This is a genomic window from Pseudomonas sp. S37 (assembly GCF_016658545.1).
In the GTDB taxonomy this organism is placed as follows: domain Bacteria; phylum Pseudomonadota; class Gammaproteobacteria; order Pseudomonadales; family Pseudomonadaceae; genus Aquipseudomonas.
Map to the genome: position 1 here is coordinate 1 of NZ_JACVZC010000008.1, position 57,052 is coordinate 57,052.

A 57,052-nucleotide genomic window follows, 5' to 3' on the forward strand; every position below is an offset into this window, starting at 1 on the left:
GGCTTTAGCCGCGAAGCGCCGCGCGGGCGGCGCTCGATCTCATAGGCGCTGGAAATGTTTCGACGGACATCATCAAGCGCTTATTCCATCTGCTGGCAAAAGCGCAAGCGGTTGCCGAACGGGTCATACACCTGCATCTGCAAGCCCCAGTCCAGGCGCTCAGCCTCAGGCCGCGCATAGCCATACTGTTTATCCTGCAGCTCACGCTCCAGCGCTCTCAGATCGTCGATGCGGGCAAATACCGTGGAACCGGGGCAAGCATCGCCATGGTGCTCGGACAGGTGCAGGACCAGGTCGTCGCGGTGAATCTGCAGGTACAGCGGCAGGTCGGGGCTGAAACGGTGCTCCCAATCCACGCTGAAACCGAGGAAGTCGAGGTAGAATTCCCGGGCCTTGTCGACCGAGAATATGCGCAGTACCGGTATGGCGGGGGCGAGGGGCATGAGGCGTCCTTGACCGTGGATGAAGGCCCACTGTAACCCAGTTGCGCCGCTTGTGGTCGCCCAGCCCAGCAGCAATGGTTGACCACCCGCCAGCCACTGCGTAGCCTTGCCACTTCGAGGTTCTTCGGCCAGGCCGAAGCTAAGACGGGAACGCGGTACAAGCCGCGGCTGCCCCCGCAACTGTAAGCACCGAAACGGATCGACACAGCCACTGCGCCAACGCGCGGGAAGGCGTCATCCCGCCAGGCTGCCGCGTCAGCAGGCAACTGGAACGGTGCGAGCCAGGAGACCTGCCTCGTGACGTTTTCGACTTTCAACCGGGCGGGGTGATCCGGTGGCGAACAAGCCCGGCCGGCCTGGCCCGTGGCTGTCGTCCTGCATGCCCGCGCCATACTGCCAAGGGCAATGCGACATGAAAACACTGGCCAAGCTCCCCGTCACCATCGTCACCGGCTTCCTCGGCTCGGGCAAGACCACCTTGCTGCGCCACATGCTCGACAACGCCCAGGGCCGCCGCATTGCGGTCATCGTCAACGAGTTCGGCGAACTGGGTATCGACGGCGAAATCCTCAAGCAATGCAGCATCGGTTGCACTGAAGAAGAGGCCACCGGCCGCGTCTACGAGCTGGCCAACGGCTGCCTGTGCTGCACCGTTCAGGAAGAATTCTTCCCGGTGATGCGCGAACTGGTGGCACGCCGCAGCGACCTCGACCACATCCTGATCGAAACCAGCGGCCTGGCCCTGCCCAAGCCGTTGGTGCAGGCCTTCCAGTGGCCGGAAATCCGCAACGCCTGCACCGTCGACGCGGTCATTACCGTGGTAGACAGCCCGGCCGTGGCCGCCGGTACCTTTGCCGCCTACCCGGACCAGGTTGACGCTCAGCGCAAGCTCGACCCGAACCTGGACCATGAATCGCCACTGCACGAGCTGTTCGCCGACCAATTGGCCAGCGCCGACCTGGTGGTATTGAACAAGGCTGACCTGATCGACGCCGAAGGCCTGGCCAAGGTCCGCGCCGAAGTGGCCGAAGAACTGCCGCCGGCGGTGAAAGTGGTCGAAGCCAGCAGCGGCAAGCTGCCACTGGAAGTGCTGCTGGGCGTGGGCGCCGAGTCCGAGGCGCACATCGATGGCCGCCGTACCCACCACGACTCGCACCACGACGGCGACGACCATGACGATCATGACCACGACGCCTTCGACTCCATCTCCATCGACCTGCCGGAAGCCGACGAAAGCCTGCTGCTCGACGCCCTGACCCAGCTGGTGGTGGAGTTCGGCATCCTGCGTGCCAAAGGCTTCGCTGCCATTCCGGGCAAGCCGATGCGCCTGCTGGTGCAAGGCGTGGGTACCCGTTTCGACAAGCACTTCGACCGTGCCTGGCGCGCCGACGAGCCGCGCATCACCCGCCTGGTGCTGATCGGCCAGGACCTTGATGCAGCCCAGCTGGAAGCGCGCCTGCGCCAGGCCCTGGGCGCCTGACCCATGCACCTGCTGCGGACCCAGCCCGGCGGCTTTGTGCCGGATGACAGCATTGCCGACCTCGGTCAGACACCCGCCGAGCTGGTGATTCTCTGCAGCGGCGATTCACACCTGGCATTGCTCGCCGACACCGCCGAGCAATTGCCCGAAGACTTCCCCAGCCTGCGCCTGGCCAACCCGATGCAGGTGCAGAACCATGCCTCGGTCGACTTGTATGTCGACGAGGTGCTGCGCCATGCCAAGGTCATCCTGGTGTCGCTGCACGGTGGCGTCGGTTACTGGCGCTATGGCGTAGAACAACTGGTCGAGCTGGCTGCCCGTGGCGTGCAGCTGATCCTGGTGCCGGGCGACGACCGCCCGGACCCGGAACTCACCAGCCTGGGCAGCGTCACCGGCGCGCAGGCCGAACGCCTCTGGCACTACCTGCGCCAGGGCGGCAAGGCCAACGCCATCAACCTGTTCAACTGCCTGGCCAGCCAGTGGCTGGGCCGCGACTATGCCTGGGACGAGCCGCAGCCGTTGCCGCGCACGGCGGTGTACCACCCGCAAATAGGCAGCGCGGCGCTGGAAGACTGGTACCCGCAGTGGCAGCCCGAACAGCCGGTGGCGCCGCTGTTGTTCTACCGCTCGCACCTGCAAGCCGCCAACACCGCGTTCATCGACGTGTTCTGCCAGCGCCTGCAGGCGGCCGGTCTGAATCCATTGCCGATCGCCGTGGCCAGCCTCAAGGAAAGCGCCTGCCTGGAGCAGGTCGAAGCCTGGCTGGACGAGGTCGGCGCCGAAGTGCTGGTCAATACCACCGGTTTTGCCCTGTCCAGCCCCGAACGCCCCAACCTGCGCCCGTTCCGCCGTGATATCCCGGTGTTGCAGGCCATTTGCGCGCAGGATAACCAGCCCGGCTGGGAAGCCAGCGAGCAGGGCCTGGGCGCGCGTGACCTGGCCATGCACATTGCCTTGCCAGAGCTGGACGGGCGCATCATCACCCGCCCGGTCAGTTTCAAGGACATGGCCTGGCGCAGCGAGCGCAGCCAGTCCGACGTGGTGTGTTACCGCGCCCACCCCGAGCGTATGGACTTCGTTGCCGAACTGGCGCGGCGCTGGGTCGAGTTGGCGCGCCTGCCGAATGCACAGAAGCGCGTGGCACTGGTGCTGGCCAATTACCCGACCCGCGATGGCCGCATTGGCAATGGCGTGGGCCTGGACACACCGGCAGCCGCGCTGAACATTCTCAAGGCGCTGCAGGCCGAAGGCTACCCGCTGGCCGAACTACCGGGCAGCGGCACACAACTGATTCACCAGTTGCTTGGCGGTGTGACCAACGACCTCGACCACCTCGACCAGCGCCCCTGCGCCCAGAGCCTGAGCCTGGTCGACTACCAGGCCGCGTTCGAGCGCTTGCCCGAGGCCAACCGCCAGGCAGTGCTGGAACGCTGGGGGCCGCCCGAGCAGGACCCGATGTACCGCAGTGGTCGGCTGATGGTCGCCGGCCTGCGCTTTGGCCTGACCTTCGTCGGTATCCAGCCGGCACGCGGCTACCAGGTAGACCCCAGCGCGGTGTACCACGACCCCGACCTGGTGCCGCCGCACGGTTACCTCGCATTCCATTTCTGGCTGCGCCATGCCTACGCTGCCGATGCGGTGATCCACGTTGGCAAGCATGGCAACCTCGAGTGGCTGCCCGGCAAGGGTGTCGGGCTGTCGGCGCAGTGCTGGCCGGACGCCTTGCTCGGCCCGCTGCCGAACATCTACCCGTTCATCGTCAACGACCCGGGCGAGGGTGCCCAGGCCAAGCGCCGCACCCAGGCAGTGATCATCGACCACTTGATGCCACCGCTGACCCGCGCCGAAACCTATGGCCCGCTGCGCCACCTGGAGCAACTGGCCGACGAGTTCTACGAAGCGCAACTGCTCGACCCGCGGCGTGCCCGCGAGTTGCAGCGCGACATCCTCGAACTGGTCAAGGCCAACCACATCGACCGTGAGTTACAACTGGAAGGCCAGCTGGACGATGCCGCCGTGTGGCTGCCGCGGTTGGACACTTACCTGTGCGACCTCAAGGAGTCGCAGATTCGTGATGGCCTGCATGTATTCGGCGAGTCGCCCACGGGCCGGCTGCGGCTGGATACCCTGTTGGCGTTGCTCAGGGTCGAGCGTGGCGATGGTCGCGGCGGCAATGCCAGCCTGCTGCGGGCCCTGGCCAAGTCGTTGGTACCGGGCTTCGACCCGCTCGATTGCGAACTTGGCCAGCCGTGGCAGGGCGCCCGCCCCGAGCCGTTGCAGGCGGTGAGCAGCGAGCCATGGCGAACCTGTGGCGATACCCGCGAGCGCCTCGAACTGTTGGCGCTGCAGGTGATCGAGCAGGCGCTGGGCGGCACGCCGGCATTACCGGCCCTTGCCCCATGGCAGCCGGTACAGGATGTGGTGCAGGCCCTGCGCGAAGCGGTGGCACCCGGCCTTGACGCCTGCGGCGCTGCCGAAATGAATGGCCTGCTGGCGGCCCTGGCCGGGCGTTTCGTGCCCGCTGGCCCCAGTGGTGCGCCTAGCCGTGGCCGCCTCGACGTGCTGCCCACCGGCCGCAACTTCTATACCGTGGACGTGCGCAACCTGCCCACCACCACGGCCTGGCGGCTGGGCTTTGCGTCGGCCAACCTGATTCTTGAGCGCCACTTGCAGGACCACGGCGATCACCTGCGCCAGCTGGGCCTGTCGGTGTGGGGCACGGCAACCATGCGCACCGGGGGCGATGACATTGCCCAGGCGATGGCGCTGATGGGCGTGCGGCCGGTATGGGCCACGGGCAGCCAGCGCGTTGACGACTTTGAAATCCTGCCGCTGAGCCTGCTCGACCGCCCGCGGGTGGACGTGACCCTGCGTGTTTCCGGGTTCTTCCGGGATGCCTTCGGCAACCTGATCCGCCTGTTCGACGCGGCGGTGCAGGCGGTGGCCGCGCTGGACGAGCCCGACGACCTCAACCCCTTGGCTGCCCGCGTGCGCAGCGAGCGCGCGGCGCTGCAGGCACAAGGCGTGGACGCTGACCAAGCCGCACGCCAGGCCGGCTGGCGGGTGTTCGGTGCCAAGCCCGGTGCCTACGGCGCCGGGGTGCAGAACGCCATTGACGGCCGCCTGTGGCACAGCCGCGACGACCTGGCCGAGGTCTACCTCAACCACGGCGGCTACGCCTACGGCGCCAGTGACGACGGCACCCCGGCCCGCGCCCAGTTCGCCCAGCGCCTGGCCAAGGTACAGGCGGTGCTGCAGAACCAGGACAACCACGAGCACGACTTGCTCGATTCCAACGACTATTACCAGTTCCAGGGCGGCATGCTGGCTGCGTCGGAAACCTTGAGCGGGGCTGGCGTGGCCAGCTACCACGGCGACCATAGCCAGGCCGACCGGCCGCGCATCCGTACCCTGAAGGAAGAACTGAACCGGGTGATCCGCGCCCGCGCGCTCAACCCCAAGTGGATCGACGGGGTCAAGCGCCACGGCTACAAGGGCGCTTTCGAGATGGCAGCGACGGTCGACAACCTGTTTGCCTTCGACGCCACCACCCACCTGATCGACGACCATCATTACCAGGGGCTGGCCGATGCCTATGTGCTCGACCCGGCGACCCGCGATTTCATGCGCGAGCACAACCCCGAGGCCCTTCGCGACCTCACCGAGCGCCTGCTGGAGGCCCAGCAGCGCGGCCTGTGGCAAGCGCCGGGCGACTACCGCGAAGCCCTTGAGGAACAATTGCTCGACGGCGAGGAACAGGCTTGAAATGAGTGAACCCGTGCAATTTCCACTGGCCGCCGTGGTCGGTGCCGACGCGCTGAAACTGGCACTGTGCCTGACCGCCATCGACCCGAAAATCGGCGGCGTGCTGATTGAGGGGCCGCGTGGCATGGCCAAGAGTACCCTGGCCCGTGGCCTGGCCGACCTGCTCGGCGAAGGCCCGTTCGTCACCTTGCCGCTGGGCGCCAGTGAGGAGCGGCTGGTCGGTACGCTCGACCTGGATGCCGCGCTGGGGCAGGGCAAGGCGCAGTTCTCGCCGGGCGTGCTGGCCCAGGCCGACGGTGGCGTGCTGTATGTCGATGAGGTTAACTTGCTGCCCGATACCTTGGTCGACCTGTTGCTCGACGTGGCTGCCAGCGGTACCAACCGTATCGAGCGCGACGGTATTTCGCACCGGCACAGTGCCCGTTTCGTGCTGATCGGCACCATGAACCCGGAAGAAGGCGAGCTGCGCCCGCAACTGCTCGACCGTTTCGGCCTGAACGTGGTGCTGGAGGGGTTGCCCGAGCCCGAGGCACGGCAGCAGATCATCCGCCGTCGCCTGGCCTTCGACAGTGACCCGCAGGCTTTCTGCGCGCAATGGGCACAAGCCCAGGCGCAATTGCGTGAGCGCTGCCAGGCGGCGCGACACGCCCTGGCCGCCATTGCCCTGGATGACCAGGCGCTGGCCTGGATCACCGAGCGCTGCTACGCCGCTGGCGTCGATGGCCTGCGAGCCGACCTGGTGTGGCTGCGCGCAGCGCGTGCCCACTGCGCCTGGCGCGGTGCTGCGGCTATCACCGAAGCGGATGTCGAGGCCGTGGCCGAGTTTGCCTTGCGCCATCGCCGTCGTGTCAGGCCCCAGGCCAACCCGCCGTCGCCGCCGGACCAGCAGGCCGGTCAGCAGGGGGCCAGTAACCCTGGCGAACAGGGCGGGCAGGGTGACTGGGGGGCATTGCCGGCGCAGCCAGTGGCCAGCGGCGCCCGCCGTGAGGTGCCGAACTGGGCAAAAAAGCCCTGAGCATCCCCCAGCCACCTGCCACAGGGGCGGATGCCAAAGCGGGTGCAGGCAAGCAGTACGGTGCCAGCCGTGGCCGGGTGCGTAATGCGGCGGCCGGCCGGGTAGCCTGGCTGCCGACCTTGCTCAAGGGGCGACCACGCCAGCGCCAGGATTTGTGCTGGCAGCAGCGCCAAGGCAAACCCGCAGAATTGTGGCTGGTGATTGTCGATGCGTCGGCCTCGACGCGTCGGCATCAGGCCCTGTCTCAAACCAAAGGGGTGCTGGCAACACTGTTCGACCAGGCCTATCGCCAGCGTGCCCGGCTGGCCTTGCTGACCGCCAGTGGGCGCACGCCGCACTGGCAGCGCCACGGCTTGAAGGCTTCGGCCGCGTTGCAGCCCTGGTTGCAGGCTTTGGGGGCAGGGGGCGGAACGCCACTGATCGCGGCCCTGGAGCAGGCCAGGCAGTGGCTGCTGGCGCGGCAACAGGCGCATCCGCAAGAGGTCGTGCGCTGCCTGGTGTTTACCGACGGTCGGCTGCAACACTGGAATACCGTGCAGCCGATGCCGTGTGCCACGTTATTGGTGGATATGGAACTGGCGCCGGTGCGCTTGGGGCGTGCACAGCGGCTGGCTGAACAACTGCGGGCGGTTTATCAGCATGTGCAGCAGTTCAAGGTAATGGAATGAACAATGCCGCGGCATTATGTCGCAATAACAGAAGTTGCAAAGGCGCCGCCGAAGAAGTTGCACAAGTGCGTGGCGCTGCACGCACTTGTATTGCCGGTGGCTATTATTTCGGCATCGACCACGGTTGCAGGTCGTAACCTTTTTCGCACAGTTCGGCGCGCACTTCCTCGATCAGGCTGGCCCACTGGGCCGGGTCGGAATAGATGCGCGAGGACACTTGCTTGGCGCCGATGCGGGTGCTGGTCCGGTCGATCACTGCCAGGCTTAGTTCACCAGTACCGTTGGGTGCATCCCAGGCTACGCACTGGAAAGGTTCGAAGGCGTGGTCGGCAATCAGCAGTGCTTCGTTGACACGGAGCGGGGCATTCATGGTTCGGTCTCTCTATGGTCCCAAACATCGAAGTTAAGTCCGCGTTGCTTCAAAGTCGCCTCAATCATCGCGAAGTGCAGCGCGGGGTTATGTGTACTGATGCTCGTTGTCCGGGGGTAAGTCACACATGGGTTGTAAATTTTTTTGTCAGGGGCAAAATCGTTGTTCCCTGCGCCGCCATGTGATGTCGATAAAGTGCGAAAATTCCCGTGGCACATTGTAAAAAAAAGCTTCGGCAGACAGACGGTACTGGGAACCGTCAACTTCGTTGCTACTGTTAAGCAGGCGCCACAACTTGCTGTTTTACATCAAAAAACCAAAAAATGGCGCCAAGGATCGGTCATGCAACAGCCTGCCGCTCAACGTCGTTTGCTTATCGTCGACCCTTGCGACGACTGCCATCGTCTATTGCCTGGCCTGCACAACGCAGGCTGGGATGTGGACAGCTGTATGCTCGGCTCTGCGCTGGAACACCCCTGCGATGTAGGCCTGTTGCGCTTGCAGGCGTCGCACCTGCGCCACCCCGACGCGGTCAAGGACATGATCAAGCGCAGCAACACCGAATGGATCGCCGTGCTCAGTGCCGAGCAGCTGCGCATGCCGGCATTCGGTGATTTTGTCTGTGAATGGTTTTTCGACTTCCACACCTTGCCGTTCGATGTTTCCCGGGTGCAGGTCACGCTGGGGCGGGCATTCGGCATGGCGCGTTTGCGCGGTAAAGGGGCGGTCAAGGTTGATGAGGCAACCCACGAGTTGCTTGGCGAAAGCCGGCCGATCCGCGAGTTGCGCAAGTTGCTGGGCAAGCTGGCGCCGACCGAGTCACCGGTACTGATCCGCGGTGAAAGCGGCACCGGCAAGGAGCTGGTGGCGCGTACGCTGCACCGCCAGTCGCAGCGCAGCGAGCAGCCGTTCATCGCCATCAACTGCGGGGCTATCCCCGAACATTTGATCCAGTCCGAATTGTTTGGCCACGAAAAGGGCGCCTTCACCGGGGCGCATCAACGCAAGGCCGGGCGCATCGAAGCAGCGCATGGCGGCACGTTGTTCCTTGATGAAATTGGCGACCTGCCGCTGGAATTGCAGGCCAACTTGCTGCGCTTCCTGCAGGAAAAGCATATCGAGCGCGTGGGCGGCAGCCAGCCGATCCCGGTGGATGTGCGGGTATTGGCGGCAACCCACGTGGACCTGGAACGGGCCATTGAGCAAGGGCGTTTTCGCGAAGACCTGTATTACCGCCTGAACGTGTTGCAGGTGGTCACTGCACCGCTGCGCGACCGGCATGGCGACTTGTCGATGCTGGCCAGCCATTTTGCCCATTTCTACAGCCTGGAAACCGGCCGCCGGCCACGTTCATTCAGCGACCACGCCTTGGCGGCGATGGGCCGGCATGACTGGCCCGGCAATGTCCGCGAGCTGGCCAACCGCGTACGGCGCGGGCTGGTGCTGGCCGAAGGGCGGCAGATCGAGGCGCAGGACCTGGGTTTGCAGTTGCTCGACCAGGAGCAACAACCGCTGGGCACGCTGGAAGAGTACAAACACCGCGCCGAGCGGCAGGCGCTGTGCGATGTGCTCAACCGCCACAGTGACAACCTGAGTGTCGCGGCCAAGGTGCTGGGCATTTCGCGGCCGACGTTTTATCGGTTGTTGCACAAGCATCAGATACGCTGACCCCTTTTTTTGCAGGCCGACGCCGTAAGTGTAGGAGCGGCCTTGCGTCGCGATCGGGCGCGCAGCGGCCGCAATTCAGGCGACGCGGTCTGCCAGGAATATTGGGGATGCAGGGCTTGCGGCCGCTACGCGGCCGATCGCGACGCAAGGCCGCTCCTACACCGGTCGGGCATAGGGTGCTGGCTTCACAATTATTAACAAAGTATCAAATGAGACAAAATTGACTCATTTTGCCTCTGCCAATATCATTCGGGCCGTTTTTCCATCTTGAGCTCGGGTGAATCATGAGCAACTTGCGTGCAACAGGAATGGCCAGCTGCCTGCTGGCAGCCGTCGTTTTGGCCGGTTGCGGCGAAACAGAAGTGCCGCCGTCTGTGGCCCAAAGCGCCTTTCCGGTGCAGACCGTGACGGTCGCCAGCGAACCCCTGACCTTGGCGGCCACCCTGCCAGGCCGGGTTGAGCCCATGCGTGTCGCCGAGGTACGTGCGCGGGTGGCGGGTATCGTTTTGCACAAACGCTTCGAAGAGGGTGCCGACGTCAAGGCCGGTGAGGTGTTGTTCCAGATCGACCCGGCGCCGTTCAAGGCCGCATTGGCCCGCACTGAAGCCGACCTGGCCCGGGCCCGGTCGGTCATGTTCGAAGCCCAGGCACGCGTGCGTCGCTATGAACCCTTGGTGAAAATCGAAGCCGTCAGCCAGCAGGACTTCGACACGGCCAGCGCCGACCTGCGCAGTGGCCAGGCGGCTGTACGCTCGGCACAGGCCGATGTCGAGACCGCGCGCCTGAACCTGGGCTATGCCACGGTCAAGGCGCCGATCTCTGGCCGTATTGGCCGTGCACTGGTCACCGAAGGTGCGCTGGTGGGGCAGGGCGACGCCACGCTGATGGCGCGTGTCCAGCAACTCGACCCGATCTACGTCGACTTCACCCAGCCCGCCGCCGACGCCCTGCGCCTGCGCCAGGCCTTGAAGGATGGCGCACTGGCCGCGGGCGACCAGCAGGCCCTGACCGCTCAGGTCGAAGGTACCGACTACCAGCGCCAGGGCACGCTGATGTTCACCGACATCGCGGTTGACCGCGGCACTGGCCAGGTGACCCTGCGCGGTCGCTTCGACAACGCCGACGGCATACTGCTGCCAGGCATGTATGTGCGTGTGCGCACCCCGCAGGGCACCGACAACCAGGCCATCCTGGTTCCGCAGCGCGCCATCCAGCGCGGCAGCGACGGTGAGGCGCGGGTGATGCTGGTCGGCACTGACGGCATGGCCGAGGCCCGCAGCGTGCGCACCGGTGCCATGCACGGCGCCCGCTGGCAGGTCACCGAAGGCTTGCGCCCAGGTGACCAGGTGATCGTCGGCAGCCCGGCTGGCCTGGCCCCGGGCATGCCGGTGGCCCCGGCCCCGGCGCAACAAGCCGCTGCGCGCTAAGGCGAGGGTAACGCGATGTCCAAATTCTTCATCAAACGGCCGAACTTCGCCTGGGTCGTGGCGCTGTTCATTTCCCTGGCCGGGTTGCTGGTCATTCCTTCACTGCCGGTCGCGCAGTACCCCAACGTGGCGCCGCCACAAATCACCATCACCGCCACCTACCCGGGGGCTTCGGCCAAGGTGCTGGTGGATTCCGTGACCAGCATCATCGAGGAGTCGCTGAACGGCGCCAAGAACCTGCTGTACTTCGAATCGACCAACAACTCCAACGGCATGGCCGAAGTGGTGGTCACCTTCGAGCCGGGCACCGACCCGGAACTGGCCCAGGTCGATGTGCAGAACCGCCTGAAAAAGGCCGAGGCGCGCATGCCGCAGGCGGTGACCACCCAAGGCATCCAGGTGGAACAGACCAGCGCCGGGTTCTTGCTGATCTACGCCCTCAGCTACAAGGACGGCGCCGGCCAGGCCGACACCACGGCACTGGGCGACTACGCGGCGCGCAACATCAATAACGAACTGCGCCGGGTACCGGGCGTGGGCAAGTTGCAGTTTTTCTCGTCGGAAGCCGCCATGCGGGTGTGGGTCGACCCGCAAAAGCTGGTGGGCTACGGGTTGTCGATCGATGACGTGAGCAACGCCATCCGCGGCCAGAACGTGCAGGTGCCAGCCGGCAGCTTCGGTAGCGCGCCCGGTAGCAGCCAGCAGGAGCTGACGGCCACCCTGGCGGTGCAAGGCACCCTGGACGATCCGCAGGCGTTTGGCCGGGTGGTACTGCGCGCCAACCCGGACGGTTCGCTGGTGCGCCTGGCCGATGTCGCCCGCCTGGAAGTGGGCATGGAAAGCTATAACTTCGCCTCGCGCCTGAACGGCAAACCCGCCGTGGCCGGTGCGGTGCAACTGGCACCGGGCGCCAATGCGCTAAAAACCGCCGACCTGGTCAAGGAGCGCCTGGCCGAATTGAGCGCGTTCTTCCCCGAGGGCGTCGAGTACTCGGTGCCGTACGACACTTCGCGCTTTGTCGACGTGGCCATTGAAAAGGTCATCCACACCCTGCTTGAAGCCATGGTGCTGGTGTTCCTGGTGATGTTCCTGTTCCTGCAGAACATCCGCTACACGCTCATCCCATCGATCGTGGTGCCAGTGTGCCTGCTGGGTACGCTGATGGTGATGAAGCTGATGGGCTTCTCGGTGAACATGATGACCATGTTCGGCATGGTGCTGGCCATCGGTATCCTGGTCGATGACGCCATCGTGGTGGTGGAAAACGTCGAACGGATCATGGCCGAGGAGGGGCTGTCACCGGTCGACGCCACCATCAAGGCCATGGGCCAGGTGTCTGGCGCGATCATCGGCATTACCCTGGTGCTGTCGGCGGTGTTCATGCCGCTGGCGTTCATGTCCGGCTCGGTGGGGGTGATCTACCAGCAGTTCTCGCTGTCGCTGGCGGTGTCGATCCTGTTCTCGGGCTTTCTCGCGCTTACCTTCACCCCGGCGCTGTGCGCCACGCTGCTGAAGCCGGTGGCCCCCGGGCACCATGAAAAGCGCGGTTTCTTTGGCGCCTTCAACCGTGGCTTTGCGCGGCTTACCGAGCGCTATTCGGTATTGAACAAGGCCCTGGTGCGGCGTGCCGGCCGCTACATGCTGGTGTATGCCGGGATCCTGGCCATGCTGGGCTACTTCTACCTGCGTTTGCCCGAGTCGTTCGTGCCGGTGGAAGACCAGGGCTATGCGATTGTCGACGTGCAACTGCCGCCGGGCGCCAGCCGCGTGCGCACCGACGCCACCGGGCAGGCGCTGGAGCAGTTCCTGATGTCGCGTGAGGCACTGGCGTCGGCGTTCATGGTCAGCGGTTTCAGCTTCTCTGGCATGGGCGAGAACGCCGCGCTGGCGTTCCCCACCTACAAGGACTGGTCACTGCGTAGTGCCGAGCAATCGGTGGACGCCGAAACCCAGGCGATCAACACACAGTTCGCCGGCTACGGCGATGGCGCGATCATGGCGGTGAACCCGCCGCCGATCGACGGCCTGGGCAATGCCGGTGGTTTTTCCCTGCGCCTGCTCGACCGCGGCGGCCTGGGCCGTGAAGCCTTGCTGGCGGCGCGTGACCAGATTCTTGGCGAGGCCAACGGCAACCCGGTCATCCTCTACGCAATGATGGAAGGCCTGGCCGAGGCGCCGCAACTGCGGGTCGACATCGACCGGGAAAAGGCCCGCGCCCTCGGCGTAACCTTCGAAACCATCAACAACACCCTGGCCACTGCCTTTGGCTCGGCGGTGATCAACGACTTCACCAACGCCGGCCGGCAACAGCGGGTAGTGGTGCAGGCCGAGCAGGGCGAGCGCATGACCCCGGAAAGCGTATTGCGCCTGTATGTGCCGAATGCCGATGGCCAGCAGGTGCCGTTCAGCAGCTTCGTCAGCACCCGCTGGGAAGAGGGGCCGGTGCAGATCGTGCGTTACAACGGCTACCCGTCGATCCGCATTTCCGGCGACGCCGCCCCGGGCTACAGCACCGGCCAGGCGATGGCCGAGATGGAGCGCCTGGTCAGCGAACTGCCGCCGGGTATCGGTTACGCCTGGACGGGCCTGTCGTATCAGGAAAAGGTGTCCAGCGGCCAGGCCAGCAGCCTGTTCGCCCTGGCCATACTGGTGGTGTTCCTGCTGCTGGTGGCGTTGTACGAAAGCTGGGCGATCCCGCTGACGGTGATGCTCATCGTGCCGATCGGTGCGCTGGGCGCGGTGCTGGCAGTCATGGTCACCGGCATGCCCAACGACGTGTACTTCAAGGTAGGCCTGATCACCATCATTGGCCTGGCGGCGAAGAACGCCATCCTCATCGTCGAGTTTGCCAAAGAGCTGTGGGAGAAGGGTTACAGCCTGCGTGACGCTGCCATCGAGGCCGCACGTTTGCGTTTTAGGCCCATCGTGATGACCTCGATGGCGTTCATTCTCGGCGTGGTGCCCCTGGCCATCGCCAGCGGTGCCGGCGCCGCGAGCCAGCGGGCAATCGGTACCGGGGTGATCGGCGGCATGCTCAGCGCCACATTGTTGGGTGTGCTGTTCGTCCCGATCTGTTTTGTCTGGGTGCTGTCGCTGCTCAAGCGCAAGCCAGCGCCGCAAGCCCGAGCTGCCGAGGTGCTGGAGTGATGGGCAGGTGCGGCTGAGAAAGGCTCCTTTGGTTGGATGATCCAACCGTTCTGGCCCTTGGGACTTGTGCCCAGGGGCCTTTTTTTGCGTTGGAACTGCCGGCCCTTTCGCGGGTGAACCCGCTCCCACAGGGTTTTGCACAGGTTCTGACAGCTGTGGGGTACCTGTGGGAGCGGGTTTACCCGCGAAGAAGCCAGCACCGCTTTCAGGGTCTGGCCTGGGCGCCATGCAGAAACAGCTGCTCCAACGCCTGCGCCGAAGTGGCACTGGCCGCGCGCCCGCGCCGTTCGGCGTCGACCATGCCGTAGATCTGGGTAATGAACATTTCGGTAAACACCGCCGCGCTGATGTCGATGCGTAACACGCCCAGCTGCTGCGCCCGCAAAAAGAACGCATCCATTGCCTGGGTATAGGCCAGCCAGCGGCGGTCTTCGCTGTCGCCCAGCAGGGTGTCGGGGCGGTACTGGAACATCAGGAACACCAGCATTTCACGGTGCTTGAGGTGTTCGGCAATCAGGTGGCGCACCGCAGCCAGGGGTTCGGCGTTGTGCAAGTCGGCATTGTCGATCACCTGGTTGAGCACCTGCTCACCATGGTTTTCCAGCATGGCAACCAGGTTGTCGCGGGTGCCGCAGAAACGGTGCAAGGTGGCTTTGCTGACACCAGCGGTTTCGGCCAGCTCCTTGAGGGTGGCGCGGGGGTGGACCACGATGGCGTGGGCCAAGGCCTTGAGCAGGCGTTCATCGTGGGGGGTAGGGTGCATCGGTATGCCTCGCGTGGGGTCGCATGGCAATTATTGTGCAGGAAATGGGTGGGGGATCAAGCTTCGAAGTCTCATTTGAGACTTTTTGGTGTCTTTTCCGGCCTCTTCGCGGCTAAAGCCGCTCCTACAACGACCGCGTCGGCCGTGAGGGCAGCGCGGTCAGTGTAGGAGCGGCTTTAGCCGCGAAAGGGCCCTTACAGGCTAAAAAAGATCAATGCGCCCCACGCGGAATCGTCTTCAACAGGTCTTCCGGGCTGATATGCCCGACCACCTGCGCCACCGCACTGCCCGGGGTCGGCAGGTCGATGATGTGGTTTTTCATCTTGCCGATCACATGCATCTCGCACGGTTTGCAGTCGAACTTCAGGGTCAGCACTTCGTCCCCCTGGATCAGCTGCATCGGTGCCACCTTGGTACGCACGCCGGTCACGCCCTTGGCCTGTTTGGGGCACAGGTTGAAGGAGAAGCGCAGGCAGTGCTTGGTGATCATTACCGGCACTTCGCCGTGCTCTTCATGGGCCTCATAGGCCGCGTCGATCAGTTGCACGCCATGGCGGTGGTAGAAGTCGCGGGCCTTCTGGTTGTACACGTTGGCCAGGAACGACAGGTGCGACTCGGGGTACACCGGCGGCGGCGTAGTTTCGGCCTTGCGCCCGCCACGCGGGTGCGCCTGCACGCGGGCTTCAGTCAGCGCTTCGATGGCTTCGCGGCGCAGGGCCTTGAGCTGCGAGTTGGGGATGAAGTACGCCTGCGGGGCGTCCAGCTCGATGCTGTTGGCGTGGTACATCGTGGTACCCAGCTGGCCGAGCAGGTCGTGCAGTTGCTCCAGGGCCTGCTGCGGTTTGTTGGCCGCGCCGAACGGGCCTTCCAGGGCCACCTGCACGCTGACCCCTTCTTCGCTGCTGAGGGTCAGCAGCAGGCGTTGCTCGCGCAGTACCGCGTGCCATTCAACGGCAACCCGGCGCTCGGACGAGGTGCGTTGCAGGGCCTGCTGCCAGTTGTGGTCGAGGTTGCGCGACAGCGGGTGGTTGGGCCGCAGCTTGTACAGGCCCTCGGGCATTTCGTTGGGCTCGACGCGGTAGCGGTAACGCTTGTTGCCGTCCTCTTCGAACTCGCCACGCGGCTCGGCGATGTTGGCGCGGAAACCCACCACTTCGCGCTTTACCAGCACATTCAGGCCGTCACCGTTGGTCAATGGCACGTCGGTGACCACTTGCATGTCGCGCTTGCCGACCTTTTCCACCACGCCCACTGGCAGGCCGGTGAAGGTGGGCGAGTCGAAGGCGCCGATATCGACCTTGCGGTCGGTGACGAAGTAGTCGGTGCTGCCGCGGTGGAAGGTTTTATCCGGGTCGGGCAGGAAGAAGTGCTCGGTACGGCCACTGGACGCACGGGCATATTCCGGGCGGCCTTCGAGGATGGCGTCGAGCTCTTTGCGGTAATGGGCGGTGATGTTCTTCACATAGCCCATGTCCTTGTAGCGGCCCTCGATCTTGAACGAGCGCACGCCGGCATCGACCAGGTCGACCAGGTTGGCGGTCTGGTTGTTGTCCTTCATCGACAGCAGGTGCTTTTCGAACGCCACCACGCGGCCCTGGTCATCCTTCAGGGTGTAGGGCAGGCGGCAGGCTTGCGAGCAGTCGCCACGGTTGGCACTGCGGCCGGTTTGCGCGTGGGAGATGTTGCACTGGCCAGAGAAAGCCACGCACAGCGCACCGTGGATGAAGAACTCGATGGCGGCGTCGGTTTCGGCGGCGATGGTGCGGATTTGCTGCAGGTTCAGCTCGCGCGCCAGCACCAGCTGCGAGAACCCGGCCTGGTCGAGGAACTTGGCCCGCTCCAGGGTGCGGATGTCGGTCTGGGTACTGGCGTGCAGCTCGATCGGCGGGATGTCCAGCTCCATCACCCCCAGGTCCTGAACGATCAGCGCATCGACACCGGCGTCATACAGCTGGTGGATCAGCTTGCGCGCCGGCTCCAGCTCGTTGTCGTGGAGGATGGTGTTGATGGTGGTGAACACGCGTGCGTGGTAGCGACGGGCGAACTCGACCAGTTCGGCAATATCGCCGACTTCGTTGCAGGCGTTGTGGCGCGCACCGAAGCTCGGGCCGCCGATATAGATGGCATCAGCGCCGTGCAGGATCGCTTCGCGGGCGATGGCCACGTCACGGGCAGGGCTGAGCAGTTCCAGGTGATTCTTTGGAAGGGACATGTCGTTATATTTTCGGGCTGTCACGGTTTAGGCGGGCATTGTAGCGGCGAAACGGGCTGGCGGCACCATTGGGGTGCCGGGTGGGCAGGCTTGCGGTGCTGGTATGGTGGTCAACCGCTGATTTCGCAGCCCACCCGGAACCCTGTGGGAGCGGCTTCAGCCGCGAATACCGGCGTAGCCGGTGCCATGCACCGCGTCGCCTTTTTCGCGGGTAAACCCGCTCCCACAGGTATCGCGCTCGATCTTCAAGTCAGCGCTTGGCAGCCATAGCAGTCACTTCGACACGCATGCCTTCAAACGCGAGCGACGCCACACCCACTGCGGCACGCACCGGCCATGGCTTGCTGAAGAAGCGCTGGTACACCTCGTTGAACGCCGCGCGGTCGGCCATGTCGGTCAGGTAGATGGTCAGGTGCAGCACTCGGTCCATGCCGCTGCCGGCTTTCTCCAGCGCCACCTTCAGCGCCTGCAGGGTGCACTCGCTTTGCTCGACGATGCCGCCCAGCTCCAGGCTGCCGTCGGCGCGGGTCGGGATCTGCGTGCTGACCAGCACGCCGTTGTACTCGGCAACGTCGGAAGAAATCGACTCGGCGTCCGGGTCCGGGGTGTAGATGATGTCTGCATTTGCCATGGTGTGTGTTGCCTTGCACGGAAGGAAAACGGCAAGCCTACGCGAGCACACGGGGCGGGTCGAGGGTGCCCCGGTGTTTGAAATGCGCGGCGTTCGCCGTCAGAATCGCGGCCGATTGCAAAACCAGGGGTTTACGTTGAACGAACAGACTTTGTCCAGGCGCCTGGAGCGCGTGGCCGCCCATGTGCCACAGGGCGCGCGCCTGGCCGACATTGGCTCGGACCACGGCTTTCTGCCGGTGGCCTTGATGCTACGCGGCGTAATTGAGGCCGGGGTGGCGGGAGAGGTGGCGCAGACGCCGTTCGCTTCGGCCCAGCGCACCGTGCGCAGGAACGGGCTGGAAGCGCGCGTTACCGTGCGCCTGGCCGATGGCCTGGCAGCGGTCGAGCCGCAAGACCGTATATCGGTGGTGAGCCTGTGCGGCATGGGCGGCGAAACCATGTGCGAGATCCTGGAGGCCGGCAAGCAGCGCCTGGCCGGCGTTACGCGCCTGGTGCTGCAGCCCAATGGCGCCGAGCGCGATTTGCGCCAGTGGCTGGTGGGCAATGGCTACCGGATCGTCAGCGAAGAATTGCTGCGGGAAAACCGCTTCGACTACGAAATCATCGTTGCCGAGCCGGGCGTGGCGGTGTACACCGCTGAACAGCTGTACTTTGGCCCGGTGCTGATGCAGGAAAAAAGCGAGGCGTTCATGGTCAAGTGGCGGCGCATGCTGCGGCAGAAGCAACAGACCCTGGCCAACTTCCAGCGGGCCCGGGACGCAGTGCCTCAGGCAAAGATTGACGACTTCAACCTGCAGGTGGGCTGGATCACCCAGGTACTGGGCTGACTCACTGTTGTGAGCAGTTGCCCATTTCCCGGTAGTCGACTTCGCGCTTCTGCCCCTGATGGTCGACGTACACCATGTGTGCGGTGCCCACCTGGCAGTCGGCGGCGTTGCTGGCCGGGGTGATGGAGATGACTTTGGCCACATCCAGCGGCATGCCGTACTCGTAGTTGCTACGGCTGACCGGCTGGTTGTTGCCCGCGTCGGCAAGGGCACCGAACGAGGCGAAGGCAGCGACAATGGCGAGGACAGCGATCGAACGTTTCATGGCAGGCTCCTTTTTTCAATGTATGACTAATGATGTATTCAAAGGTCTCGCACAATAAAGGGGCTAACTCGTGATAGATTCCTGCGGGTAACGCAAGAATAAGACCGAACAAGGAGCACACCTTCATGGACATGCTGCATGCCATGCGTACCTTCGCCCGTGTGGTGGAATGTGGCAGCTTCGCTGCGGCCGCCAACGCCCTGGATATTTCTGCGGCGCAGGTATCGCGCATTGTCGCCGAGCTGGAAAACCAACTGCAGACCCGCTTGCTGCACCGCACCACGCGGCGCTTGCGCATGAGCGAGGCGGGCGAGCGGTTTCTGGAGCGGGCGCGGCAGATCATGCTGCTGACCGAAGAGGCGGTAGGCGAAGCCCGTGGCGCGCACCTGACCCCACGTGGCCACCTGCGTTTGCATTGCCCGCACGGCCTTGGGCTGCTACTGATGCCGCTGGTGGCGGGCTACAACGCACTGTTCCCGGACGTGGTGATCGAACTGACCCTGTCGCAGCGCAACCCCGACCCGTTGGCCGAAGGGCATGACGTGGTGATTACCGTCGACGGCGCTCTGCCGGATTCGCAGCTGATCGCCGTTCCGCTGGGCAACATTTTCAGTATTCCCTGCGCGGCGCCCGGGTACCTGGAAGCCCATGGTGTACCGGAGCGACCCGAAGACTTGCACAACCACCGCTGCCTGCGCATGGCCTACCCGATGTATGAAGGCGACTGGGTGTTCCCGCAAGGGGTTGACCAGTGCGTGATTGCGCCGAACGACAGTTTCTCGACCAACGTTGCCGACGCCATGCTGGTGGCCAGCGAGCTGGGCATGGGCATTGGCCTGCTGCCGTTCTACACCGCCAGCCAGGCGATCGGGCAGGGGCGCTTGTGCCGCTTGTTGGCGCCGTACCGGTTGCGGGAGAGTGCGCTGTACGCGATGTACCCGTCCCGGCACTACCTGGATGCCAAGGTGCGTACCTGGATCGACTACCTCAAGGAGCAGCTGCCGGCGTTGTTCGAGGGGCATGCCAGGGTGGTGGATGATGCGCGGTATTGGCGCTAGGCGAGTGTCGCTTTCGCAGGAATGTCACCAAACTTTGTGGGAGCGGGTTTACCCGCGAACACCGGCGAAGCCGGTGCCATCCACCGCGTCGCATTCTTCGCGGGTAAACCCGCTCCCACAGGGGGCCGCATTCTTGGCTAGATCGAGTTACAGCGGATAGTGCTTCAACTCCCGCGCAATCAGCATTCGCTGGATCTCGCTCGACCCTTCATAAATCTGGGTAATCCGCGCATCGCGGTAATAGCGCTCCACCGGGTAGTCCTCCAGGTAGCCATAGCCGCCATGCACCTGGATCGCCATCGAGCACACCCGCTCGGCCATTTCCGAGGCAAACAGCTTGGCCTGCGACGCCTCTGACAGGCACGGCTTGCCAGCGCTGCGCAGGCGCGCCGCATGCAGGATCAGCAAACGCGCAGCATTCACCTGCACCTGCATGTCGGCCAGCAAGTTGGCGATGCTCTGGTGTTCGTTGATCGGCTTGCCAAACTGCACGCGCTCACGCGAGTAGACCAGCGCCGCTTCGAACGCGGCGCGGGCAATGCCCAACGCCTGGGCAGCAATACCGATACGGCCGCCTTCAAGGTTGGACAGGGCAATGGCCAGGCCTTTGCCACGTTCGCCGAGCATGTTGGCGGCCGGAATGCGGCAGTTGTCGAAGGTGACCGCGCAGGTGTCGGAAGCGCGGATGCCCATCTTGTGCTCGCTGCGGTCAACCTTGAAGCCCGGGTTGTCGGTGGGCACCAGGAACGCCGACAGGCCTTTCTTGCCCAGCTCCGGGTCGGTCACCGCGAAGACAATGGCCAAACCGGCACGTCGGGCATTGCTGACGAACTGCTTGGCGCCGTTGATCACCCACTGACCATCGACCAGCTCGGCGCGGGTGCGCAGGTTGTGCGCCTCGGAGCCGGCCTGCGGCTCGGTCAGGCAGAAGCAGCCAATCACCTCGCCAGTGGCCAGGCGCGGCAACCACTGCTGTTGCTGTTCCGCCGTGCCGTAGGCCAGCAGCGGGCCGCAGCCGACCGAGTTGTGGATGCTCATCATCGCCCCGGTGGCGCCACAACCGGCGGCGATTTCTTCCACCGCCAGGGCGTAGGCAACGTAGTCGGTGTAGCTGCCGCCGAAGTCTTCCGGCACCACCATGCCCAACAGGCCCAGTTCGCCCATCTTGCGCACCACGCCATCATCGATCCAGCCGGCCTTTTCCCAGTCCTGGGCATGTGTGGCGATCTCGCCACGGGCAAAGTCCCGGGCCATGTCGCGGATCATGATCTGTTCTTCGCTCAGTTCCAGGTCTTGCATCTGTGTACTCCCGGGCTCACAGGCCTTCGAAGAATTGGTCGACCCGCTGGCGCTGCAGTGCAGCCAGGGTCGGCGGGTTCCAGCGCGGTTGCTTGTCCTTGTCGATGATCAGCGCACGCACGCCCTCGATGATGTCGCCATGCTGGAACCACTGGCGGTCCAGGTGCAGTTCCATGGCAAAACAGTCGTCCAGGCCCAGCTGGCGCCCGCGGCGCAACATCTCCAGAGTAACCGCCATGGCCAGCGGCGAGCGGCTTTCCAGCTGGTCGGCGGTGGCAACGGCCCAGGCATGGCTGTCGCCTATGCTGACCGCACGCAATTGCTCGACGATCGCTGGCAGGTCGGGCAGGGCGAAGAAGTGGTCGATGACCGGGCGCAGTTTTTCCAGTGGTGCGTCGCCCAGCACCTGGGTGCCGAGCCTGGCCAGCAGGTTTTGCAGGTCTTTCAGCGGGTTGTCGCTGAACGCCAGTTGGTCGAGGCCCTGGTCCAGGGCAGTGATCTGCTCGCTGGCCAGGTACCAGTCGGCCAGGCCGCAGTACAAGGCGTCGGCCGCCTGGATCTGCGCGCCGCTGACGCCCAGGTAGGTGCCCAGCTCGCCCGGCAGCCGCGACAGGAAGTAGCTGCCGCCTACGTCGGGGAAGTAGCCGATGCCGACCTCGGGCATGCCCAGGCGGCTGCGTTCGGTCACCACGCGCAGGTCGCAGCCCTGGGCCAGGCCCATGCCGCCACCGAGGGTAAAGCCGTCCATCAGCACCAGAACGGGCTTGCGGTAGCGGTGGATGACCAGGTCGAGGGCGTATTCCTCGACGAAGAAGGTTTCGTGCAGCGTGTCTCCGGCCTTGAAGCTGTCGTGCAGCGAGCGGATATCGCCACCGGCACAGAAGCCCTTGGGGCCTTCGCCGCGCAACACCACCGCGCGCACGTGTGGGGCTTCGGCCCACAGGTCGAGGTGCTGGCGCAGGCTGCGGACCATGTCCAGGGTCAGGGCATTCAGGCCAGCGGGGCGGTTCAGGGTCAGGTGGCCGATCTGGTTGCGAACCTCGGCCAAAACCTGGTCGGTTGGCGAGGTGTGAGCGTGCGCAGTCATTGCGTTCTCCCTGCTTTGTTATTGATTTTCCAAGTGAAGTCTGGAGTTCGCTGGAGGATCGCAGGATCCTGTCATGCGAATTTGCCTTGCACAATCGACAATTCTGCAGGGGGATTCTGCATTTTTGCCTTAACGGGTGATAGCGACATCAGCGCCCGCACATCCTGTTGATCGTTAACCTGAACGTAACGATCCGCGACCGAGCTTGATTGATACGCCAATCACCCCCGCCCTAAGGTAACACCCACGACAGCGAACCCGTGGAGTCACCCATGACAACAACGCAGAATCCACCGCCGCAATGGTCGCGGCGGCGTGCCGAAAAGCAGCGCCGCCTGGACCGGGTCCGCCACCTTGCCGATGGCGTGGTGCTACCTACCGAGCGTATCGTCGAAGCCCTGGAGCTGCTGCTGGCCCCCGGCGACCGGGTAGTGCTTGAAGGCAACAACCAGAAACAGGCCGACTTCCTCTCGCGTTCGCTGGCCAAGGTCGACCCCGGGCGGTTGCACGACCTGCACATGATCATGCCCAGCGTCAGCCGCGCCGAGCACCTGGACCTGTTCGAACGCGGCATCGCCCGCAAGCTCGACTTCTCTTTTGCCGGCCCACAGAGCCTGCGCATCGGCCAGTTGCTGGAAGACGGCCTGCTCGAAGTCGGCGCCATTCATACCTATATCGAGCTGTATTCGCGGCTGCTGGTCGACCTGATTCCCAACGTCACCCTGGTGGCCGGTTTCATGGCCGACCGCGATGGCAACCTGTTCACCGGCCCCAGCACCGAGGACACCCCGGCCCTGGTGGAGCCGGCCGCATTCAGCGACGGCATTGTCATTGCCCAGGTCAACCAGTTGGTGGACCACGTCGATGACCTGCCACGGGTCGATATTCCGGCATCGTGGGTGGATTTCGTGGTGGTCGCCGACCAACCCTTCTATATAGAACCGCTGTTTACCCGCGACCCGCGCCATATCAAGCCGGTGCATGTGCTGATGGCGATGATGGCCATACGCGGCATCTACGAAAAACACCAGGTGCAGTCGCTGAACCATGGTATTGGTTTCAATACTGCGGCCATCGAACTGATCCTGCCCACCTACGGCGAGTCGTTGGGCCTGAAGGGCAAGATCTGCCGCAACTGGACACTCAACCCGCACCCTACACTGATCCCCGCCATCGAGACCGGCTGGGTGCAAAGCGTGCACTGCTTCGGTACCGAACTGGGCATGGAGGATTACATCGCCCAGCGCCCGGACGTGTTCTTTACCGGCCGCGACGGCTCGCTGCGCTCGAACCGCATGATGTGCCAGTTGGCCGGGCAGTATGCCGTCGACCTGTTCATTGGTGCGACCTTGCAGGTGGATGGTGATGGCCATTCATCGACCGTGACCCGTGGCCGCCTGGCCGGCTTCGGCGGTGCGCCGAACATGGGCCACGACCCGCGTGGCCGGCGCCACGCAACCCCGGCCTGGCTGGACATGACCGTGCCTGAAACCCTGCTCGAGCGTGGCCGCAAGCTGGTGGTGCAGATGGTCGAGACCTACCAGGAAGGCGGCAAGCCGACCTTCGTGGAAACCCTCGATGCCGTGGAAGTGGCGAAAAAGGCCGGCATGCCGCTGGCGCCGGTGATGATCTACGGCGACGACGTCACCCACCTGCTGACCGAAGAGGGCATTGCCTACCTGTACAAGGCCCGCAGCCTGGAAGAGCGCCAGCAGATGATCGCGGCCGTGGCCGGGGTTACCGCCATCGGCCTGCGCCACGACCCCAAGGACACCGTGCGCTTGCGTCAGCAAGGCCTGGTGGCCTTGCCCGAAGACCTCGGCATCCGCCGCACCGACGCCAGCCGCGAGCTGCTGGCCGCGCGCAGCATTGCCGACCTGGTCGAATGGTCCGGCGGCCTGTACAACCCGCCTGCACGGTTCAGGAGCTGGTGATGAAAGCACTCGAGTTGCAACCCCACGGGCATCACGCGGTCCTTGTGGGAGCGGGTTTACCCGCGAAGAGGCCAGCCCAGACACCCCAGATCCAACTGCCAGACCACCTGGCCGACCTGGCCATAGAAGCCCTGATCGACGAAGCCGACCTGTCCCCCAAACCCGGCCTGGTCGACCGCCGCAGCAACGGCGCCCACCCCGACATGTCCCTGGCCCTGATGCACGCCTCGGCCCTGGCCCTGTGGCCCTGCCTGCGCAACATGGCCGCAGCCGCCCAGGCCATTGGCACCATCAACCAACCGCTGCGCGCCACCCTCGGCCAGCTCGGCCGCGAAGGCGAAACCGCGATGCTGGCCGCCACCCACGGCGTCAACACCCACCGCGGCGCAATCTGGGCCTTGGGCCTGTTGGTAGCCGCCAAGGCCCTCGACCCCAATGCCGACGCCGGCACCCTGGCCGCTCGTGCCGGGCGCATCGCCCTGTTCGACGACCCGGCCATGCCGCAGCAGCACAGCCATGGCCAGGAGGTGCGCCAGCGCTACGGCACCAGCGGTGCCCGCGAACAGGCACAACAAGGCTTCCCTGCGGTCATCGGCCACGGCCTGCCACAACTGCTGCGCAGCCGCGCGGCTGGCGCAAGCGAGCCGCATGCGCGTCTCGACGCCTTGCTGGCAATCATGGCCGTGCTCAGCGACACCTGCGTGCTTTGGCGCAGTGGCCCAGCCGGCTTGGCCACCGTTCAGCAAGGCGCGCGCGCCGTACTGGCTGCAGGGGGCTGTGCCAGCCTTGCCGGGCGCCGGCACCTGCGCCAGCTCGACCAACAACTGCTGCACCTGAACGCCTCACCGGGCGGCGCCGCCGATCTGCTGGCCGCCTGCCTGTTCCTCGACAAAGCCGGGAGCCTGTGACATGGAAACCCTGACCTTCAATTACCCCGCCGCCGAGCCGGGTCGTGGCCGCACGCTGGTGGGCTGCGTCAGCTCCGGCGACCTCGAAGTGCTGATCGAACCTGGCACTGCCGGCAGCCTGCAAATTCAGGTGGTGACCTCGGTCAACGGCAGTGCCGCGCGCTGGGCACAACTGTTCCAGCGCCTGTTCGAAGGCCGTGCCTGGCCGGCGGTGAACATCGACATCCATGACTTTGGCGCCACCCCTGGCGTGGTGCGCCTGCGACTGGAGCAAGGCTTCGAGGAGATCGCCCATGACTGACACCGCACGCTTGCTGCGCAGCCGCAGCTTTGTCGAACTGGGCGCCCGCCAGCGCGCCCGCGCCATGCTCGACCCTGGCAGCTTCCGCGAACTGCTCGGCCCCTTCGACCGCCTGATGTCGCCGTGGCTGCCACGCCAGGGCATCGTGCCCCAGGCCGATGACGGCGTGGTCATCGCCAAGGGCCTGCTGAACGGGCGCAACGCCGTGGTCGCCGCCATTGAAGGCGGTTTTCAGGGCGGCAGCATGGGCGAAGTGGGCGGCGCCAAAATTGCCGGTGCCCTGGAACTGGCCATTGAAGACAACCGCAACGGCATCCCCACGTGTGCCGTGTTGCTGTTGGAAACCGGTGGTGTGCGTTTGCAGGAGGCCAACCTGGGCCTGGCGGCGATTGCCGAAATCCAGGCGGCGATTGTCGAGCTGCGCAGCTGGCAGCCGGTGATCGGGCTGATTGCCGGCTCGGTCGGTTGCTTTGGTGGCATGTCCATCGCCGCAGGGCTGTGCAGCCACCTGCTGGTCACCCGTGAAGCACGCCTGGGCCTCAACGGGCCACAAGTGATCGAACAGGAAGCCGGTATTGCCGAGTACGACGCCAAGGACCGCCCCTTCATCTGGAGCCTGAGCGGCGGCGAACAACGCCATGCCAGTGGGCTGGTCGATGGCTATGTGGCCGACGATACCGATGCCCTGCGCGAACGCTTGTTGCAACTGCTCGACACGCCTTCCACAGACCGCGCCAGCCAGCACGCCTGGTTCCTCGAACGCCTGGCCCGGTTGGGGGCCGACTGCCCGCCACTGGACGCCGCCGCTGTGCGTGACCTTTACCAAGGAGAAGCCAAATGAACCGTGCCTTGAACTGGCTGCCGGGCCTGGCCGGCGGGCAAGCCTTGCCGGGCTACCCCGCATCGTTACAGGTCATGGACGGCGAACTGGACAACCGCCTGGCGCGCTTCATTGCCGTGGTACCGGATGCCGACAACCCGTTCCCCCGGGCGCGTTCGGGGGAAGTCGGCCTGCTGGAAGGCTGGGGGTTGGCCAAGGCCGTAAGTGATGCGGTAGAGGCAGACCGCAATGGCCAGAAGCGTGCGATTGTCGCGGTCATCGACGTGCCCAGCCAGGCTTATGGCCGCCGAGAAGAAGCCTTGGGTATTCATCAGGCCTTGGCTGGCGCCGTGCAGGCTTATGCCCAGGCTCGCTTGGCCGGGCACCCGGTGATCGGCCTGCTGGTCGGCAAAGCCATGTCCGGCGCCTTCCTGGCCCACGGCTACCAGGCCCAGCGGCTGATAGCCCTGGACGATGCCGGGGTGATGGTGCACGCCATGGGCAAGGCGGCAGCGGCGCGCATTACCCTGCGCAGTGTCGAGCAACTGGAAGCCCTGGCCGCCGAAGTGCCGCCGATGGCCTATGACCTGGCCAGCTATGCCTCGCTGGGCTTGCTGTGGCGCCGGTTGACGGTGGGCAATGCCGAGGCGCCAGGCAGCGCTGACATCGCCCAGGTACGTGCCTGCCTGGCCGACGCCGTGCGTGATATCGGCAATTCGACCGACCTCTCGTCGCGCTTGGCCGGTGAACACCGTAGCGCTTCGCGGCAGGTACGCGAACAGCTGCGCCGCCAGTGGCAGGGCGCTTGAGATGAACGCGCCACGGCCGCACGACCTGCTGTGGGGGATGCCCGTGTCGGCCTTGCCCGCCGAGGCGCCGCAGTGGGCGCGGGACGTATTGGCCAGCGGCCAGCCGGTGGTAGTGCGCCGTGCCCTGTGCGAGGCCGCCTGGGTGGCGGTGGGGGTGCGTGGCCAGGGCCGGGCGCAGCGCCTGGGTGCATGCATGCGGGTTGCCGATATCCAGCGCCAGCAAGGCCCTGAAACGCTGCGCTGGCAAACGCAAAGCCCTTGGCTTGCATTGCAGGCCTTGGCCTCGGTTGCCCCGGTGCTGAATGCCAGCGGCCTGGCCTGGGGACCGACCGGTGGCGTGGGCTACCAGATTGCTACCGGCATCGAGGTGCTCCACGCCGGCAGCGACCTGGACTTGCTGTTGCGCACGCCACAACCGCTGGCCCGCGCGCAGGCGCGGGAGCTGCTGGATATCCTCGACTGTGCGCCATGCCGTATTGATGTGCAGTTGGAAACCCCTGAAGGTGCTGTCGCCCTGCGTGAGTGGGCCGGTTTCGCCCGGCGGGTGCTGCTCAAGTCGGCCCATGGGCCGCACCTGGTCGGCGACCCGTGGGCAACCTTGGGGCGTGCAGCATGAGCAGCCTGTTCGCCTTCCCCGGTCAAGGCGCCCAGCAGGTCGGCATGCTTCAGTGCCTGCCGCAGGGGAGTGCGCAGTTGCTGGAAGAGGCGAGTGATGTGCTCGGCCAACAAGCTTCGGTGCTGGACAGCCAGCAAGCCTTGCAAGCTACCCGCGCCGTGCAGTTGTGCCTGCTGCTGAGCGGCGTGGCCTGGGCGCGCTGGCTGATGCAGCGCAGCCCTGCGCCGGACTACGTGGCGGGCTTGTCGATCGGGGCCTACCCGGCTGCGGTGGTGGCCGGCGCCCTGGCTTTTGCCGACGCCGTGCGCCTGGTGGCACTGCGTGGCGAGCTGATGCAGCGCGCCTGGCCGCAAGGGTATGGCATGACTGCACTCAGCGGCCTGGACCTGGCCAGTGTCGAGCGCTTGCTGGGTGAGGTGGGCGGCGAGGTGTATGTCGCCAACCTCAACAGCGACAACCAGATTGTCATTGCTGGTAGCGATGCGGCGATGGCTGCAGTCGCGGCCAGGGCGCGCAGCCTGGGCCGCGGTGTAGCGCGGCGCCTGGCGGTCAGCGTGCCGTCGCATTGCCCGCTGCTCGATGGCCCGGCAGCGGCGTTGGCCAGCGCGTTTGGCGAGGTAGAACTGCAACGGCCCTGTATCACGTACCTCAGTGGCACCAGCGCACGCCCGATCTTCGACCCGCAGCGCCTGCGCGACGACCTGGCCGGCAACATGGCGCGGGTGGTGGATTGGCGTGCGACCTTGCGCAACGCCTATGAACGCGGGGTGCGCCTGCACCTGGAAATGCCGCCGGGCAGCGTGCTCAGTGGCCTGGCCCGGCCGGTGTTCGAACAGGGCAGGGTGGTGGCGGTGGAGGGTACCCGTTGGGACAGCCTGGACGCGCTGCTGCGCCAGGAGGTGGCTGACCGGCGATGATGGCTGGTATCGCGATGGATGGCACGGGCTGTGCCCGTGTTCGCGGGTGAACCCGCTCCCACAGGTAGTGCACATACCTCGAGTCCTGTGTGATTCCTGTGGGAGCGGGTTCACCCGCGAATGAAGCCAGCGCGGTACTCGCAGGTTTACTGATGGCGAAGAACAACAACAAGCAACTTCGACACTACCTGAGGACAACAACAATGATCATCTATGGTGTGGCACTGCTGGCGGTCTGCACGCTTGCCGGCGTAATCGTCGGCGACTTCCTGGGCGTGCTGCTGGGCGTCAAATCCAACGTGGGCGGGGTGGGCATTGCCATGATCCTGCTGATCTGTGCACGCCTGTACATGCACCGCAACGGCGGCATGAGCAAGGAATGCGAATTCGGCGTGGGCTTCTGGGGCGCCATGTACATTCCGGTGGTGGTGGCCATGGCCGCCCAGCAGAACGTCGTCACCGCCCTGCACGGCGGGCCAGTGGCGCTGCTGGCGGCGATAGGCGCGGTGCTGGTGTGCGGTGTGACCATCGCCCTGATCAGCCGCAGCCATCGCGGCGAGCCTTTGCCTGCCCTTGAACCCACCCCTGAAGCCAGTGCGCAGGTTGCCCCTGCAGGAGGGCGTTGAACATGTGGCCACTTATTGACAATGCCCTGGAACACAACGGCCTGATCACCGCCTTTGCGGTAGTCGGCGGGATCATGTGGTTGTCGGTGCTGCTGTCGAAGTACCTGACCTTCGGCCGCGTGCACGGCTCGGCCATCGCCATCGTCATCGGCCTGGTGCTGGCCTGGGTCGGCGGCACCCTTACCGGTGGCCAGAAAGGCCTGGCCGACATGGCGCTGTTCTCTGGTATCGGCCTGATGGGCGGGGCCATGCTGCGCGACTTCGCCATCGTCGCCACGGCTTTCGAGGTGCAGGCCACCGAAGCGCGTCGGGCCGGCATGATCGGCGCAGTGGCGTTGCTGCTGGGCACGGTGCTGCCGTTCATTGTTGGTGCGGCGGTGGCTTATGCCTTCGGTTACCGCGATGCGGTAAGCATGACCACCATCGGCGCGGGCGCGGTGACCTATATCGTCGGGCCGGTGACCGGGGCGGCGCTGGGTGCCAGCTCGGACGTGATGGCCCTGTCGATTGCCACCGGGCTGATCAAGGCGATCCTGGTAATGGTGTTTACCCCGGTGTCGGCGCGGCTGCTGGCGCTGGACAACCCGCGATCGGCGATGGTGTTCGGTGGTTTGGCAGGGACGGTGTCGGGGGTGACGGCCGGATTGGCCGCGACGGATCGGCGGCTGGTGCCTTATGGGGCACTCACGGCAACCTTCCATACCGGGTTGGGGTGCCTGATGGGGCCATCGATTCTGTACTTCTGCGTACGCGGCCTGGTTGGCTGACAGCAAACGCAAAACCTGGAAGTCCTGCCCAGATCGTTGTAGGAGCGGCTTTAGCCGCGAACACCGGCCTAGCCGGTGCCAACCACCGCGGCGCCTGCTTCGCGGGCAAGCCCGCTCCCACATCGACCGCGCCGACTTCAAGTCATGTGCAGTACCTGTGGGCGCTGGCTTGCCGGCGATGAGGTCGCTCGACGCCACATCAATGCCAGGTGATATCCCCGGTCTGCCGGTGGAACAGCAACTCTGTGAGGGCCTTGGTCATCTGCACATGATGCACCGCATTGACCAGCATGTTGATGCCGGGCTCACCAGCGTTGGCGCAGATGTATTCGTCCAGCGTGTCTTCGATCCCGGACATTAACTGGAGGGCGTGGATCAGGGCGTCAACCGAGGGCATGTCCTGGTTGATGGTGTAGAAGGGGCGGGGCGCAAGCTTTGCGGGTGGGGCGGGTACGAGCTTTTTCATTATGTAATTCCAGCTTCTAGAAGAATGGAACTACCACCAGAATCTTTCTCATGGATTGAGGGTGGCAGCCGTACGCGGGTGTGAGAAAGCCGAGAAGAAGCTAGCAAAGACCCGGCCAGGCGAAAGCCCGCCCACGTACGGCCACCATCAAGGTGCTGCTAGCTTATCTATCGGGTTCTCATGCCCGGTCACCGAAGCGACCCGGAAACGTTATCCTTGGGGTGATTTCCCGACAACAGCGATAGTTCGGCAGCGCGCGTAGGATAATTCCTAAGCGGGTTAATTCTGAAGCATTTGGTTTCATGTTCAGAAATGTCTGACAGGCGATGGGTTTGTCGGCTGTGGGGCGCAGGGCGGGGTATTGGGTCAGGGCAGCCATGTGTCGGCACCACATTTTCGGCGCCTATGAGATCGAGCGCCGCCCGGGCGGCGCTCGATCTCATAGGCGCTGCATGTGTTGTGGCGAACACCTCCGGCGCTCGACCTCACAGGCACTGAATGTGTTGCGGCGGACACCTCCCAACCCCACCACTATCTATAGACAGGCCCTTTGCCCAACCTGAGCCCCACTACAACTACGCCCCTACCTCCTGACCAATCCAGCCAACCCCCGCGAAACCGCCGGAATCCTCAACCCCATCAACACAACACCAATGAAGGCATAAATTGCCCACTCCCGCAGATCCGAGCGCACGATCCACAAAAAATGCAGCAACCCCAACCCCAACACCGCATACACCAACCTGTGCAGCTTCTTCCACCGCGCTCCAAGCCGCCGCTGGCTATACCGGTTCGAGGTAACCGCCAACGCCAGCAACCCAAGAAACCCCAGCGCCCCGACAATAATGTAGGGCCGCTTGCGCAACTCCACCGCCAACTGCCCCCAATCCAGGCCCAGGATAAAGAACAGGTAAGCCAGAATGTGCAGCACAATATAGGCAAACACCCACAACCCCAGCTGCCGACGCACCACAATCCAGCCCGACCATCCCGTCAGCTTCTGCAGCGGTGTCATACCCAAGGTCACCAGCAGGAAGGTCAGCGCCCCAAGCCCCAGGCGATCCATCATGATCTTCCCGGGATCAGGCCCCAACAGATTCATCGCAGCCTCGTACAACCACCACGCGGGGAACAGGCACCCCACCACAAAAATCGCCAGGCGAAACCAGGGATAGCGCATCAATAGTTCTTCCGCAGATCAAGCCCGGCATACAGCGACGCCACTTCATCGGCGTAGCCATTGAACATCTGCGTTTCCCGCACGTTCGGGCTGAACAACCCGCTAGGCAAACGCCGCTCACGCGCCTGACTCCAACGCGGGTGATCTACAGTCGGGTTCACGTTGGCATAGAAGCCATACTCATCCGGCGCCAACCCTTCCCAGGTAGTAGCCGGCCGCTCTGCCACCAGGCTGATACGCACGATCGACTTGATACTCTTGAAGCCGTACTTCCATGGCACCACCAAGCGCAGTGGCGCACCGTTCTGGTTGGCCAACTCCCGCCCATACATGCCAACGGCCAGAATGGCCAAAGGATGCATCGCCTCATCCAGACGCAAGCCTTCTCTATATGGCCAGTCGATCAGGGCGAAGCCCGAGCGTTGCCCCGGCATGTGTTCCGGGTCCTTCAATGTCTCGAAGCGCACGTAGCGTGCCTTGGAAGTCGGCTCGACCTGCTTGAGCACTTGTGCCAAGGGGAACCCCAGCCACGGAATGACCATCGACCACGCCTCTACGCAACGCAGCCGATAGATGCGCTCTTCAAGCTGGTAGGGTTTGACAAAGTCTTCCAGCGCATAGCGCCCGGGCTTGCCGACTTCACCATCCACCACTATCGACCACGGTTCGGTCTTCAGGCTGCCACCATTGGCCGCCGGGTCGCCCTTGTCGGGCCCGAACTCATAGAAGTTGTTGTAGTGGGTGGCATCCTTGAACGGGGTGACCGCTTCACCTTTGACCGTTACTGCCTGCCATTGCGCGGCCGCGAGCTTTTCGCTGAACCAGCCAGGTGCCTTGCCCGGCTCGACATCGGCGTAACGGCTGGCTTCGGCCGCATGCCCAATACCTGGCAATGCGCCCAGGGCCAAACCGGCCAGCGAGCCACCCAACAGGGTACGACGGGAAAGGTAGATGCCTTCGGGGGTGATCTCCGATGCCTTGCACTCGGATGACCGGGGAAGCTTGATGAGCATGGGCGGCTCCACAGCACTGGATAACGGATGTACCAGTAAGACTATGGAGCCGGAAGGTTATTCCAGCGTTAAGCGATTTTCACGCTTTACGCCGGCGTGCCTTGAGCAGGAACTGGATCGGCCCCGATGCCGCGTAGGCGAGGAAGATCAGCAGCAGGATGCGCGGCGGGTCGCTGAACACCACGGCAAACACCAGCACCACGGCCAGAATCGCCACGAATGGCACGCGGCCCTTCAGGTCCAGCTCCTTGAAGCTGTTGTACTTGATGTTGCTGACCATCAGCATGCCGGCAGCAGCCACCAGCAGCGCGACCAGGAACGACAGCTTGGAACCCTGGATGCCGTAGTCGCTGAACGCCCAGACGGTCCCCGCCACCACACCGGCGGCAGCCGGGCTGGCCAGGCCAATGAAGTAACGCTTGTCGGCGGTGCCGACCTGGGTGTTGAAGCGCGCCAGACGCAGCGCCGCACCAGCCACATAGATGAAGGCGACCATCCAGCCGACCTTGCCCATGTCACCCAGCGCCCAGCCGAAGGCCAGCAAGGCCGGGGCCACGCCGAAGGCGACCATGTCCGACAGCGAGTCATACTCGGCACCGAAGGCGCTCTGGGTATTGGTCATACGCGCAACACGGCCGTCCAGGCCGTCGAGCACCATGGCCACGAAGATGGCAATGGCGGCAAAGGCGAAATACTTGCTCGCCTCGCGCGGGTCACCCGCGCTCAGGGCGCTTTGTGCGCTCATCGAACTGATGATGGAATAAAAGCCGGCAAACAGGTTGGCGGTGGTGAACAGGTTGGGCAGCAGGTAGATGCCGCGGTGGCGTACCTTGCGGCCTTCAGCGTCATGCCCTTCTTCAACGTGTTCATCGATCGGTAGCAGGCTTTCGGCGTCGGAGGGCTTGTTCGGCTCTTCGGGACGTTCGCTCATGGAGGGTACCTTGCAACAGGATGGAAAATGTTCGACACGGGCCCACGAAACAGGTTCTGACGGCGGGCCACTGGTCTGCTTTATACCAGAAGCAGACTGCCAGAACGAAAAAACGCGGCCGAAGCCGCGTTTTTCATGTTGCGATGTTACTTAGTTCTTGGACTTGTCGACGATCTTGTTCGCCGAGATCCAAGGCATCATCGAGCGCAGTTGCTCACCGATGATCTCGATGCCGTGCGAAGCGTTGTTACGACGCTTGGCGGTCATCGATGGGTAGTTGGTAGCGCCTTCGGAGATGAACATCTTCGCGTATTCGCCGTCCTGAATGCGCTTCAGAGCGTTGCGCATGGCCTTGCGGGATTCTTCGTTGATGACTTCCGGACCAGTGACGTACTCACCGTACTCGGCGTTGTTGGAGATCGAGTAGTTCATGTTGGCGATGCCGCCTTCGTACATGAGGTCAACGATCAGCTTCAGCTCGTGCAGGCATTCGAAGTAGGCCATTTCTGGCGCGTAGCCAGCTTCAACCAGGGTTTCGAAACCGGCTTTGACCAGCTCGACGGTACCGCCGCACAGAACGGCTTGCTCGCCGAACAGGTCGGTTTCGGTCTCGTCCTTGAAGGTGGTTTCGATGATGCCGGTACGGCCGCCACCCACGCCAGCAGCGTAGGACAGCGCAACGTTCTTGGCGTTGCCCGAAGCGTCCTGGTAGATAGCGATCAGGTCAGGGATACCGCCGCCTTTGACGAACTCGGAGCGAACGGTGTGGCCCGGGGCTTTCGGCGCGATCATGATCACGTCGAGGTCGGCACGCGGTACAACCTGGTTGTAGTGGATCGAGAAACCGTGGGAGAAGGCCAGGGTAGCGCCCTTCTTGATGTTCGGCTCGATTTCGTTCTTGTACAGAGCGCCCTGGAACTCGTCCGGGGTCAGGATCATCACCAGGTCAGCCGCAGCGACAGCGGTAGCAACGTCAGCAACTTTCAGGCCGTGGGCTTCAGCCTTGGCAACGGTAGCCGAACCTTTACGCAGACCGACGGTAACGTCTACACCGGAGTCTTTCAGGTTGCACGCCTGGGCATGGCCCTGGGAACCGTAACCGATGATGGCGACTTTCTTGCCCTGGATGATGGAAAGGTCGCAGTCTTTATCGTAGAAAACTTTCATGAAAATACCCCTGGTTATATCTCGGCCCCTGCGGAGCCATCGCTAATTTTTGAATTTAGATGCTGAGCACTTTGTCGCCACGGGCAATGCCGGTAACGCCGCTGCGCACGGTTTCGAGAATCGATGCGGTGCCGATGGCCTGGATGAAGCTGTCCAGTTTGTCGCTGGTACCGCTCAGCTGTACGGTGTACACGCTGGCAGTCACATCGACGATCTGGCCACGGAAGATATCCGTGGTGCGCTTGATCTCGGCGCGCTGCGCACCGGTGGCCTTGACCTTGACCAGCATCAGTTCACGCTCGATGTGAGCGCTTTCCGACAGGTCGACAAGCTTGACCACTTCGACCAGCTTGTTCAGGTTCTTGGTGATCTGTTCGATCACTTCGTCATGGCCAACGGTGGTCAGCGTCAGACGCGACAGGGTCGGGTCTTCGGTCGGCGCCACGGTCAGGCTTTCAATGTTGTAGTTGCGCTGGGAGAACAGGCCGACCACACGGGACAGAGCACCGGGTTCGTTTTCCAGCAGCAGGGAAATGATATGCCGCATATCAGGTACGCTCCGTCTTGCTCAGCCACATGTCACGCATCGAGCCATCCTTGATCTGCATCGGATAGACGTGCTCACTGCGGTCAACCGCGATGTCGATGAACACCAGGCGGTCCTTCATCGCAAACGCTTCTTCCAGCTTCGGCTTGAGGTCCTTCAGGCTGGTGATGCGGATACCCACATGGCCATAGGCCTCGGCCAGCTTGATGAAGTCAGGCAGCGACTCGACGTACGAGTGCGAGTGACGACCGTTGTAGGCCATGTCCTGCCATTGGCGGACCATGCCCAACACACCGTTGTTCAGGTTGACGATCTTCACCGGCAGACCGTACTGCATGCAGGTGGACAGCTCCTGGATGTTCATCTGGATGCTGCCTTCACCGGTCACACAGGCAACGTCCTGGTCCGGGAAGCTGAGCTTGACGCCCATCGCCGCCGGGAAGCCGAAGCCCATGGTGCCCAGGCCACCGGAGTTGATCCAGCGGTTAGGCTTGTTGAAGCGGTAGTACTGCGCCGCGAACATCTGGTGCTGGCCAACGTCGGAGGTGACGAAGGCATCGCCATTGGTCACTTCGCACAGGGTCTCGATGACTTTTTGCGGCTTGATGACGTTGCCATCGCCCTTGTCGTAAGGGAACAGCTCGCCATTGCCACGCCATTCGTCGATCTGCTTCCACCAGCCATCCAGCGCCGCCTTGTCAGGCTGCTCGCCGATTTCCTTGAGGATGCCGAGCATTTCGCTGAGCACGCTGTCGACCGGGCCAACGATTGGCACGTCGGCCTTGATCATCTTCGAGATCGACGCCGGGTCGATATCGACATGAATGATCTTGGCGTTCGGGCAGAACTTGGCCGGGCCATTGACCACGCGGTCGTCGAAACGCGCACCGACGGCGAAGATCACGTCGGCATTGTGCATGGCCATGTTGGCGGTGTAGCTGCCGTGCATGCCGAGCATGCCGAGGAACTGGCGATCGGTACCCGGGAAGCCACCCAGACCCATCAGGGTGTTGGTGACTGGCAGGTTCAGCGACTTGGCGATTTCAGTCAGGGCTTCGGAGCCACCGCCCAGGATCACGCCGCCACCGGCGTAGACGATCGGGCGCTTGGCCGCGAGCAGCATCTCGGCAGCCTTGCGGATCTGGCCGGAGTGGCCACGGACCGCCGGGCTGTAGGAGCGCAGCTTGACCTTTTTCGGGTAGACGTATTCGAACTTCTCAGCCGGGTTGGTCATGTCTTTTGGAATGTCGACCACGACTGGACCTGGGCGACCGGATTGCGCCAGGTAGAACGCTTTTTTCAGAACTTCAGGGATCTCGGTCGGGTTCTTGATCATGAAGCTGTGCTTCACGATCGGCCGCGAGATACCGATCATGTCGGTTTCCTGGAAGGCATCGGTACCTACCATGGTGCTAGGCACCTGGCCGGACAGGATGACCATCGGAATCGAGTCCATGTAGGCGGTGGCAATGCCGGTAATGGCATTGGTCGCGCCCGGCCCGGAGGTTACCAGCACCACACCGGCCTTGCCGGTGGCGCGGGCGTAGCCGTCAGCCATATGGGTTGCCGCCTGCTCGTGGCGAACCAGGATGTGTTCCACTTCCGGCTCTTTGAACAGCGCGTCGTATACATGCAGGAGAGCACCACCAGGGTACCCGTAGATATGCTTGACGCCTTCGTCACGCAAGAAGCGGACGATCATCTCACCGCCGGATAAAAGCTCCACGTTGTTCACCTCTAAAACGCCAGAATACCGTCCTCACTGGACGGGTCTTAATAGGTTTACTGCCAAGCAGAGCATGAGCGAACGTCAGCACTGACTGAGCAAGTATTGGGAGCACCCCAGAGTGTTGCGGGGTTTTCCCACCCAGCGCGAGGTAACGCGTTGCGGGGTGTAACAGGTCGGCGCGGGTGTGCGCCTCATGATCTGCTTAGCGGGTCTGCTTCTGGCAGTCCCTCTACAGCGGAAGTTGGATTCTTGTGATTTGGCGGCTACAAGTCAAGAAAAATTATTGCCAATTTTTCCCCAAGATGAATTCCTGCCACCACTAAAAATCGCTTCAGCAGCAGAATTAATAAGATTTCCACAAAAAAGGGCCACAATCTGCGGCCCTTGAAGGAAAAACTGAAGAAATCAGGCGGAAGGAGCGATCAATTGGTCAAAAGCTGCCAACAGGCGGCGCAACTCACGACTTTGCTCCGGTCGGTCGACAAACACCGTTTCGGCCATGACCAGGATGCTGGAGGCGTTGGGCAGCGGCTGGCCGAGCTCGATGATGATCTTCATGCGTTGCAGGAAGATCCATTGCAGCCACTGCTCGAAACGCAGGGTATCGACGGCGAACGGGATGGTACTGGCCAGCGCCTCGTCGCTCGGCGGCTCATCATCCCACCAGCCTTGCACCTTCAGTTCACGCTCGATCAGCAGCAGGTGGTCGGCGATATCCAGAATACGTTGCTCGATCATCACGAATTGACCCGTGCCTTTTGCCGGGCCAGTGCGGCACCTGCACTGTCACCCTGTTTTTCCCGGGCCTGGGCGATGGTGTTCCACAATTCGGCCTGCAGGCTCGGGCGGCCGTTGGCGTAGGTCAGGGCACGGCGCGCCAGCTGCTCGGCCTGTGGCGCATCACCTTGCGACAGGCGCACCTGGGCCAGGCGGTAGAGCACCTGCGGTTCGCGCGGAGCAATGCGCTGGGCACGCTCTAGGCTGGAAGCGGCGCCGTTGAAGTCGCCACTGCCCTGCTGGGTCTTGGCCGTGGTCAGCAGTGCCAGCACCGGGCCGTCCAGCTGCTCGTCGGCCGACAGGCCACCGGCAGCGGGGGTGCTGCGCGGAATGCCGGTTGGCGCACTGCTGGCTGCCGGGGCACTGTTCATCGAGGCGATGTCGAACGGTTCGTCGGCGATCGGGTTTGGATTGGTAGTCATCGGCGCCGAAGTTACCGGCCCGCCAGTAATCGGGCCAGGTGTAATCGGCGAGGTGCTGATCGGCGCTGCGCCATTGGCCGCCGGGAACGTCTGGATGCCCGAGGCGCCAGCGCCCTGCGGGATCATCACGGTGACGCCGGAGTCCTCAGGCAGCGTTTGCGCTTGCGCAGTGCCCGCGTTGTAGCCACCCGCCGAGCGGTTGGCCGTCACGCGCTCGCTGTTGGACACGCGAGTGCTCGAATCAACCACGGGGATATTGCCGCGCGGGACGCTGGAGCACCCCTGAAGCACTACCAGCGCCGTCACGGCAGGAAACAGCCACTTGTTCACATCACACCTCATCAATGCAGCCTGTGCTTAATTCATCCAGCCCTTGACCCAGTCCATGACCGATTCGGCGGGATTCTGCTCGCCGCCACAGGTCGCGCCAGCGGGCGGTTCACTGCCGCGAATATACGGCATCTGCACCGCTCCCGGACAGCTGCCATCAGACCCGTGGCCAGTGTAGGGGTCGATCCAGGCCTGCACCACGTTGTCGGGTTGTGGCATGTCCAGCGGCAGCGGGTCAGCCTTCTTCATGAAGCTGGTCCACACCTGCAGGGCACCGGTGGCACCGGTGAACGGCGTCTTGCCGTTATCGTCGCGGCCCATCCACACCACGGCCAGCAGGTCCTGGCTGAAGCCGGAGAACCAGCTGTCGCGCGAGTCGTTACTGGTACCGGTCTTGCCCGCCAGGGTCAGCGAGCGCGGCAGGGTGTTGTACACCGAGCGCCCGGTACCTTCGCGCATTACCCGCTGCATGGCGTTCTGCACCAGGTAGATGGCACCCGGGTCGAAGGTTTGCTGGATCTGGAACGGGTAGCGCTTGAGCGGCTCACCCTCGGCCGTCAGCACGCTGCGAATACCGCGCATCGGCGTGTTGAAGCCACCGTTGGCGATGGTCTGGTACATGGTCGCGACCTGCATCGGCGACATGCCTCCGGCACCCAGCAGCATTGCCGGGAACGGCTTCCAGTCAACGTTCACGCCCAGCCGGCCGATGGTCTTGAGCACATTCGGCACGCCCACTTCCAGGCCTAGCTTGGCGGTCGACAGGTTGTAGGAGTTGGCCAGCCCCTGGTACAGGTAAATGGTGCCGTGCGGGCGACGGTCGTAGTTTTGCGGGCGCCAGACCTGGCCATCGGCACCTTTGACCGAGAATGGCTCGTCCTGCACCCAACTGGTCAGGGTGAACTTGCTCGGCTGCTCCAGGGCAGTCAGGTAGACCGACGGCTTGACCAGCGAGCCAATTGGCCGCACCGCATCGATGGCCCGGTTGAAGCCGGCAAAGCCTGCCTGGCGGCTGCCGATCAGCGCCTGCACCTCACCGGTTTCAGGGTTGGTCACGACCATTGCCGATTCCACCTCGTCAGCCCCTTTGCGACCGGCCAGGCGCTTGAAGGTCTCGCTCATCGAGGTTTCGGCCTTCATTTGCAGAATCGGGTCGAAGCTGGTGAAGATGCGCAGGCCTTCTTCGGTCAAGTCTTCGTCGCGGTAGTCCTGGCGCAGCTGACGTTTGACCAGGTCGAGGAACGCCGGGAACGAGCTGTCGGCGAGGCTGCCGCGCTTGGTCACGCCCAGCGGCATCTTCTTCGCCGCGTCAACTTCGGCCTGGCTGGCCACACCCTGCTCGGCCACCAGGTCGAGCACCAGGTTGCGCCGAGCCAGGGCGCGGTCGGGGTAGCGCCGCGGGTTGTAGTAGGACGGGCCTTTGACCATGCCCACCAAAAGGGCGACCTGGTGCAGCTTCAGTTCGGACAGCGGCTGGCTGAAGAAGAACTGGCTGGCCAGGCCGAAGCCATGCACCGCACGTTGGCCGTCCTGGCCGACAAACACCTCGTTGAGGTAAGCCTCGAGAATTTCACGCTTGTCGTAATGCAGCTCAAGCAGCATCGCCATCATCGCCTCGGTGAGCTTGCGGCTGAGGCTACGCTCACTGGTGAGGTAGAAGTTCTTCACCAGCTGCTGGGTCAGGGTACTGCCGCCCTGGCGCATCGAGCCGGACGAGGTGTTCACCCACATGGCCCGGGCGATGGATTTGGGCGACACGCCGAAGTGGCTGTAAAAATCGCGGTCTTCCGTAGCCACCAGGGTTTCGAGCAGGTACTTGGGCACCTGGTCAATCTTGATCAGGATGCGGTCTTCGAGGTTTTTCGGGTAGATGCCGCCGATCATCAGCGGTTCCAGGCGCACGACGTCGAGCGCCTTGCCGTTGGCACTGGAAAGGCCGGCCACGTAATCGCCAGAGAAGCGCACGCGCACGAACTGCGCCGGCTCCATGCCCTCGTAGAACTGGAAGCCACGGGTGTTGAGGTCGACGGTATTGCCGTTGACCGACGCCGCACCTGGGCCGTTGGCCGCGCTTTCACGGCGATAGCCAAGCGCGTCGAGCTCGGTGAGGAAGTCGCTTTTGCTCAGTTTCTGGCCAGTGAACAGCTCCAGCGGCCGGGCATACACCTTGGCCGGGATGGTCCAGCGCTTGCCAGAGAACTTCTCCTGGACGACGGCATCGAGGTAAACCGCGAAACCAGCGACGATCACCAGGCCTACCAGGCTGAGCTTCAAAGCCCAGCCCAGCCAGGCGCGGGAGCGGCCGGTCGGGCGTTTCTGAGGGGTACGGGGATTTCGGGTTCGGGTCATGGCGGCGGATTATACGCACTTTATAAAGGCTGGGCAGACGGCCCGGCGGTAGGCAGGGACGGCACCATTGACCATAATGGCGCATTCGAATTCCCTGCCCCCGGAAGGATTTGCCGTGAGCCAAGCTCTTATTACTGCGTTGCAGAACCCAGCCCTGTACCCCCACCCCGTGGACGGGTTCCAGCTCATCGAGACGCATATCTCCTGGGTCCTGCTCACTGGCGAGTACGCTTACAAGATCAAGAAGCCGATGAACTTCGGCTTCCTCGACTTCACCGGTCTGGACCAGCGCCAGCATTTCTGTAACGAAGAATTGCGCCTGAACCAGCGCCTGACCGAAGGCCTGTACCTGGACGTTTTGCCGATCACCGGTAGCGTCGACGCGCCACAGCTCGGCGGTGAGGGCGAAGCCATCGAATACGCGCTGAAGATGCGCCAGTTCCCCCAGGGGCAGATGCTCAGCACCCTGCAGGCCAATGGCGAGCTGAACGCCACGCACATTGACCAAATGGCCCGGCAGATCGCCGAATTCCACCTGCAGGCCCCACGCGTGCCGGTAGAGCACCCGCTGGGCACGCCTGAAAGCGTGATGGCGCCGGTGGAGCAGAACTTCGAGCAGATTCGCCCGTTCCTCAGCGACAAGGCCGACCTGCAGCAGCTCGACGCCCTGCAGGCCTGGGCCCGCAGCAGCTTCGAGCGCCTGCATGGCCTGCTGGAAAAGCGCAAGGCCAATGGCTTTATCCGTGAATGCCACGGTGACATCCATCTGGGCAACGCTACCCTGATCGATGGCAAGGTGGTGATCTTCGACTGCATCGAGTTCAACGAACCGTTCCGCCTGACCGACGTGTATGCCGATACCGGTTTCCTGGCCATGGACCTGGAAGACCGCGGCCTGAAGTGCCTGGCCCGCCGGTTCATCAGCCAGTACCTGGAACTGACCGGCGACTACGAAGGCCTGGAACTGCTCAATTTCTACAAGGCCTACCGCGCCCTGGTGCGGGCCAAGGTCGCGCTGTTCAGCATGCCGGCCGACGCCGATGGCGTGCAGCGTGCCACCACCCTGCGCACCTACCGCAACTACGCCAACCTGGCGGAAAGCTACAGCGCCATCCCGTCGCGCCTGCTGGCCATCACCCACGGTGTTTCGGCCGTGGGCAAAAGCCACGTGGCCATGCGCATGGTCGAGGCCCTGGGTGCGGTGCGCGTGCGTTCGGACGTGGAGCGCAAGCGCCTGTTCGGTGAACAGCAGCAGGCCCAGGCCGGCCAGCTGAGTGCAGGCATCTATGACCAGGACGCCAGCGCCGCGACCTACCAGCGCCTGCATGAAGTGGCGGCAACCGTACTGCGTGCCGGTTTCCCGGTGGTGCTGGATGCCACCTACCTCAAGCGCGAGCAGCGCCAGGCCGCGGCAGACGTCGCCAGCCAGACTGGCGTGCCGTTCCTGATCCTCGACTGCCATGCGCCGGAGGCGGTAATCGCCAGCTGGCTGGAGCAGCGCCAGGCCGAGAACAGCGACCCGTCGGATGCCACCCTGGAGGTGGTCAAGGCGCAACAGGCCAGCCGTGAGGCGCTGGATGCGCAGGAGCTGGTGCAGAGCACCCGCGTTGATACCCAGGCGGCGGGCAGCATGGATCAGGTGATCGAGCAGATTCGCCAGCGTTTGCCGGGGCTGTAAGCTCAGCGTACTCCTGCACTGGCCTCTTCGCGGGTAAACCCGCTCCTACAGGTACACCACTGCCCTTGAAAGCGGTGGCGTACCTGTAGGAGCGGGTTTACCCGCGAAGAGGCCAGAACAGGACAACTCATCCCCACAGATGGCAAAAAGCCGCGTATTCCCCAACCCCCGCTACACTCCTCTCTGACCTGCTCGCGATTTATCTCCCAATGACCCGTTCAGCCATCGCAAGGAGGCTCGATGAACGATGAATTGCAGCATCTGAAGAACCTTGGCAAGACCTCTGCGCAGTGGCTGCATGCAGCCGGCATCCACAGTGCATCGGATCTGCGCCGCCTGGGCGCGGTGGGTGCGTACCAGGCCGTGAAGACACGAGGGTTCCGTGCATCGAAGGTGCTGTTGTATGCCATTGAAGGTGCCCTGCTGGACATGCACTGGAACGACTTGCCGCTGGAACGCAAAGAAGCACTCAACCAACAACTGGATGCAAAAAGCCCTTCGCAAAAAAATCCAAAATAATCGTGAAAAGGGGATTGACGGCTAAATGAGAATTGTTATGATTATCACAACTGGTCGCGAGACTGGTTGGATAAGCTAAGAGCCCCTGGTTCGGACTCTCAGATTATCTCCTCATCAGGCTAATCACGGTTATTGACCCGGCAATTTGCCGGGTCTTTTTTTGCCCGCAGGTTTTGTACTGCCGGCGATTTAGCCAGTGCAGGCAACGCTACTGCCGCAGCTGCGCGCAGTAATCCTGCTCCGGCATCGCTGCCGTGTACCACACGTAATCCGCCTGCCCTGCCTCGACCTGCTCACCCACTTCAGCCAGCAACAGCACCTTGCTCTGCCCCTGCGCCCCCAGATCACTCAAGTGCAACGGCACGCCAAGGTCCTTGCGTACGTGATAAGCCCCGGCAAACAGCAGAGCCGGTTGCGGCGCCGCCAGCAAGCGCTCGGCCATGCGTCGGTCACGCTGCTGCTGCACGGCCAGCATCGCCGGTAACTGGCTTTCTGGCAGCATCCCGCAATGCCCGGCACGCACCTGCTCCAGCAAGGCAGCCTTCACCGCTGGTGCATTGGACCTTTCACCGCTCAATGAAGCCGGCTGTCGGTAGGCCTGGCGCATTTCGCCAGGTGCAAGGTTGGCGGCCAGCAAAGATATCCGCTGCTGCAAGGCTTCCCGCACGATCGGCCCGTACAGCTGCCAGTCCCAGCCCTCCTGCCAGGCCAATGCCTTGGGCAAGTCTGCCGGCAAAAGCTGCCCCGCAACCTTGTCCACGAGTGGCTGCTGTTCGGGTTGCAACATCTCCAGCAACAGGCTGCCCTGGGTACGCTGACCTTGCAGGGCGCGCAGCAGCCACAGTTGCAGTGCGTGATGGTCGGGGTTGTCGTGTTTTTCGCCTACCAGCACTCGAGGGGCGACAGCCAGTCGCTGCACGAGCTGTTCGGGGCTGATTACCTGCCCGCTGGCGAGGTCGACGATGTGCCCCAGTTCGGCATGCGTGCGCCCTTCAGTGCTTTGCCAGGCAGGCAACGGCGGCAGGCTGGCCTGGCAGCCACCGAGAGCCAGCAGCAGACACAGTGAAAAACCGGACAGCAGCGGGTGTCGCATTGGCGTTACTCCATGTCATCCACAATTTATCCGGCCTGCACCGCTTCCTGTGGGAGCGGGCGCGCCCGCGAAACAGACAACGCAATGGATGGCACCGGCTTTGCCGGTGTTCGCGGGCAAGCCCGCTCCCACAGAGATCGCGTCAGCTTTCCGATTTTAAGCAAGGCAATTCCCACAAAAACGCGCAGTATGCCCCTCAGCGGGTGATGATCAGCGGGTGCCCCCGTTCAGGGTGCGGCTGCACCAGCACATCGATCCCGTACACCGCCTTCAACGCCGCCGGCGTCAACACTGCTTCAGGCGCGGCAAACGCATGGCAGCGCCCCTGCTCCAGCAACAGGATACGGTCACAGTAGCGCGCCGCCAGGTTCAGATCATGCAGGATCACCAGCACCGCAGCGCCACGGTCGGCAAAGCGGCGCACAGCCTCCAGGGTAGTGTGCTGGTGCAGCGGGTCGAGCATTGAGGTCGGCTCATCGAGCAGCAAGGTGGTGCCCTCCTCCCCCGGCCACAATTGCGCCAGTACCCGGGCCAGGTGCACCCGCTGCCGCTCGCCGCCGGACAACGCCAGGTAACTGCGCTCCACCAGGTGCCAGGCATCCGCCGCCTGCAACGCTGCCTCGATAATTTCGGCATCGCGCCGCTGGCCGGTGCCATGGGGCATACGCCCCATACCCACCACTTCCTCGACCCTGAACGAAAAGCCCAGGCTGGACACCTGCGGCAGCACTGCCAGGCGCCTGGCCCGCTCCTGCCCGGCCCAATCCACCAATGGCCGGCCCTGCAGCGTCACCTGGCCACGGTCCGCCGCCAGTTCGCCGCACAGCACCCCCAGCAGGCTGCTTTTGCCCGCACCGTTGGGGCCGAGCACACCCACCACCTGCCCGGGGTGCAACTGCAGGTGAATGTCATGCAGCACTTCATTGTTGCCCCGCCGCAGGTGCAGGCCCTCGACTTGCAACATCAGCTGCGCCCTCGCATCAGCAGGAACAGAAAGAACGGCGCACCAATGAAGGCCGTTACGATACCGATCGGCAGTTCGGCGGGCGCCAACAGCAGCCGTGCTGCCAGGTCAGCGAACAGCATCAGTACGCCACCGGCCAGCAGCGAGGCCGGCAGCACCACGCGGTGATCAGGCCCGGCCAGCAAGCGCACCAGGTGCGGTACCACCAGGCCAATGAAGCCGATCAGCCCGGCAGCTGCCACCGCAGCGCCAACACCCAGCGCCGTGCAAAACACCAGTTCGCGCTTCAGCCGCTCGACATCGACGCCCAGGTGGCGCGCCTCGGACTCACCCAGCAGCAAAGCATTCAGCGCCTTGGCCCGACGCGGCAGCCACACTGCCACCCCCGCAGCCACCAGCAACAACGGCCATAGCCGCTCGTAGCTGGCGCCATTGAGGCTACCTAGGTTCCAGAAAGTGAGCGTGCGCAGGGTGGCGTCATCGGCCAGGTAGGAGAACAGCCCTACAGCCGCACCACCCAGCGCGGTCATTGCCACACCAGCCAGCAGCATCGTGGCGACATTGGTCTGCCCATCGCGACGCCCAAGGCGGTAGACCAGCGCGGTGACGCCAAGCCCGCCAACAAACGCGCAGAACGACAGCAAGTAAGGTGCGAAAACTTCCGGCAGGCCGCCGAACCAGGCACCGCCGACGATCGCGACCGCGGCCCCCATCGCTGCCCCCGCGGCCACCCCGACCAACCCCGGGTCGGCCAGCGGGTTGCGGAACAACCCCTGCATGGCCACCCCGGACAGCGCCAGCACCGCGCCCACTGCCAGCCCCAACAGGGTGCGCGGCAGGCGGATCTGGCCAAGGATCATCTCGGCCTGTTGCAGCCCGTCGGCAGCGACCGGCAAGCCCAACAGGCGCAGCCCTGCGCGCAAGGTATCGAACAGCGGCAGGCTGACCGGCCCCAGCGCCAGCGACAGCCACACCGCCAACAGGCACAGCAGGCTCAGGCAAATGAACAACGTACGTGGCTGGACCCGCTGTTTCATTGTGCGAAGCTGGCCTTGGCTGCCGGGTAGAAGGTAGCTGCCAGCGATTGCAAGGTCGCCGGCAGGCGCGGCCCCAGGCCACCGACCAGCAGTGTCGGGTCAAGCGATACCAGGCGCTTCTCACGCACAGCACGTGATGCGGCCAGCGCAGGGTTTTCTTTCAACAGCGCCTGCAAGGCCTGCTCATCGGCCAGTGCCCGGTCGGAAAACACGATCACATCCGGGTCCAGAGCCGCCAATGCTTCGTTGGAGAAATTCTTGTAGCCCTGATGCTCTGCCAGGTTGCGCCCGCCTGCCTGGCCCAGCAGCCAGTCACCGGCAGTGCCCTGCCCGGCGATCAGCGGCTTGGCCCCGGCATGCCCGACCAGCAGCAGCACCCCGGGTACCTTGTGCCCGGCCTGAGCCTGCTTGACCCCGGCTTGCAACGCTTGCAGTTGCTGGTGGTAGCCAGCCGACAATGCCGACGCTTGCTGTTCGGCGCCGAGCAATTGCCCAAGGTGCTTGAGGTTTTCATCCACTGCCGCCAACTCGGCCTTGCTGGAGAACAATTCCACCCGTACACCGGCCTTGCGGATTTGCGCCAGTACCGGCGGCGGGCCCATTTCTTCAGTGCCCACCAGCACATCCGGGCGCAGGCTGAGAATGCCTTCGGCCGATAACTGCCGCTGGTACCCCACGCTGGGCAGTGATTTCAAGGAGGCCGGGTGCTGGCTGGTGGTGTCCACGCCGACCAGGCGCGCTTCACCGCCCAACGCAGCTATCCATTCGCTCAGCGCGCCACCGGCGCTGACCCAGCGTTGCGGCAACTCGGCCGCCTGGGCCTGGGGCAGCTCGGCCGCCAAGGCCTGGGTAGAGAGCACAAGGCTTGCACACAGGGCGAGCAAAGCGGCTGGACGGCGCATCATCGGGTTCCTTCTGAAGGCAGGTCGCACGCCTTGTGGCGGGCGGCGGAACTGCGCACCATAGACAGCCGGGCGCAGCGAATGCGGGCAATTTGATAATTATTCGCATTGAAGCGTCAAGCCATCATCTGTTTCACGAGCCGTCCTTGCCATGCATTTCCTTTGTACTTCACACAGCCTGGCCGAAGGCCAAAGCCGCGCCTTCAGCGTAGACGGCCTCGAACTGTTCGGCGTACGCCGCCAGGGGCAGGTGTACCTGTACCGCAACCGCTGCCCGCACAAGGGTATCCCGCTGAACTGGGCAGAAGACGCGTTTCTCGATGACAGCGCCAGCCTCATCCACTGCGCCCATCACGGCGCACTGTTCCTGATTGAAAGCGGCGAATGCGTGGCCGGCCCCTGTGAAGGTGAACAGCTGCAGGCCTTGGGCTGCCGCGAGGACAGCCAGGGCATCTGGTTCAAGGATTGAGCAGCACCGGTAGGCGGCGGTCGATGACAATGCCTTCGGGGTCCAGCCGCACGCCATAGGCCAGCACCTCCACCCCGTCCGCCACCGCGGCTCGCAAGGCCTGGGCATAAGCCGCATCAATTTCCTCGGCCGGGCGCACGGCATCGACACCGGTCAGGTTCACGCAATACAGCTGCACCGCCCGCACGCCCTGCTTGGCCAGCTTGCCCAGCTCGCGCAGGTGCTTGGCGCCACGCTGGGTCACCGCATCAGGGAACGCCGCGACACGGCTGTCGGGGTAGCCCAAGGTCACGCTCTTGACCTCGACGTAGGCCGGCGCGCCCTCGAACTCCAGGCGAAAGTCGATACGGCTGCCTTCCTCGCCATAGGCCACTTCACGCTTCAGTGCGGTAAACCCGGCCAGCTCGGTGATGGTGCCGGCGCGCAGGGCCTCTTCGACCAGCGCATTGGCGCGCCCGGTATTCACGCAGGCCAGCCGCCCCTGCGGGGTTTCGCTGATTTCCCAAGTGCCCGGCAGCTTGCGCTTGGGGTCGTTGGAGCGGCTGAACCACACCTGCCCGCCTTCAAGCATGCAGTTGAGCATGGAGCCGGTGTTCGGGCAGTGGATGGTCAGCTGCTCGCCGCTGGCCAGTTCGATGTCGGCCAGAAAGCGCTTGTAGCGGCGTAGCAGGCGGCCTTGTTCAAGTGCAGGAGAAAAGCGCATCAGCCTTGCCAGCTCCGCAAGCCACGGGCAATCCGCTGCACCGCCTCTTCCAGGCGCGGCAGGCTCTGGGTATAGGCAAAGCGCACATGGTGCCCAGCCAGATGACGACCGAAATCCAGGCCCGGGGTGAAGGCCAGGTGCTCGGTCTCCAGGAAGTGCCGGCAGAAGGCAAAAGCATCACCGCCAAAGGCGCTGATATCAGCGTACAGGTAGAACGCGCCCTGCGGTTCGACGGCAATGCGGAAGCCCAGTTCGCGCAGTGCCGGTAACAAGTAGTCGCGGCGGCGGGCGAATTCGGCACGGCGTTCTTCGAAGATGGCCAGGGTTTCAGGCTGGAAACACGCCAGCGCAGCATGCTGGGCCATGCTCGGCGCGCTGATGTACAGGTTCTGCGCCAGCTTCTCCAGGTCGGCCACTGCGCCTGGGGGCGCCACCAGCCAGCCCAGGCGCCATCCGGTCATGCCGAAATACTTGGAAAAACTATTAAGGACGAACGCCGAATCGTCGACTTCCAGCACGCTGGGCGCATCCATGCCATAGGTCAGGCCGTGGTAGATCTCGTCGACTACCAGGTGGCCATGCCGCTGATGGGTAGCCTTGGCAAGGCCGGCGAGCTCTTCGCGGTTGAGCACGGTGCCGGTCGGGTTGGCCGGCGAAGCGACCAAAGCGCCAACGGTATCTTTGTCCCAGTAGCGGTCGACCAGATCTTCGGTCAGTTGATAATTCACCTCCGGCCCCACCGGTACCAGCTGCGCGCCGCCTTCGACCAGGCGCAGGAAGTGGCGGTTGCACGGGTAGCCCGGGTCGGCCAGCAACCAGTGCTTGCCCGGGTCGACCAGCAGGCTGCTGGCCAGCAGCAGCGCGCCGGAACCGCCTGGGGTAATGAGAATGCGCTCAGGGTCTATGCTCAGGCCATAGCGCTGGGCATAAAAGCCGGCAATCGCCTCGCGCAGGGCCGGCAGGCCGCGTGCGGCGGTGTAGCGGGTATGCCCGGCGGCCAGCGCGGCCTGGCCAGCCGCCACGATAGGCGCGGCCGTGGTGAAATCCGGCTCGCCGATTTCCAGGTGGATCACGTCGTGTCCCGCCGCCTGCAACTCGTTGGCCCGGGCCAGCAACGCCATGACGTGGAAGGGTTCGATGGCGCGGCTGCGCGCACTGTAGGGGTGGGCCATGACCTTCTCTCAATTGGGTCTAAACTGTTGATTCTACCTCTGCAAGCGATCGAACGTACCGTTCGGGCCGGTGTCAATAAGCAGGATCGGGCGGGCTAGCGCACCCCCGATCTATCTGGTAAGTTCGGCGGCTCGCAGTCGCAGGGCCGGCGGGTGCCGGAGATGGAGCAGCCTGCGCATTGGATCAGATGAGTGAGAGGCGGTCTATTCATGTCCACCGTAGAAAAGCAAAAAGCCCAGACCATGTACGGTGTCGAGCCATACGTAGAATCCAAGGGTGAAGAGTACATGGGCGAGCCCATGAAAAAGCACTTCACCAAGCTTCTCGGCGCCTGGAAGCAAGAGCTGATGACCAGTGTGGACCGCACTGTGGATCACATGAAGGACGAGGCAGCCAACTTCCCCGACCCGGCCGACCGTGCCAGCCAGGAAGAAGAATTCGCCCTTGAGCTGCGCAACCGCGATCGCGAGCGCAAGCTGATCAAGAAAATCGACAAGACCCTCGACAAGATCAAGGCCGACGAGTACGGCTGGTGCGAGTCGTGCGGCATCGAGATCGGCCTGCGCCGCCTGGAAGCCCGCCCTACCGCCGACCTGTGCTTCGACTGCAAGGAAATCGCCGAGAAAAAGGAAAAAACGGTCGGCAAAGGCTGATCTTTCTTCCACCTGAACGGGGCGCATCATGCGCCCCGTTTCATTTATATGCCTAGCCAGACCATGACCGACTCCAGCTACATCGGGCGTTTCGCCCCCACCCCCAGCGGCTTCCTGCATTTTGGTTCACTGGTCGCGGCCCTCGCCTCCTGGCTTGATGCCCGCGCCGTCAACGGCCGCTGGCTGCTGCGCATGGAAGACACCGACCCGCCCCGGGAAATGCCCGGCGCCCGTGATGCCATCCTGCAAACGCTGGAGCGTTACGGCCTGGAATGGGACGGCGAAGTGGTGTTCCAGAGCCAGCGCCACGACGCCTATGCCGCCGTGGTCGACCGCCTGTTCAACATGGGCCTGGCCTATGCCTGCACCTGCTCACGCAAGCAACTTGAAGGCTACAACGGCATTTACCCAGGCTTTTGCCGTAATGCCGGGCATCCCCGTGAAGGCGCGGCCATCCGCTTGCGGGTGCCGGAACTGATCTACCGCTTTACCGACCGGGTGCAAGGTGATTACCAGCAACACCTGGGCCGCGAGGTGGGCGATTTCGTCATCCAGCGCCGCGACGGGCTGTACGCGTATCAGCTGGCGGTGGTGCTGGACGATGCCTGGCAGGGTGTTACCGACATCGTGCGCGGCGCCGACCTGCTCGACAACACCCCGCGCCAGCTGTACCTGCAAGAGCTGCTGGGCTTTTCGCAGCCGCGTTACCTGCATATCCCGCTGATCGTGCAGCCGGACGGGCACAAGCTGGGCAAGTCGTACCGCTCGCCGCCGCTGCAGGCCGAGCATGCCACACCGCTGTTGTTGCGGGCGCTGCGGGCGCTGGGGCAGGCGGCTGACCCTGAGTTGCTGCTGGCGACGCCGGCTGAAGTGCTGGCAGTTGCCCGCCAGCAGTGGCGGCCGGAGGCGATTGCGCAGAGGACGACGGTGCCAGAGGCTGATTTGCGCTGAGATCTTGCTGGCCCTATCGCCGGCAAGCCAGCTCCCACAGGGACAGCGCAGCGCTCAGGTCCTGTGGCAATCCTGTGGGAGCTGGCTTGCCAGCGATAGGGCAGAACAGGCAACCCATCCCTAAAATCAAAAGCCCAACAAATTCAAACCCTTGGCTAACCCCATCGATTCCCGCTAGCATCCCCCCCGCCATTTGCGCCAATAATAAGTCCAAGCCCGCAGCGCCCAACCATCGAGGCCAGCATGTACATCTATCGTTTGGTCCTGCTTCTGGTCGTGGGGATCTATCTGTTCTCCCCGGCCATCATGGACTGGTGGATCGAGCCGACCGGAGCCTGGTACCGCCCCTACCTGCTCTGGCTGATCCTGATCGTCGTCACCTTCATCCTGCAGAGCCAACGAGATGCCGATGAGCTTTAGCCTGACCCAGATGATCCTGATCAGCGCCGGGTACCTCATGGTGCTGTTCGGCGTGGCCTGGATCAGTGAGCGTGGGTTGATCCCGCGCGCCATCATTCGCCACCCGCTCACCTACACCCTGTCGCTGGGCGTGTACGCCAGTGCCTGGGCCTTCTATGGCTCGGTGGGCCTGGCCTACCAGTACGGCTACGGCTTCCTCGCCTGTTACCTGGGGGTGTCCGGCGCGTTTCTGCTGGCACCGGTGCTGCTGTACCCGATCCTCAAGATCACCCGCACCTACCAGCTTTCATCGCTGGCCGACCTGCTGGCGTTCCGCTTCCGCAGTACCTGGGCCGGGGCGTTGACCACCATGATCATGCTGATCGGCGTGTTGCCGTTGCTGGCCCTGCAGATCCAGGCGGTAGCCGACTCGATCAGCATCCTCACCGGTGAGCCGGTCAAGGCGCGGGTGGCCTTTGCCTTCTGTGTGCTGATCATCCTGTTCACCATCTTTTTCGGCTCGCGGCACATTGCCACGCGCGAAAAGCACGAAGGGCTGGTATTCGCCATTGCCTTCGAGTCTGTGATCAAGTTGCTGGCGCTGGGCGGCATCGGGTTGTACGCCTTGTACGGCGTGTTCGGCGGCCCGCACGGGCTGGAAGTCTGGCTGCTGCAGAACCAGACCGCCCTGGCGGCCCTGCACACCCCCCTGCAGGAAGGCCCATGGCGCACCCTGTTGCTGGTGTTCTTCGCCTCGGCCATCGTCATGCCGCACATGTACCACATGGCCTTTACCGAAAACCTCAACCCGCGCTCGTTGGTCAGCGCCAGCTGGGGCCTGCCGCTGTTCCTGCTGCTGATGAGCCTGGCGGTGCCACTGGTGCTATGGGCCGGTCTGCGCCTGGGCGCCAGCACCAACCCCGAGTACTTCACCCTGGGGCTGGGGATCGCCGCCAACAATCAGGCGCTGACACTGCTGGCCTACGTGGGCGGGCTTGCGTCTGCCAGCGGGCTGATCATCGTCACGACCCTGGCCTTGTCAGGCATGGCCCTCAACCACCTGGTACTGCCGCTGTACCAGCCACCGGCCGAGGGCAACATCTACCGCTGGCTGAAATGGACCCGCCGGGCGCTGATCGTCGCCATCATCACTGCCGGCTTCATGTTCTACCTGACCCAGAACAACCACCAGAGCCTGGCCAACCTGGGCATCGTGGCCTTCGTTGCCACCTTGCAGTTCCTGCCCGGCGTGCTGTCGGTGCTGTACTGGCCGACCGCCAACCGCCGCGGCTTCATCGCCGGGCTGCTGGCCGGCACCCTGGTGTGGATGGTGACCATGCTGCTGCCGCTGCTGGGCAACCTGCAGGGCTTCTACATCCCGTTGCTGGACATGATCTATGTGCTGGACGATACCAGCTGGCACATGGCGGCCATCGCTTCACTGGCAGCCAACGTGCTGCTGTTCACCCTGATCTCGCTGTTCACCAACGCCAGCACCGAAGAGGTCAGCGCCGCTGAAGCTTGCGCGGTGGACAACGTGCGCCGGCCACAGCGCCGCGAGCTGCACGCCGCCTCGCCGCAGGAATTCGCCACCCAGCTGGCCAAGCCATTGGGCGCCAAGGCCGCGCAAAAGGAAGTGGAGCAAGCCCTTCGCGACCTGTACCTGCCGTTCGACGAGCGCCGCCCTTATGCCCTGCGCCGCCTGCGTGACCGCATCGAGGCCAACCTGTCGGGCCTGATGGGACCAAGCGTGGCCCAGGACATGGTCGAAACCTTCCTGCCGTACAAGTCCGGTAACGAAAACTACGTGACCGAGGACATCCACTTCATCGAAAGCCGCCTGGAAGACTACCACTCGCGCCTGACCGGCCTGGCTGCCGAGCTCGATGCCCTGCGCCGTTACCACCGCCAGACCCTGCAAGAGCTGCCCATGGGCGTCTGCTCGCTGGCCAAGGACCAGGAAATCCTGATGTGGAACAAGGCCATGGAAGAGCTTACCGGTATTGCCGCCAAGCACGTGGTCGGCTCACGCCTGGTGACCATCGGCGAACCCTGGCGCGGGCTGCTGCAAGGCTTCATCAACGTACCCGACGAGCACTTGCACAAGCAGCGCCTGGCACTGGACGGCCAGCCACGCTGGTTGAACCTGCACAAAGCGGCCATCGACGAACCGCTGGCCCCCGGTAACAGTGGCCTGGTGCTGCTGGTCGAGGACCTGACCGAAACCCAGGCCCTGGAAGACAAGCTGGTGCATTCCGAGCGGCTGGCCAGCATTGGCCGCCTGGCTGCGGGCGTGGCCCACGAGATCGGCAACCCGATCACCGGCATCGCCTGCCTGGCGCAGAACCTGCGCGAGGAACGCGAAGGCGATGGCGAAATCATCGAGCTGTCCAGCCAGATCCTCGACCAGACCAAGCGGGTGTCGCGCATCGTCCAGTCGCTGATGAGCTTTGCCCATGCCGGTGGCAGCCACCAGAACAGCGAAGAGCCGGTGTGCCTGGCCGAAGTGGCGCAGGACGCCATCGGTCTGCTGGCGTTGAACCGGCGCAATTTCGAAGTACAGTTCTTCAACCTCTGCGACCCGGACCACTGGGCCGAGGGGGACCCGCAGCGCCTGGCCCAGGTGCTGATCAACCTGCTCTCCAACGCCCGCGACGCCTCACCGCCCGGCAGTGCCGTGCGCGTGCGCAGCGAAGCCAGCGACCACACCGTCGACCTGATCGTCGAGGACGAGGGCAGCGGGATCCCGAAGAACATTCAGGACCGCTTGTTCGAACCGTTCTTCACCACCAAGGACCCGGGCGAAGGAACCGGACTGGGGCTCGCTCTGGTCTATTCCATCGTGGAAGAGCATTATGGGCAAATCACCATCGACAGCCCGGCCGACATCGAACGGCAACGTGGCACCCGGATCCGCGTGACCCTGCCCCGGCATGTCGTAGCGACGTCCCCTGAAATTCGAGACCGTCGAGAGAATTGAATCAATGCCGCACATTCTGATCGTCGAAGACGAAACCATCATCCGCTCGGCCTTGCGTCGTTTGCTTGAGCGGAACCAGTACCAGGTCAGCGAAGCCGGCTCGGTGCAGGAAGCCCAGGAACGCTTCAGCATTGCCACCTTCGACCTGATTGTCAGTGACTTGCGCCTGCCAGGCGCGCCCGGCACCGAACTGATCAAGCTTGGCCAAGGCACCCCGGTGCTGATCATGACCAGCTACGCCAGCCTGCGCTCGGCGGTGGACTCGATGAAAATGGGCGCGGTGGACTACATCGCCAAGCCCTTCGACCACGACGAAATGCTGCAGGCGGTGGCGCGTATCCTGCGCGACCGGCAGAACGCCCCCGCCGCTGCCCCGGCTGCCGAGCCACGCGCCAGCAACGGCAAGGCCGCCCCGGCCGCCGACAAAGCCGGCGCGGCAGCGGCCAACGGCGAAATCGGCATCATCGGCTCGTGCCCGCCCATGCAGGACATGTACAGCAAGATCCGCAAGGTCGCGCCGACCGACTCCAATGTGCTGATCCAGGGCGAATCCGGTACCGGTAAAGAGCTGGTGGCCCGCGCCCTGCACAACCTGTCACGGCGGGCCAAGGCGCCGATGATTTCGGTGAACTGTGCAGCCATCCCCGAGACACTGATCGAATCCGAACTGTTCGGCCACGAAAAAGGGGCCTTCACCGGCGCCAGCGCTGGCCGTGCCGGCCTGGTGGAAGCCGCCGACGGCGGTACGCTGTTCCTCGATGAAATCGGTGAACTGCCACTGGAAGCCCAGGCCCGCTTGCTGCGCGTGCTGCAGGAAGGTGAGATTCGCCGGGTGGGTTCGGTGCAGTCGCAAAAGGTCGATGTGCGCCTGATCGCGGCTACCCACCGCGACCTGAAGAACCTGGCCAAGGCCGGCCAGTTCCGTGAAGACTTGTATTACCGCCTGCACGTGATTGCCCTGAAATTACCGGCCCTGCGCGAGCGTGGCAGCGACGTCAACGAGATCGCCAGCGCCTTCCTGGCCCGTCAGAGCGCACGCATCGGCCGTGACGACCTGCACTTCTCGGCAGAAGCCGAGCAGGCCATTCGTCACTACAGCTGGCCGGGCAACGTGCGTGAGCTGGAAAACGCCGTGGAGCGTGCGGTGATCCTTAGTGAGAGTGCGGAAATTTCTGCCGACCTGCTGGGTATCGACATCGAGCTGAGCGACCTGGAAGAAGACGACATCCTCGACAACGCGCTGGTGGTGGCGAGTGCGGCCAGTGCCAGCCACGAGCCGACCGAGGACCTGTCACTGGAGGATTATTTCCAGCACTTCGTGCTTGAGCACCAGGACCATATGACCGAGACCGAACTGGCACGCAAGCTCGGCGTCAGCCGCAAGTGCCTGTGGGAACGCCGCCAGCGGCTGGGCATTCCGCGGCGCAAGAGTAACGCTACCAGCGAGTAACCGACCTGCCTGGGCAGGAGGTTCCTCCTGCCCCCTTCTCTACCAGCACCACCGGCCTCTTCGCGGGTAAACCCGCTCCCACAGAACCTACGCAAGGCTTGTGGCTGTAAAATACCTGTGGGAGCGGGTTCACCCGCGAAGAGGCCAGCACAGACGCCCCCCCGGTAACACCTCGCTCCCCCACAAAAATCTGTTACCCACCCTTCCCGCCGTAACAGTTCCCGAGGCGTACGGTAACGAAATCCCGACATTTTCGACCTGCCGAAAACCGCCAAATCCTCTCAACCCCTTGATTTTACTGGGTTTCGAAAAGTTGGCACGGCACCTGCTATATGCTTAGTACAAAAACAATAACAAGCACTGAAATCTAAAATAAGAACAAGACGAAACGGCTCACGCACAATAAAAACAAGACGGCGGAGGCGCAGCTAACTGATTCTTTTGGAGAGGATGCGTGTTTGGGGCTTGCCCCACGACCAGGCAGAGAACAACAAAAACTGCACTAAAAAGCAGCGCCTGAACTGGTTGGATCGACAGATCAACGTGACATCAGCGGCCAAAGCAATCCGTTTGCTCTTTACCCCCGGTTTGGGGGTCGTCCACAAGTTTCGAGATTTGTGGGCAGGGCACTCAACAAAAACAAAAAGCCCAGCAAAAAAATAATAAGAGCACGCAACGACACTTCTTGGGGAGCTTAGGCTCCCCTTGTCGTTTCTGTCATTCCTGCAGGCATCCTGCTACCCGCCTACACCATTCCCTGAGTAAATGCTAGAATCCCCGCCCATCATGCGGCCATTCTCCTATTCTTGGCCGAACATTCCTTCAAACAGTGCATCCCATGCTGAAGAAGCTGTTCCAGTCGTTCCGCCCGCCCGTACCGGGCCAGCACCACAGGCGCACCACGCCTGAGGTGATCAACAAGAGCCAGCACTCGCTGCAGCGCCACCAGTTCAGCCGCCATGCGGTGAACATCGTCGAGCGCCTGCAAAGTGCGGGTTACCAGGCCTACCTGGTCGGTGGCTGCGTCCGCGACCTGATGCTGGGCATCACGCCAAAAGACTTCGACGTGGCCACCAGTGCCACGCCCGAACAGGTCCGTGCCGAGTTCCGTAACGCGCGCATCATTGGCCGCCGCTTCAAGCTGGTCCACGTGCATTTCGGCCGTGACATCATCGAAGTCGCCACATTCCGCGCGCCGCACTCGGAAGACGACCAGGGTGACAGCCACCGTTCGTCGCATAACGCCAGTGGGCGCATCCTGCGTGACAACGTGTACGGCACCCTGGAAGAGGACGCGCAACGCCGCGACTTCACCATCAACGCCCTGTACTACGACCCGGTGAGC

Annotated in this window: 51 protein-coding genes and 1 riboswitch (1 of these 52 cut by a window edge); of the genes, 27 read left to right on the forward strand and 24 right to left on the reverse strand. The window is 63.8% G+C overall.

What is annotated here, in order from left to right; translation table 11 throughout:
• Positions 1-80 precede the first annotated feature (80 nt).
• Positions 81-443 carry a glyoxalase superfamily protein gene (locus tag IAE39_RS05010; protein ID WP_201199901.1) on the reverse strand — a complete coding sequence of 121 codons (363 nt, stop codon included), beginning with the start codon at positions 441-443 and terminating at the stop codon, positions 81-83.
• 100 nt (positions 444-543) lie between these two features.
• Positions 544-755, forward strand: a riboswitch (cobalamin riboswitch).
• 100 nt (positions 756-855) lie between these two features.
• Here IAE39_RS05010 and cobW point away from each other — a divergent pair.
• The 4 genes from cobW (at position 856) to IAE39_RS05030 (ending at position 7,371) form a co-directional block, all read left to right on the forward strand.
• A complete protein-coding gene (cobW, locus tag IAE39_RS05015; RefSeq protein WP_328825505.1) occupies positions 856-1,923 on the forward strand; it encodes a cobalamin biosynthesis protein CobW in 1,068 nt (355 codons plus the stop codon).
• A 3-nt stretch (positions 1,924-1,926) separates the two neighbouring features.
• Positions 1,927-5,688, forward strand: a complete 3,762-nt coding sequence (gene cobN, locus IAE39_RS05020; RefSeq protein WP_201199905.1) for a cobaltochelatase subunit CobN — start codon at positions 1,927-1,929, stop codon at positions 5,686-5,688.
• A 1-nt stretch (position 5,689) separates the two neighbouring features.
• A complete protein-coding gene (locus IAE39_RS05025; RefSeq protein ID WP_201199906.1) occupies positions 5,690-6,703 on the forward strand; it encodes an ATP-binding protein in 1,014 nt (337 codons plus the stop codon).
• 77 nt (positions 6,704-6,780) lie between these two features.
• Entirely contained in the window at positions 6,781-7,371 is a 591-nt protein-coding gene (locus IAE39_RS05030) for a vWA domain-containing protein (protein ID WP_201199907.1), read from the forward strand.
• 103 nt (positions 7,372-7,474) lie between these two features.
• Here IAE39_RS05030 and IAE39_RS05035 read toward each other — a convergent pair whose 3' ends face one another.
• Positions 7,475-7,741 (reverse strand): hypothetical protein, encoded by a 267-nt coding sequence (locus tag IAE39_RS05035; protein WP_003247923.1) that lies wholly within the window; start codon positions 7,739-7,741, stop codon positions 7,475-7,477.
• A gap of 342 nt (positions 7,742-8,083) precedes the next feature.
• Between IAE39_RS05035 and IAE39_RS05040 the strand changes: the two genes are divergently transcribed.
• From IAE39_RS05040 to IAE39_RS05050, 3 genes are all read left to right on the forward strand, one after another.
• Entirely contained in the window at positions 8,084-9,409 is a 1,326-nt protein-coding gene (locus tag IAE39_RS05040; protein WP_201199908.1) for a sigma-54 dependent transcriptional regulator, read from the forward strand.
• Positions 9,410-9,693: 284 nt separating this feature from the next.
• Complete coding sequence (locus IAE39_RS05045) at positions 9,694-10,836, forward strand: MexC family multidrug efflux RND transporter periplasmic adaptor subunit (RefSeq protein WP_201199909.1); 1,143 nt, start codon at positions 9,694-9,696, stop codon at positions 10,834-10,836.
• Positions 10,837-10,851: 15 nt separating this feature from the next.
• The gene (locus tag IAE39_RS05050; RefSeq protein WP_201199911.1) at positions 10,852-13,983 is read left to right on the forward strand and encodes an efflux RND transporter permease subunit; all 3,132 of its coding nucleotides are present in this window, start codon (positions 10,852-10,854) and stop codon (positions 13,981-13,983) included.
• 205 nt (positions 13,984-14,188) lie between these two features.
• Here IAE39_RS05050 and IAE39_RS05055 read toward each other — a convergent pair whose 3' ends face one another.
• The 3 genes from IAE39_RS05055 to IAE39_RS05065 form a co-directional block, all read right to left on the reverse strand.
• The gene (locus tag IAE39_RS05055; RefSeq protein ID WP_201199913.1) at positions 14,189-14,746 is read right to left on the reverse strand and encodes a TetR/AcrR family transcriptional regulator; all 558 of its coding nucleotides are present in this window, start codon (positions 14,744-14,746) and stop codon (positions 14,189-14,191) included.
• A gap of 211 nt (positions 14,747-14,957) precedes the next feature.
• The gene (locus tag IAE39_RS05060) at positions 14,958-16,958 is read right to left on the reverse strand and encodes a peptidase U32 family protein (protein ID WP_201199915.1); all 2,001 of its coding nucleotides are present in this window, start codon (positions 16,956-16,958) and stop codon (positions 14,958-14,960) included.
• A gap of 250 nt (positions 16,959-17,208) precedes the next feature.
• Positions 17,209-17,589 carry a RidA family protein gene (locus tag IAE39_RS05065; RefSeq protein ID WP_201199916.1) on the reverse strand — a complete coding sequence of 127 codons (381 nt, stop codon included), beginning with the start codon at positions 17,587-17,589 and terminating at the stop codon, positions 17,209-17,211.
• Between the two features lie 136 nt (positions 17,590-17,725).
• Here IAE39_RS05065 and IAE39_RS05070 point away from each other — a divergent pair, with 136 nt between their 5' ends.
• The gene (locus tag IAE39_RS05070; protein WP_201199918.1) at positions 17,726-18,418 is read left to right on the forward strand and encodes a tRNA (adenine(22)-N(1))-methyltransferase; all 693 of its coding nucleotides are present in this window, start codon (positions 17,726-17,728) and stop codon (positions 18,416-18,418) included.
• 1 nt (position 18,419) lies between these two features.
• On the opposite strand, the gene IAE39_RS05075 is transcribed toward IAE39_RS05070, so the two are convergent.
• Positions 18,420-18,683 (reverse strand): DUF2790 domain-containing protein, encoded by a 264-nt coding sequence (locus IAE39_RS05075; protein ID WP_201199920.1) that lies wholly within the window; start codon positions 18,681-18,683, stop codon positions 18,420-18,422.
• 125 nt (positions 18,684-18,808) lie between these two features.
• Between IAE39_RS05075 and IAE39_RS05080 the strand changes: the two genes are divergently transcribed.
• Entirely contained in the window at positions 18,809-19,741 is a 933-nt protein-coding gene (locus IAE39_RS05080; protein WP_201199921.1) for a LysR family transcriptional regulator, read from the forward strand.
• A 147-nt stretch (positions 19,742-19,888) separates the two neighbouring features.
• Here IAE39_RS05080 and IAE39_RS05085 read toward each other — a convergent pair whose 3' ends face one another.
• Both IAE39_RS05085 and IAE39_RS05090 read right to left on the reverse strand, forming a co-directional pair.
• The gene (locus IAE39_RS05085; RefSeq protein WP_201199923.1) at positions 19,889-21,040 is read right to left on the reverse strand and encodes an acyl-CoA dehydrogenase family protein; all 1,152 of its coding nucleotides are present in this window, start codon (positions 21,038-21,040) and stop codon (positions 19,889-19,891) included.
• Positions 21,041-21,056: 16 nt separating this feature from the next.
• Entirely contained in the window at positions 21,057-22,127 is a 1,071-nt protein-coding gene (locus tag IAE39_RS05090) for an enoyl-CoA hydratase/isomerase family protein (RefSeq protein ID WP_201199925.1), read from the reverse strand.
• Between the two features lie 272 nt (positions 22,128-22,399).
• Between IAE39_RS05090 and mdcA the strand changes: the two genes are divergently transcribed.
• The 9 genes from mdcA (at position 22,400) to madM (ending at position 29,825) form a co-directional block, all read left to right on the forward strand.
• Positions 22,400-24,061 carry a malonate decarboxylase subunit alpha gene (gene mdcA / locus IAE39_RS05095; protein ID WP_201199927.1) on the forward strand — a complete coding sequence of 554 codons (1,662 nt, stop codon included), beginning with the start codon at positions 22,400-22,402 and terminating at the stop codon, positions 24,059-24,061.
• On the forward strand, positions 24,061-24,969 hold the full coding sequence (locus IAE39_RS05100; RefSeq protein WP_201199929.1) for a triphosphoribosyl-dephospho-CoA synthase: 909 nt from the start codon (positions 24,061-24,063) through the stop codon (positions 24,967-24,969). Before mdcA ends, IAE39_RS05100 begins: the two co-directional genes overlap by 1 nt.
• Before the next feature lies 1 nt (position 24,970).
• Positions 24,971-25,270 (forward strand): malonate decarboxylase subunit delta, encoded by a 300-nt coding sequence (locus IAE39_RS05105; RefSeq protein ID WP_201199931.1) that lies wholly within the window; start codon positions 24,971-24,973, stop codon positions 25,268-25,270.
• Positions 25,263-26,111 (forward strand): biotin-independent malonate decarboxylase subunit beta, encoded by an 849-nt coding sequence (locus tag IAE39_RS05110; RefSeq protein WP_201199936.1) that lies wholly within the window; start codon positions 25,263-25,265, stop codon positions 26,109-26,111. The genes IAE39_RS05105 and IAE39_RS05110 overlap by 8 nt, the downstream gene beginning before the upstream one ends.
• On the forward strand, positions 26,108-26,899 hold the full coding sequence (gene mdcE, locus IAE39_RS05115) for a biotin-independent malonate decarboxylase subunit gamma (protein ID WP_201199937.1): 792 nt from the start codon (positions 26,108-26,110) through the stop codon (positions 26,897-26,899). The genes IAE39_RS05110 and mdcE overlap by 4 nt, the downstream gene beginning before the upstream one ends.
• Before the next feature lies 1 nt (position 26,900).
• Positions 26,901-27,515, forward strand: a complete 615-nt coding sequence (locus tag IAE39_RS05120; protein WP_201199939.1) for a malonate decarboxylase holo-ACP synthase — start codon at positions 26,901-26,903, stop codon at positions 27,513-27,515.
• On the forward strand, positions 27,512-28,432 hold the full coding sequence (gene mdcH, locus IAE39_RS05125) for a malonate decarboxylase subunit epsilon (protein ID WP_201199941.1): 921 nt from the start codon (positions 27,512-27,514) through the stop codon (positions 28,430-28,432). The genes IAE39_RS05120 and mdcH overlap by 4 nt, the downstream gene beginning before the upstream one ends.
• 203 nt (positions 28,433-28,635) lie before the next feature.
• Entirely contained in the window at positions 28,636-29,058 is a 423-nt protein-coding gene (gene madL / locus IAE39_RS05130) for a malonate transporter subunit MadL (RefSeq protein ID WP_201199943.1), read from the forward strand.
• 2 nt (positions 29,059-29,060) lie between these two features.
• Complete coding sequence (madM, locus tag IAE39_RS05135; protein ID WP_201199945.1) at positions 29,061-29,825, forward strand: malonate transporter subunit MadM; 765 nt, start codon at positions 29,061-29,063, stop codon at positions 29,823-29,825.
• A gap of 199 nt (positions 29,826-30,024) precedes the next feature.
• Here madM and IAE39_RS05140 read toward each other — a convergent pair whose 3' ends face one another.
• The 10 genes from IAE39_RS05140 to mrcB form a co-directional block, all read right to left on the reverse strand.
• Positions 30,025-30,291, reverse strand: coding sequence for a hypothetical protein (locus tag IAE39_RS05140; protein WP_201199947.1), 267 nt, complete (start codon positions 30,289-30,291; stop codon positions 30,025-30,027).
• 583 nt (positions 30,292-30,874) lie between these two features.
• Positions 30,875-31,471, reverse strand: a complete 597-nt coding sequence (msrQ, locus tag IAE39_RS05145) for a protein-methionine-sulfoxide reductase heme-binding subunit MsrQ (RefSeq protein ID WP_201199949.1) — start codon at positions 31,469-31,471, stop codon at positions 30,875-30,877.
• Positions 31,471-32,484, reverse strand: coding sequence for a protein-methionine-sulfoxide reductase catalytic subunit MsrP (msrP, locus tag IAE39_RS05150; protein WP_201199953.1), 1,014 nt, complete (start codon positions 32,482-32,484; stop codon positions 31,471-31,473). The genes msrQ and msrP overlap by 1 nt, the downstream gene beginning before the upstream one ends.
• Before the next feature lie 79 nt (positions 32,485-32,563).
• Positions 32,564-33,415, reverse strand: coding sequence for a CDP-diacylglycerol--serine O-phosphatidyltransferase (gene pssA / locus IAE39_RS05155; RefSeq protein ID WP_201199954.1), 852 nt, complete (start codon positions 33,413-33,415; stop codon positions 32,564-32,566).
• A gap of 150 nt (positions 33,416-33,565) precedes the next feature.
• Positions 33,566-34,582, reverse strand: coding sequence for a ketol-acid reductoisomerase (gene ilvC, locus IAE39_RS05160; RefSeq protein ID WP_167070086.1), 1,017 nt, complete (start codon positions 34,580-34,582; stop codon positions 33,566-33,568).
• Positions 34,583-34,637: 55 nt separating this feature from the next.
• Positions 34,638-35,129 carry an acetolactate synthase small subunit gene (gene ilvN / locus IAE39_RS05165; protein WP_003250040.1) on the reverse strand — a complete coding sequence of 164 codons (492 nt, stop codon included), beginning with the start codon at positions 35,127-35,129 and terminating at the stop codon, positions 34,638-34,640.
• Position 35,130: 1 nt separating this feature from the next.
• A complete protein-coding gene (locus IAE39_RS05170) occupies positions 35,131-36,855 on the reverse strand; it encodes an acetolactate synthase 3 large subunit (protein ID WP_201199956.1) in 1,725 nt (574 codons plus the stop codon).
• 408 nt (positions 36,856-37,263) lie between these two features.
• The gene (locus IAE39_RS05175; protein ID WP_201199958.1) at positions 37,264-37,596 is read right to left on the reverse strand and encodes a YqcC family protein; all 333 of its coding nucleotides are present in this window, start codon (positions 37,594-37,596) and stop codon (positions 37,264-37,266) included.
• On the reverse strand, positions 37,596-38,399 hold the full coding sequence (locus tag IAE39_RS05180) for a tetratricopeptide repeat protein (RefSeq protein WP_201199960.1): 804 nt from the start codon (positions 38,397-38,399) through the stop codon (positions 37,596-37,598). The genes IAE39_RS05175 and IAE39_RS05180 overlap by 1 nt, the downstream gene beginning before the upstream one ends.
• Positions 38,400-38,414: 15 nt before the next feature.
• Positions 38,415-40,736 carry a penicillin-binding protein 1B gene (gene mrcB, locus IAE39_RS05185; RefSeq protein ID WP_201199962.1) on the reverse strand — a complete coding sequence of 774 codons (2,322 nt, stop codon included), beginning with the start codon at positions 40,734-40,736 and terminating at the stop codon, positions 38,415-38,417.
• A 115-nt stretch (positions 40,737-40,851) separates the two neighbouring features.
• Here mrcB and IAE39_RS05190 point away from each other — a divergent pair, with 115 nt between their 5' ends.
• Entirely contained in the window at positions 40,852-42,414 is a 1,563-nt protein-coding gene (locus IAE39_RS05190; protein WP_201199964.1) for a bifunctional aminoglycoside phosphotransferase/ATP-binding protein, read from the forward strand.
• A gap of 240 nt (positions 42,415-42,654) precedes the next feature.
• A complete protein-coding gene (locus IAE39_RS05195; protein ID WP_119371464.1) occupies positions 42,655-42,933 on the forward strand; it encodes a TfoX/Sxy family protein in 279 nt (92 codons plus the stop codon).
• A 208-nt stretch (positions 42,934-43,141) separates the two neighbouring features.
• Here IAE39_RS05195 and IAE39_RS05200 read toward each other — a convergent pair whose 3' ends face one another.
• From IAE39_RS05200 to IAE39_RS05215, 4 genes are all read right to left on the reverse strand, one after another.
• The gene (locus tag IAE39_RS05200) at positions 43,142-44,026 is read right to left on the reverse strand and encodes a ChaN family lipoprotein (protein WP_201199972.1); all 885 of its coding nucleotides are present in this window, start codon (positions 44,024-44,026) and stop codon (positions 43,142-43,144) included.
• 196 nt (positions 44,027-44,222) lie between these two features.
• Positions 44,223-44,990, reverse strand: a complete 768-nt coding sequence (locus IAE39_RS05205) for a heme ABC transporter ATP-binding protein (RefSeq protein ID WP_201199973.1) — start codon at positions 44,988-44,990, stop codon at positions 44,223-44,225.
• The gene (locus IAE39_RS05210) at positions 44,990-45,973 is read right to left on the reverse strand and encodes a FecCD family ABC transporter permease (protein WP_201200052.1); all 984 of its coding nucleotides are present in this window, start codon (positions 45,971-45,973) and stop codon (positions 44,990-44,992) included. Before IAE39_RS05210 ends, IAE39_RS05205 begins: the two co-directional genes overlap by 1 nt.
• Before the next feature lie 50 nt (positions 45,974-46,023).
• Complete coding sequence (locus tag IAE39_RS05215; RefSeq protein ID WP_201199974.1) at positions 46,024-46,932, reverse strand: heme/hemin ABC transporter substrate-binding protein; 909 nt, start codon at positions 46,930-46,932, stop codon at positions 46,024-46,026.
• Between the two features lie 148 nt (positions 46,933-47,080).
• Between IAE39_RS05215 and IAE39_RS05220 the strand changes: the two genes are divergently transcribed.
• The gene (locus IAE39_RS05220; RefSeq protein ID WP_201199975.1) at positions 47,081-47,398 is read left to right on the forward strand and encodes a Rieske (2Fe-2S) protein; all 318 of its coding nucleotides are present in this window, start codon (positions 47,081-47,083) and stop codon (positions 47,396-47,398) included.
• Here IAE39_RS05220 and sfsA read toward each other — a convergent pair.
• Positions 47,388-48,101 carry a DNA/RNA nuclease SfsA gene (gene sfsA, locus IAE39_RS05225; protein WP_201199976.1) on the reverse strand — a complete coding sequence of 238 codons (714 nt, stop codon included), beginning with the start codon at positions 48,099-48,101 and terminating at the stop codon, positions 47,388-47,390. The genes IAE39_RS05220 and sfsA overlap by 11 nt on opposite strands.
• Complete coding sequence (locus IAE39_RS05230) at positions 48,101-49,273, reverse strand: pyridoxal phosphate-dependent aminotransferase (RefSeq protein ID WP_201199977.1); 1,173 nt, start codon at positions 49,271-49,273, stop codon at positions 48,101-48,103. The genes sfsA and IAE39_RS05230 overlap by 1 nt, the downstream gene beginning before the upstream one ends.
• Before the next feature lie 210 nt (positions 49,274-49,483).
• Between IAE39_RS05230 and dksA the strand changes: the two genes are divergently transcribed.
• The 6 genes from dksA to IAE39_RS05260 form a co-directional block, all read left to right on the forward strand.
• Positions 49,484-49,927, forward strand: coding sequence for an RNA polymerase-binding protein DksA (dksA, locus tag IAE39_RS05235; RefSeq protein ID WP_003259209.1), 444 nt, complete (start codon positions 49,484-49,486; stop codon positions 49,925-49,927).
• Positions 49,928-49,990: 63 nt separating this feature from the next.
• Complete coding sequence (gene gluQRS / locus IAE39_RS05240; protein WP_201200054.1) at positions 49,991-50,878, forward strand: tRNA glutamyl-Q(34) synthetase GluQRS; 888 nt, start codon at positions 49,991-49,993, stop codon at positions 50,876-50,878.
• 243 nt (positions 50,879-51,121) lie between these two features.
• Entirely contained in the window at positions 51,122-51,298 is a 177-nt protein-coding gene (locus IAE39_RS05245) for a hypothetical protein (RefSeq protein ID WP_003250005.1), read from the forward strand.
• Positions 51,282-54,257, forward strand: coding sequence for a sensor histidine kinase (locus IAE39_RS05250; RefSeq protein WP_201199978.1), 2,976 nt, complete (start codon positions 51,282-51,284; stop codon positions 54,255-54,257). Before IAE39_RS05245 ends, IAE39_RS05250 begins: the two co-directional genes overlap by 17 nt.
• A gap of 4 nt (positions 54,258-54,261) precedes the next feature.
• Positions 54,262-55,707: a sigma-54-dependent transcriptional regulator gene (locus IAE39_RS05255; protein WP_201199980.1), complete on the forward strand. Its 1,446-nt coding sequence runs from the start codon at positions 54,262-54,264 to the stop codon at positions 55,705-55,707.
• A gap of 838 nt (positions 55,708-56,545) precedes the next feature.
• Positions 56,546-57,052, forward strand: partial view of a polynucleotide adenylyltransferase PcnB gene (locus IAE39_RS05260; protein WP_201199982.1) — the start only. It continues 882 nt past the right edge of the window; the window shows 507 of its 1,389 coding nt (coding positions 1-507); it begins with the start codon at positions 56,546-56,548; its stop codon lies off the right edge, out of view.

Excerpts from the sequence above, each read along its gene's own strand:
- IAE39_RS05010 (WP_201199901.1), bottom strand. The coding sequence starts at position 443 with ATGCCCCTCGCCCCCGCCATACCGGTACTGCGCATATTCTCGGTCGAC.
- cobW (WP_328825505.1), top strand. The coding sequence starts at position 856 with ATGAAAACACTGGCCAAGCTCCCCGTCACCATCGTCACCGGCTTCCTC.
- cobN (WP_201199905.1), top strand. The coding sequence starts at position 1,927 with ATGCACCTGCTGCGGACCCAGCCCGGCGGCTTTGTGCCGGATGACAGC.
- IAE39_RS05025 (WP_201199906.1), top strand. The coding sequence starts at position 5,690 with ATGAGTGAACCCGTGCAATTTCCACTGGCCGCCGTGGTCGGTGCCGAC.
- IAE39_RS05035 (WP_003247923.1), bottom strand. The coding sequence starts at position 7,741 with ATGAATGCCCCGCTCCGTGTCAACGAAGCACTGCTGATTGCCGACCAC.
- IAE39_RS05040 (WP_201199908.1), top strand. The coding sequence starts at position 8,084 with ATGCAACAGCCTGCCGCTCAACGTCGTTTGCTTATCGTCGACCCTTGC.
- IAE39_RS05045 (WP_201199909.1), top strand. The coding sequence starts at position 9,694 with ATGAGCAACTTGCGTGCAACAGGAATGGCCAGCTGCCTGCTGGCAGCC.
- IAE39_RS05050 (WP_201199911.1), top strand. The coding sequence starts at position 10,852 with ATGTCCAAATTCTTCATCAAACGGCCGAACTTCGCCTGGGTCGTGGCG.
- IAE39_RS05055 (WP_201199913.1), bottom strand. The coding sequence starts at position 14,746 with ATGCACCCTACCCCCCACGATGAACGCCTGCTCAAGGCCTTGGCCCAC.
- IAE39_RS05060 (WP_201199915.1), bottom strand. The coding sequence starts at position 16,958 with ATGTCCCTTCCAAAGAATCACCTGGAACTGCTCAGCCCTGCCCGTGAC.
- IAE39_RS05065 (WP_201199916.1), bottom strand. The coding sequence starts at position 17,589 with ATGGCAAATGCAGACATCATCTACACCCCGGACCCGGACGCCGAGTCG.
- IAE39_RS05075 (WP_201199920.1), bottom strand. The coding sequence starts at position 18,683 with ATGAAACGTTCGATCGCTGTCCTCGCCATTGTCGCTGCCTTCGCCTCG.
- IAE39_RS05080 (WP_201199921.1), top strand. The coding sequence starts at position 18,809 with ATGGACATGCTGCATGCCATGCGTACCTTCGCCCGTGTGGTGGAATGT.
- IAE39_RS05085 (WP_201199923.1), bottom strand. The coding sequence starts at position 21,040 with ATGCAAGACCTGGAACTGAGCGAAGAACAGATCATGATCCGCGACATG.
- IAE39_RS05090 (WP_201199925.1), bottom strand. The coding sequence starts at position 22,127 with ATGACTGCGCACGCTCACACCTCGCCAACCGACCAGGTTTTGGCCGAG.
- mdcA (WP_201199927.1), top strand. The coding sequence starts at position 22,400 with ATGACAACAACGCAGAATCCACCGCCGCAATGGTCGCGGCGGCGTGCC.
- IAE39_RS05100 (WP_201199929.1), top strand. The coding sequence starts at position 24,061 with ATGAAAGCACTCGAGTTGCAACCCCACGGGCATCACGCGGTCCTTGTG.
- IAE39_RS05105 (WP_201199931.1), top strand. The coding sequence starts at position 24,971 with ATGGAAACCCTGACCTTCAATTACCCCGCCGCCGAGCCGGGTCGTGGC.
- IAE39_RS05110 (WP_201199936.1), top strand. The coding sequence starts at position 25,263 with ATGACTGACACCGCACGCTTGCTGCGCAGCCGCAGCTTTGTCGAACTG.
- mdcE (WP_201199937.1), top strand. The coding sequence starts at position 26,108 with ATGAACCGTGCCTTGAACTGGCTGCCGGGCCTGGCCGGCGGGCAAGCC.
- IAE39_RS05120 (WP_201199939.1), top strand. The coding sequence starts at position 26,901 with ATGAACGCGCCACGGCCGCACGACCTGCTGTGGGGGATGCCCGTGTCG.
- mdcH (WP_201199941.1), top strand. The coding sequence starts at position 27,512 with ATGAGCAGCCTGTTCGCCTTCCCCGGTCAAGGCGCCCAGCAGGTCGGC.
- madL (WP_201199943.1), top strand. The coding sequence starts at position 28,636 with ATGATCATCTATGGTGTGGCACTGCTGGCGGTCTGCACGCTTGCCGGC.
- madM (WP_201199945.1), top strand. The coding sequence starts at position 29,061 with ATGTGGCCACTTATTGACAATGCCCTGGAACACAACGGCCTGATCACC.
- IAE39_RS05140 (WP_201199947.1), bottom strand. The coding sequence starts at position 30,291 with ATGAAAAAGCTCGTACCCGCCCCACCCGCAAAGCTTGCGCCCCGCCCC.
- msrQ (WP_201199949.1), bottom strand. The coding sequence starts at position 31,471 with ATGCGCTATCCCTGGTTTCGCCTGGCGATTTTTGTGGTGGGGTGCCTG.
- msrP (WP_201199953.1), bottom strand. The coding sequence starts at position 32,484 with ATGCTCATCAAGCTTCCCCGGTCATCCGAGTGCAAGGCATCGGAGATC.
- pssA (WP_201199954.1), bottom strand. The coding sequence starts at position 33,415 with ATGAGCGAACGTCCCGAAGAGCCGAACAAGCCCTCCGACGCCGAAAGC.
- ilvC (WP_167070086.1), bottom strand. The coding sequence starts at position 34,582 with ATGAAAGTTTTCTACGATAAAGACTGCGACCTTTCCATCATCCAGGGC.
- ilvN (WP_003250040.1), bottom strand. The coding sequence starts at position 35,129 with ATGCGGCATATCATTTCCCTGCTGCTGGAAAACGAACCCGGTGCTCTG.
- IAE39_RS05175 (WP_201199958.1), bottom strand. The coding sequence starts at position 37,596 with ATGATCGAGCAACGTATTCTGGATATCGCCGACCACCTGCTGCTGATC.
- IAE39_RS05180 (WP_201199960.1), bottom strand. The coding sequence starts at position 38,399 with ATGAGGTGTGATGTGAACAAGTGGCTGTTTCCTGCCGTGACGGCGCTG.
- mrcB (WP_201199962.1), bottom strand. The coding sequence starts at position 40,736 with ATGACCCGAACCCGAAATCCCCGTACCCCTCAGAAACGCCCGACCGGC.
- IAE39_RS05195 (WP_119371464.1), top strand. The coding sequence starts at position 42,655 with ATGAACGATGAATTGCAGCATCTGAAGAACCTTGGCAAGACCTCTGCG.
- IAE39_RS05200 (WP_201199972.1), bottom strand. The coding sequence starts at position 44,026 with ATGCGACACCCGCTGCTGTCCGGTTTTTCACTGTGTCTGCTGCTGGCT.
- IAE39_RS05205 (WP_201199973.1), bottom strand. The coding sequence starts at position 44,990 with ATGTTGCAAGTCGAGGGCCTGCACCTGCGGCGGGGCAACAATGAAGTG.
- IAE39_RS05215 (WP_201199974.1), bottom strand. The coding sequence starts at position 46,932 with ATGATGCGCCGTCCAGCCGCTTTGCTCGCCCTGTGTGCAAGCCTTGTG.
- IAE39_RS05220 (WP_201199975.1), top strand. The coding sequence starts at position 47,081 with ATGCATTTCCTTTGTACTTCACACAGCCTGGCCGAAGGCCAAAGCCGC.
- sfsA (WP_201199976.1), bottom strand. The coding sequence starts at position 48,101 with ATGCGCTTTTCTCCTGCACTTGAACAAGGCCGCCTGCTACGCCGCTAC.
- IAE39_RS05230 (WP_201199977.1), bottom strand. The coding sequence starts at position 49,273 with ATGGCCCACCCCTACAGTGCGCGCAGCCGCGCCATCGAACCCTTCCAC.
- dksA (WP_003259209.1), top strand. The coding sequence starts at position 49,484 with ATGTCCACCGTAGAAAAGCAAAAAGCCCAGACCATGTACGGTGTCGAG.
- gluQRS (WP_201200054.1), top strand. The coding sequence starts at position 49,991 with ATGACCGACTCCAGCTACATCGGGCGTTTCGCCCCCACCCCCAGCGGC.
- IAE39_RS05245 (WP_003250005.1), top strand. The coding sequence starts at position 51,122 with ATGTACATCTATCGTTTGGTCCTGCTTCTGGTCGTGGGGATCTATCTG.
- IAE39_RS05250 (WP_201199978.1), top strand. The coding sequence starts at position 51,282 with ATGCCGATGAGCTTTAGCCTGACCCAGATGATCCTGATCAGCGCCGGG.
- IAE39_RS05255 (WP_201199980.1), top strand. The coding sequence starts at position 54,262 with ATGCCGCACATTCTGATCGTCGAAGACGAAACCATCATCCGCTCGGCC.